Here is a 56,753-nt window from a genome sequence, read left to right as displayed (position 1 = left end):
CGTCAGCTCATGGGCAGCGGCCAGCTGACGCCCCTGCCGGGATAGCGGCCGGTAGGTCTCGACGGCGGTGCGCTGATAGCAGCAGGGAGCCAGGGTCACGGCGCTGCCGCTGCTCACCGCCAGCTCGAGCAGGCGCCGGTGCAGGTCGCCGCAGGCGTGCAGCGCGGCGACATGGGTCTGCCGCCCCAGCCAGCGTGCCGCCTCTCCAGCCAGCACATCCTGCTGGTGCACCTCCACCGCCACGCCCTGCCGCCCGGCCAGACGACGCGCCTCGGCACACAGCGAGACCTGCCACTCCAGCGCCATGACCGGGGCGCCACGGTGGCGCGCCAGGGTGCGGGCCAGATGCCCCTTGCCCGCGCACCACTCCAACAGCGCCTGGCCGGGCTCGGCGCGGGTGTGCGCCACGAAGGCTTCGATCTGGCGCCACTTGCGGCCGCCGACGTGCTGGGACCAGGCCGGGGGCAGCCCGGTCGGCGTCGCCTCCAGCGGCGGCAGACTCACCTGCTGCGCCAGCTCGGCCACGGGCAGCCAGGCGGCCAACGGTGTATCGCTGAAGGGAGCGTGCTGAAGCCGCTCGCAGTCGGCAGCGCCGAGCGCCAGCAGCGCCTCTTCCAGGACGGGAAAGCGCTCGCACCAGGGCGACCGACGGTACTGGAAGGGCAGCGGCTGCCACAGCGGCCGCCACTCGGCCAGTAGCGCGGTCAGCCGCTGGAAGCGCTCGCGGTAGGGGACTGGCACGGGCTCAGGCCATCAGGCGCTGCATCGAGCCGACAGATGAAGCCGGCGGCCACCGGCAAACGGCCGGCCCGCCGGTGCCCGCCGCGGCGTCACTGTGGCTTGTCGGCCGAAGCGGCTTCCGCCTGCTCGAGGAACGCTTCGCTGAGATAGAGTTCCTCGTTGCTGTTCACGGTCACGCCGCGCTCGAGGATATCGGCGGCAATCGCCTGGGCTTCCTCGAGGGAGTGCAGGGTATAGGTGCCGCACTGGTACTCGTTGAGCTCGGGAATCTGATCGGCACCCGGCACCCGGGTCACGTCCCGCATGGCGGCCAGCCAGGCGTCGCCCACCGCCTGCTCGGACGGCGTGCCGATCAGGCTCATGTAGAAGCCGGTGCGACAGCCCATCGGCGAGATATCGATGATCTCGACCTCCGGGCCGTTCAGGTGCTCGCGCATGAACCCGGCAAAAAGGTGCTCCAGGGTGTGGATGCCCTTCTCCGAGAGGATCTCCCGGTTGGGAATGCAGAAGCGCAGGTCGAAAACGGTAATGGGGTCACCCGAGGGGGTCTGCATGGTCTTGGCAACCCGGACGGCGGGTGCCTGCATGCGGGTATGGTCGACGCGAAAGCTGTCCAGTAGGGGCACGGCAGGACTCCTGTAGCAAGAAATGCAGGCATTGGGGCGCGGTGCGACAAGCACCATGGCGCAGGCGCCCCACGATACCAGATCGTTGGGCTGGATGGGGTGCCCGCCGGCGATGGATGGGCTCAGAATTCGATCTGGAGGGCTTCAATATCGAACTCCACGGCGACCTCGATCCCCTCTTCCAGGCTCGGCGGCTCGCCGAGGGACTCCTGCAGCGCCAGGGTGCCATCCACGCGACCGGCGACATGGGCCACGTTGCCCTCCACGCTGAAGGACTCCAGGCGAAGGCGCACATCGGCGTCTTCCGAGGTATAGACGGGAGGCATCGCCGTGGTGCTGATCAGGTGGATGACGTCGAAATCGACCAGTTCCCCGTCCACCACGCTGAGGCTGATGGAGAAGCCATCGCGGGTGCGCCAGGAGTCAGGGTCGACCACCCCAAGGATATCGACGCTGTAGATGCCGCCCAGATCGGTGAAGGTGGCATTGGCATCGTTGCCCTCCTTGAGGATGTACCACTGCCACTCTTTGCCATCGAGGGTGCCTGCCAGGCGGTCGGCCAGCAGAGACGCAGGGGCAAGACCGACCATCAGCAGCGCCCCCAGCGAGGCGAGTTTCCATCCGTTCATGATACGCTCCCGTTGCAACGCCAGGCGGCGTGCATCGCCCTGGCCACCGTTCATCCAGCGTAGCAGACAGCGCCCGTCGCGAACTCGCCGAACCAGGCTGTCGTGCTATCCTCGCCCCTTCAATCAATGGCACAAGTGCCGAACATCGAGGAGAGCGACATGGCCCAGGCAACCGCACGGCATATTCTGGTGAGCAGCAAGGAGAAGTGCGAGGCCCTCAAGGCCGAGATCGAGGGCGGACGTGAATTCGCCGAGGTGGCCCGCGAGAATTCCAGCTGTCCGTCCGGCAAGCAGGGCGGCGAACTCGGCAGCTTCGGTCCGGGCCAGATGGTCCGCGAGTTCGACGAGGTGGTGTTCTCGGGCGAGCTCAACAAGGTGCACGGCCCGGTGAAGACCCAGTTCGGCTACCACCTGCTGGAAATCACCAGCCGCAGTTGATCGCCAGCGATCAGCCCACGCCTTGCCCCGCAAGCGGGACGGTGTGGGCATTTGCTGACACACGAGCTCACGGAGGATCTCACTCTTGAAGGATGCCGCGATGATCCGGGTCGAGGGGGTGTCGAAGACCTTCAGGGGGGGCTTCGAGGCGCTCAGGAACATCGACCTGACGATTCGTCGTGGCGAGATCTTCGCCCTGCTCGGCCCCAACGGGGCGGGCAAGACCACCCTGATCAGCGTGATCTGCGGGTTGGTCAACGCCAGCGCCGGCCGCGTGCTAGTCGACGGCCATGACAATGTGGCGGCCTATCGCCGGGCCCGGGAAATGATCGGCCTGGTGCCCCAGGAGCTGACCAACGAAGCCTTCACCACGGTATGGGACACGGTCAGCTTCAGCCGCGGCCTGTTCGGCAAGCCGAAGAACCCGGCCCATATCGAACGGGTGCTGCGCGCCCTGACCCTGTGGGAAAAGCGCAACAACCGCCTGCTCGAGCTCTCGGGCGGCATGAAACGACGCGTGCTGATCGCCAAGGCGCTGGCCCATGAGCCCCAGGTGCTGTTTCTCGACGAGCCCACCGCCGGCGTCGACGTGGAACTGCGTCGTGAAATGTGGAACGTGGTGCGCGACCTTCGCGACCAGGGCGTGACCATCATCCTCACCACGCACTATATCGAGGAAGCCGAGGAGATGGCCGACCGCATCGGCGTGATCCGCCGGGGGGAGCTGGTCCTGGTGGAGGAGAAACATGCCCTAATGCATCAGCTGGGCCGCAAGGAGCTGACCCTGCACCTCGATACGCCGCTGAGTGCGGTGCCCCCCGGCCTGGCCAGCCATGAGCTGACCCTGGCAGAAGACGGCCATGCACTGGTCTACACCTATGATACCAGCCGGCCGGGCAAGGGCGAGGGCACGGGCATTTCGGCGCTGCTCACCGACCTGGAGGCGGCCGGGCTGCAGGTGAAGGATCTGCACACGCGGCAGAGCTCACTGGAGGAGATCTTCGTCAGCCTGGTTCGGGAAAACGCATGAACCTACAGTCGGTCAAGACCATCTACCTGGCCGAGATGGCCCGCAGCCTGCGCACCGTGCTGCAGAGCATCGTCTCGCCGGTCGTCTCCACCTCGCTCTACTTCGTGGTGTTCGGGGCCGCCATCGGCTCACGGATCAGCGAGGTGGATGGCGTCAGCTATGGCGCCTTCATCGTGCCGGGGCTGATCATGCTGATGCTGCTGACCCAGAGCGTGGCGACGGCCTCCTTCGGCATCTTCTTTCCGCGCTTTTCCGGCTCGATCTACGAGATTCTGTCGGCGCCGATCTCCTATTTCGAGATCGTCCTCGGCTATGTCGGGGCGGCGGCCACCAAGTCGCTGATCCTGGGGCTGATCGTGCTGGCCACGGCACGGCTGTTCGTGCCCTTCACCATCCAGTATCCGCTGGTCATGCTGCTGTTTCTGGTGCTCACCGCCATCACCTTCAGTCTGCTGGGTTTCATCATCGGCATCTGGGCCGACGGCTTCGAAAAGCTCCAGCTGGTGCCGCTGCTGATCATCACGCCGCTGACCTTCCTCGGCGGCACCTTCTACTCCATCGACATGCTGCCGCCCTTCTGGCAGGCGGTGACCCTGCTCAACCCCGTGGTCTACCTGGTCAGCGGCTTTCGCTGGAGCTTCTACGGCATGGGCGACGTCAGCATCTGGGCGAGCCTGGGAATGATCGCGCTTTTCCTCGGCGTCTCGCTGGCCGTGGTGAACTGGATCTTCAAGAGCGGCTATCGACTCAAGCCGTGAGGTTGCTGGCTCAGGCCACCGGGATAGAAGGCATGGTCTTGAAGCACCTGATCATCGACGCCCAGCAGCCGGGCGACCAGCAGCGCCTCGAAGCTCCAGTACCCCACGTAGTAGTCGGTGTAGACGAACTCGCAGTCGCACAGGTGGTTGTCGTGCCAGTCGGCGTCCTGGCACTGCTCATACCAGTGGTCGAGGAACACCCCGAGCAGCGTCTGTTGCGTGGCGGGCCCGGCGTCGAAGGCGGCCAGCAGGGGGCGATAGAGGGCGGGATAGAGCAGCGCCTCGGCGGGAGCCTCTGGCGGGCAGCCCAGCCGGGCGGCGATGCGATCCAGCAGCGCGTCGCGCCCGGCATTGCCGATACTGGCCAGCGCCTGTTGGATATGCGCCTCATCGGCCTGGGTGGCGACCAGCAGGCCCAACCACCACAGGGCGTAGATGTAGCGGTTGATATTGGCCGAGCCGCAGGCCTTTCCCTGGCCGCCGAAGACCTCGAAGGGCTGGCGATAGACCTGCTGGCTGGCCGGCAGCCGATCCGCCACTGACGAGAGCTGTTGGCGCAGCGGCAGGATCTCGGCCACCAACGGCACCAGTTCGGCCTGACTGGCACCGCTGGAGTAGTGCGCCACCGCGCGCAGGATCGCCAGTTCATAGAGCTGATGGGCGGCGTCCAGCTGCTCGTCGGGCAGCACGAAATTGCCGGCGTCAAGCGCCTGCTGGGTCTCTTCGATGCCCTCGTCGAACTCGGGTAACAGCTCGGCAAAGTACGCGGCGGAACGGCGGGTATCGCGCAGCATACTCAGTCTCCATGCACCAGGGCGGCGGGGTAGTAACGGTGATCGCGGAAAGTGCTGTCGTCGATATCGAACAGCTTCACCACCAGGGCGGCTTCGTAGCACCAGTAGCCGTAGTAACCATCAGGGCTGCGAAGATGCAGGTCATAGCCAGGACGATCCTTGCGGTTTTCATACCAGTTATCCAGAAAGGCCTTCATCAAGGCCGGTCGCTGGCCAGGTTCGGCATCCAGCACCTTGAGCAGCGGTGCATAGTGCTTCTTGTAGAGCAGCCTATCCGCCACGGGGCGGTTGACATCGCCCAACTGAACGCAGATACGGTCGAACAGCGCATCCAGCCCGGCATTATCCATCAGTGCCAAGGCCTCCTGAAAATAGTCTTGCTCCATCCCCACGCCCACCGCAAAGGCCAGCCACTGCATATACTGCTCATAGCTGTCCTGAGTCAGGTTTTCCCACATAACCCGATCCGGCTGCTCTGCATCGGGCAGCGCATCGGCAAATTCCTTCTGACGCTTACGATAGGTGAGTAACTGCTCCACCTCATCACGCATTCCGGTAATCGCATCGCCTCGAGAGTAACGAAGGGTCAGCAGACTTAGGATTTGATCAACAACTCCATACGCTACTTTCATTCGTGCCGGCAGGTCGAGATGCTCGGGAGTCGCTAGGTCTTCCATATCCTCCGCCAGACACTCTAGCTTGAAAGAAATTCGCGCATCAAAGTAAGCCTTGGGCTTCAAGGGGTCTCGGATCATCAGAGTCTCCTATTGGAATCCTGTGGGTGTACCGGATACATAGCCACGTTGATTGAGAGTACTCACTCTCATGCTACCGTCCGGCAGGTTGCGAATCAGGTGTTTCTCGACGATGTTAGCGTCGCCACGTTGAAGCCCTCTTTGTATTCGACGCCGATCCGATTCGTCGAGACCTGCACTGCGCAGGCGCTGACTGTCATTTGCTAGAAGCCAGCGATCACTCATCTGCCGCCCATCCTGGGTCTTGCCCAAGCGCGCCCGATTGTACTTGGCTTCGCTGATCACATACTCCGGCGGCGGGTTGGTATTACGGTACACCCCATCGATGCCTTGGGCGCCGGGCGTGTATTGGCCGTTGGTATTGCCCACCGGCGTAAACCCTCTTTCATGCATCAGCAGGTGGGCATTGTGCTCGCCCGCCGCCGCCCGGCGATGATTGAGCCCCGCATACTGGGGGAAGTCATCCGGCGTACGCGCCCCTTGTGGCGCCGGCAACCGGCCTGGGCGCATGCCCACATTGTCCGACCTGCGGATGCCGCTGCGTACACCATCGCCGGCTTCGCCCGCTTTGCGTACGGCCCGAACCCCGGGGACGACCGATACCGCCGTGAGCGCGGCCATGCCCGTCGCGGCGCCGTGCCGCCCCTCGCCCCACAGCTGTGCCGTGTCTCGGATATCCGCATAGGTGCCATAGGGGGTCGCGACTTCGGCCGCGAACTCCCCCACCGCCCGGGTGGTCTGGCCGGAGGAGGAAGCGTAGCGTACCTGGCGTTCGGCCTCCTGGCGCAGGTCGTTGGCGCGATGTGCGGCTTCGTCGATGAGGAAGGTGCTGTCGAGGAGGTCGTCGCTGCCAAGGCGTCCTTCCCTGGCGGCGTCCATCAGGGCGTCTTGCTGGGCTCGGGTCTCGCCGATCAGTTGCTGGACTTCAGCGTGGAGCGCTTCGGCGTCTTCCAGCGATTTGCCATTGGGGGTGTCGTTCAGGGCCTGACGCAGGTGGTCGGCTTGGGCCAGGTGGGCTTCGGCCTGCTGCTGGAGCTGTTCGGCTTCGCTGAGCGGTTTGCCGGGGGAGCCGCTGACAGTGTCACCGTCGAGCAGGGCCTGCTGGTGGGCCCTCAGCGTTACATCCTCGCTGACCTCCGGTGCGGCTTCACCCGGCCGGCGTGGCAGTTCCGCCTGCTGCCCGCTGCCCGTGCCGGGGCTGCCGCCGGCGTTGATCTTGATCCAGGGGCCAACGATGGTCACCCCAGAGGCATCGAGCTTGATAAAGCTGCCGCCGGCCTTGAGGGTGATCTCGCGGCCGGCGTTGAGCACGGCCTTCTGGCCGGCCTGGATATGCAGCTCTCGACCGCTCTCGGTCAGCCAGGCCTGGCCGGCCTCGAGGTGTAGGCTGCCCTGGACGATCAGGTGATGGCCGCCCTCGCCCTTCACCTGGGTGTGGCGCTGGCCGTGCACGCTGAGGTGGTCGTCGCCGTCGATCTCGGTGAGGCGGTGGCGCTCGATGGCGAGGTGGCTGTCGCGGCGGATCGTCTCGGTGCGGTCGTTGAGGGTCAGCAGCTCCAGGTCCTTCTGGGCGTGCAGCCAGATCTGCTCGGCGTCGGTCGCATCCTCGAAGCGCAGCTCGTTGAAGCCCTTTGCCTTGTGGCTCTGGGTGCGCAGCACGGTGCGGGTCTTGTGCTCGGGCAGCGCATAGGGCGGAACGTTGACCGCATGGTAGGTGCGCCCGGTGATGATCGGCTGGTCCGGGTCGCCCTCCAGGAAGCTGACGATCACCTCGTGGCCGATGCGCGGGATGGCGAGGCTGCCGTAGCCGCCGCCGGCCCAGCCCTGGCTCACTCTCACCCAGGCGCTGGCCGTCTCGTTGGGCTCGGCATAGCGGTCCCAGGGGAACTGCACCTTGACCCGGCCATGCTCGTCGCAGTGGATCTCCTCGCCCTCGGGCCCCACCACGAAGGCCACCTGGGGGCCATCGACCCGGGGCTTGGGGTCGGGCGTGGGGCGCCAGGCCCGGTCGGCGGGCATCAGCACCAGCTCGTTGTAGTAGCGAGTGCGCCCTGCGGCGTCGACGCCATCCTCCTCCAGGGCCTGGGGCTGCTCGCCATGGTGCACCACCTCGACCACCTGCCAGTCGCGGTTCAGCGCGTCGATATCGTGATCGGTGAGGGTGAACTTGACACCGGGGGCGAGCTCGGGAAGGTCGCTCTCGGCAACGCAGGTCAGGGCGTCGCTTCGCAGGTGCTCGAGGCGGATGCGGGTGAAGGGCACTCCCGAGGCATCGGCCTTGTAGCGGCCGGGGTAGTCGAAGTGCTCGTAGTCCTCCCGCTGGGCGTGCTCGCCGAGCCCCGGGGCCAGGTGCTCGTGCAACGGGTCGTAGGCCGGGTGCTTGAAGGTGTAGTCCTTGAGCATCGCCGACGCCGGGCGCACCCGCGAGACTTGGCGCAGCTTGCGCACATGGCGGCGCGGCGGGGTGCCGCCGGCGCGACCGTGGTAGGTGCGCTCCCCCACGTTGGGCAGCCGCTGGGTGGCATCGATGAACACCAGCCGGTGGGCACCGCCTTCGGCATTCTCGAATTCATGGAGGTAGACAAGCCCCTCCTCGGCGGCCAGGCGCTGGAGAAAGGCCAGGTCGCTCTCGCGGTACTGCACGCAGAACTCGCGCTCGGCGGGCTCGCGGGTCAGGGCGAAGGCCACATCACGCAGGCCGCGCTCCTCGCACAGGGTGGCGAGGATGTCCTGGGGCGGGGTGTCCTGGAAGATCCGCGAGTTGTGGCGCAGGCCCAGGCGCCACAGCGCCGGACGGATGACCAGGGTGTAGACGGTGCGGCGGTGGCCGCGGTCGCCGCGGCCGAACTCGCTGACCACCCCATGGATACGGCGCAGGGGCTCGCCGTCCTGCCAGACCGTCAGGGTAGCGTTGCGATCGAGTGTGTCGGCGGGGGCGATCTCCGGGTCGCGGCTGGCCAGGGTCACCCCGAGCGCGAAGGGGGCGGAGAGGGCCTCGCGATGGGTGAAGTCGATGACCGCCACGTCCTCGCCCCCGGGCAGGGTCAAGGTGAACTGCAGTCCGCTTGCATGGGCCATGCGGCGTCTTCCCTCCTGGAAGTCGGTACGCTTGCCGCGCGACCTGGGCGCGGCGTGTCCAATGGGGTCACTCGAGCCGCTGATGCCAGGGCGCGGCAAGGCGCCCTGGCATCAACGGTCGAGACGATGGCCGCCCGCAGGCGGCCATCCCGGCGCTTATCGGCGCTTACGATTCCAGCGGGGCCCGCCAGTCGTCGGACCCAGAGGTGCCAGCCACGGTGTGCTCCCAGTCGATCTTGCGATAGGCCAGGGAGACGTCCATCAACTGAGTGAACTCGGACTGAGTGGCATCCTGGGCGTGGGGCATGCGCAGGTTGATGTCAACGATGGTGGCGTCGGTGAGGGTGGTGGTGAAGAAGTGCTCCTGACGGCCCTCCACGGAGGTGCGGTACCACTTCAGCTCGACGTTCGGCAGCATCTCGCCGGAGGCCAGGGCGTTGTACATCAGCGGCACGGCCTTGTTCAGGGCCACGGTGAAGATGAACGGCTTGTGGGCACGCTGGCCGGCGGGCTGACCGGACTGCGGGTCGGTGGGCACGGTGACGATGTGCTTGAACTCCTGCACCAGCATCTCGTCCTCGTGGCCTTCCACGTAGATGTTGCCCACGGAATCCGGGGTAAAGGCGCCGGCGGTGATATGGCCCTGGGTCTGACCGTGGATGCTGATATAGCAAGGTGTCGGCATGAGTCTGCTCCTTGACGGTGAAAGAAAAAACGTCCTGGGGACACCAACAATAGGGCAGAGATCATGCCAAAAACCACAAAGCCATTAATAATCAATTTATTACAAAATTCGCCTCGACCAGAACGTCCCGAACGGGCAAGAAATGGCCTGAAAATCGAGTCATTTCTTGCCCGCGGGCAAGAAATGGCTCGACCAATGTTTCCCACAAAGCCCTCCACAGTTACAAAGTTTACAAAATATTAACATCCCACCCCTGTCAGCACTCTGATTCCCCCCCTTGCCTACGGCCTAGCTACGCCGAGTGCCCCCTTTCGATCAACTAAGGCGACAGAATCGGCCATGACGAGCCCGCTCGGCAGGCGCAGAAAGGCGGCCAGGCCGTTAGGGTTTCACCGATGACGGCTGGTCCTCTGGAAACAGGTTTTGGTCGAGTTCATGTTCATCTCTGCCTGGGAATATCCCGGGGTGATGGGCGTTCGGAAGTCGTGAGGCGTTGATTAGCATTGCCCCGTCCGTTTGAAGGGGGCTTAGCGGCGAGAATCACGCCACCCTAACCTAATAGAGCATTGCTCGAACCAGAGCAGGGTCGAACCGAACCAAACTTTGCAACAGTCATGGAGTTACGGGAGCCGAAAAATGCGCGAGAAGCCATTGAAGCTGTCTTTCGCAGCAGCCGTTCTGGCCACCTCATTCGGGATGGCGACACCGGCGCTGGCCGATGAACAGGTCAGTGTGGTGGTGTTCGACGCCTCGGGGTCGATGTGGGCCCGTCTCGAGGATGACAAGTCGCGCATCGAGGTTGCCCGTGAAGTCATGGATGAGTTCGCCGAGAGCCGCGATTCAAGCGTGCCTTTCGGTCTCGTGGCCTACGGACACTCGCGACGCGGTGACTGTGGCGACATCGAAACGGTAATGTCGCTGGGAAACTATGAGGGCAGCGAGATTTCCCGGACCATTCAGGCGCTCAATCCGCAAGGCATGACCCCGCTGACGGACGCCATGGCGATGGCCCGTGACATGATTCCGCGTACCGCAGAGGCAGCCGATATCATCCTGGTGACCGACGGGCTGGAAAATTGCGGGGGCGACCCCTGTGCACTGGCGGCCGACATGGCGGCGGAAGGGATCAACATCCGCGCCCATGTGGTGGGCTTCGCTCTCGAGGAAGAGGCGGTGCAGACACTCTCCTGCGTGCCTGAACAGACCGGTGGGCAGCTGTTTACCACTCAGTCCGGTGCGGAACTCAGCGGCGCCCTCAACCAGATCGCCTTGGCAGAGCCCGAGGCTCTGACCGTGCAGTTGCGGGCGCTTGATGAACGTAATCCCGGGGAGCATGTGCGGCTCGTGGAGTGGGACGTCGCCAGCGAAGCCGGCGAGGAAGTCTATGCCGGACGCAGCCGCGGCATCATCGATCTCGAGCTGCTGCCTGGCAGCTACAGCGCCGCAGCAGAAGCCGACAGCTTTGCCGGGGCCACCGAGTTCGAGATCACCCTGCAGACCGATGAACCAGTCGACATCATGATGGCCAAGACCCAGGCCACCTTGATGCTGCGTGCCGAGGAAGCCGGCACCGGGGCAGACTTGGCGGGCGTGGACTGGACCCTGCTAGATGTCGTCACCGAGACGTCGCTGGAGTTCCATCACGAGGACGAGGGCTTCGCGCCGATGCACCTCGAACCCGGTGAGTACCGTGTCGTCGCCGAGCATGGCGATATGAGCGGCGAGAGCCATGTGACCGCCACGCTTGCTGAGGATCGCGACGTCGTCATCGCCCTCGAAAGGGATATCCCCGAGGCTGTCATCTATGCCCCCGACAGCGCACCGGCCGGCTCCACGGTCGAGGTCAGCTGGGACGGCCCTGAAGACGAACGCGATTTTATCGCCGTTGTAGAGCCCGGGGCCCCGCAGGGGGCGTCGGGCCATTCGCGCCGCGCCAGCAGCCGGGTCAGCGGCAATGAAACGGTATCCATCCAGATGCCCGATGCGCTCGGAACCTTCGAGCTGCGCTATGTGCACCGCGAAAGCGAAGCAACGCTGGCGAGTCACGAGATCGAGCTGGAGCCCGTGGAGGCCTCGGTGTCAGCACCCGAGGCGATCGATGCCGGTTCGCGGTTCGATGTAGAGTGGGAAGGCCCTGTCAACCGCAACGACTATATCGTGATCGTGGAGACGGGCGCGCCGGATGACGATACCGGGCACGGCCGCCGAGCCTCGAGCCGGGTTTCCGAGGACGGCGAGCCGGTCACTCTCCAGGCTCCGGATGCCCTCGGTACGCACGAGGTGCGCTACGTGCTCCGCGACAGCCGTCGCGTGCTTGCTTCCCAGGAAGTGACGCTGACTCCGGTCGAGGCTCGCGTTTCCGCCCCCGAGGAAGTCGGTGCCGGGGCCACCTTCGAAGTGGAATGGGACGGTCCGGTGAACCGCAACGACTACATCGTGATCGTGGAGGCGGGCGCGCCGGATGACCACACCGGGCACGGCCGGCGAGCCTCAAGCCGGGTTTCCGAGGACGGCCAACCGGTCACCCTCCAGGCGCCGGACGCCCTGGGCACCTTTGAGGTGCGCTACGTGCTCCGCGACAGCCGTCGCGTGCTCGCGTCCCAGGAACTGACCCTGACGCCGGTGACAGCATCACTGGAAGCTCCCGATACGGTACTGCCGGGCTCCGACTTCGAAGTGCAGTGGGAAGGCCCCCGGAATCGCAACGACTTCGTCGCTATCGTGGCGCCGGATGCTCCCGAAGGGGATAGCGGGGACAGCCGCAGTGCCAGCAGCCGTGTCTCCGGTGACAGCGTTAGCCTGACGGCTCCGGACGAGGAAGGCGAGTACGAGATCCGCTACGTCATCCGCGACTCGGGGCGGACCCTGGCAGCGATCCCCGTCACCGTGGGCGGTACCGATGTCACCCTGGCCGTTGACGGACCCGTGCAGACTGGCGGCGTCGTGGAGGTCAGCTTTACCGGGCCCGGGCGCTTTGAGGACATCATCGAGATCGTCGAGGCCGGCGCGGACGCGGACGATAGCGCCATACAGGATGCACGTGCCTCCCAGGGCAGCCCGGTGCAGCTCTTTGCGCCATCTACGGCAGGCAATTATGAAGTCCGCTACCGCGCCTCGGATAGCGGTGACGTGCTCGCCACGATCCCGCTGGAGGTGGAATAAACTTCTGCTCAACGGGGATTGCGAAAGGCGCAGGGCCGGAAGGTAATACTCTGTTGCCCGCTTCCTAGGAGCGGGCACGACTACCTTCACCCTGCCCGGACAGGTATCATCGGCCGCCGCCTTTCGCCATCCGGAGCGCTCATGCCGATTCTGCACAGCATCGTTCATCGCATCGACAAGGAGGCCGTCGAGCGGCCGGCCACCCTGAGCCTCGCCGAGGCGGAGCTGACCGACTCGGAGCCCCTGGACAGCCTGGTGACGAGGCTGCATGACACCCTCAATGCCAAACCCAAGGGGTGGGGCTACTTTGCCGAGGCCGACGGCGAAGGCGAACCGGCAGCGGGCCTTGCCGGCGAGCTCGACGACTACCTGGCACAGCGCTGTGACTTCACCGACTTCACCCACCGCCTGGCGCAGCGCCTGCTCGAGGTGGTCGATGCCCACCTCTCGGTCTCCGGCCATCTACTGGTGGCCCACACCCGACAGGGCGACACCCAGTACCTGAGCCTGGCGCTGCTGCACCACCGCAGCGGCTTCCAGATCGACACCGCGCTTAAGGTCACCCCGGCCTTCCAGCTCAATCTGACCCAGCTGAGCCTGGCGCTGCGCATCAACCTGAGCCAGTGGCAGGGCGAAGCGCCCTCCCTGCAGTACATCACCTTCCTGCGCGACCGGGGCGGCCGCAAGCTGGCCGATGACCTCGCCGCCTGCCTGGGCATCGCCGAAGGCGTGGACGCCCCGGGCGAGACCCGCACGCTGCTCAAGGCGTTCAGCGACTATGTGGCCCACGAGGACCTGGCCGAAGAGCAGAGCCGCGAGAAGACCGAGGCGCTGATCGACTACGCCAGCGAACAGGCCAGCCGAGGCGAACCGATGACCCTGGAGGCGCTCTCGGAGGTGCTCGACGAGCAGCAGCCGAAGGCCTTCTATGAGCATATCCGCAACGCCGACTACGGCCTCTCCCCGGAAATCCCGCCCGACAAGCGCACCCTCAATCAGTTTCGCCGCTTTACCGGCCGCGCCGGCGGTGTTTCGATCAGCTTCGACTCTCATCTACTGGGGTCGAGCATCGAGTACGACGAGTCCCAGGACCGTCTGATCATCAAGCAGGTGCCCAAGCAGCTCCGCGAGCAGCTGAAGCGACGCCAGGAGTAGCGATTGCCACCACGCCACCCTGGGACGGCTCACCGTTCATCGCGCCACGGTGGGGATGGCAAGAGCCGGCCCGGCGGCCCTATGTCACGCCGACCGGCCATCCCGCCGTGGGCTATTCTGAAAACGGCGGTATCCCCTTGCCGCCGACCCAGAATAACCACCAAGAGAGGGACACCCTCATGCACCCCGTGACGACACGAGCCCTGGCGCTGGGCATCGCCGGCGCCCTGCTACCCCTGACCCCGGCGCTGGCCGCCGATGCCGAGACCCTGGAGCGCGGCCGCTACGTCAACATCATCGGCGGCTGCAACGACTGCCACACTCCCGACTACGCCCTCAGCGAAGGCCAGACGCCGGAAGCCCGGTGGCTCACCGGCGACGTACTGGGCTGGCACGGTCCCTGGGGCACCACCTACGCCCCCAACCTGCGCCTGAAGGCGGCGGCGATGAGCGTCGAGGAGTGGGTCGAGATGAGCCGCACCCTGCGCACCCGCCCGCCGATGCCCTGGTTCAACCTCAACCAGATGAGCGCCGAGGACGCGGCGGCCCTCTATCATTACATCCGCTCCCTGGGCGAGCCCGGCGAACCGGCCCCCGCGGCCCTGCCCCCGGGCGAGACGCCGCCCGTCCCCTACGCGGACTTCGTGGTGAAGTAGCCCGCGCGGGCCAGGGATGGCCCCTCGACGCGCACCGGCCGGCGCGGCACACTGACGACACCTGCCCACGCCCGAGGGCCGATCGCACCGCGCCGCCCGGTGTACCCTGCGTCTGAGGGAGTCGTCAACGTGGACTATGTCGCCTGGCTGTATCAGCTCACGCCATCCCCTCCCCTGCTGCTGTTGATCATCGCCGCGGTCGCGCTGCTGCAGTGCCTGGCCCTGGTCGGCCTAGTGGTGCCCGGCTTGCTGCTGATGACCGCCGTCGCCTCACTGGCCGGCCATCAGGACCTGGCCGTGCCCCTGGTGCTGCTGGTGGCCTTCGTCGGCGCACTGATCGCCGATGGCCTCAGCTTCGCCCTGGGCCATACCCAGCGTGAGCGCATTCACCGGCTGTGGCCCTTCACCCATCGCCCGGAGTGGCTGGCGCGCGGTGCGCGCTTCTTCCAGCGCTACGGCAGCCTGTCGGTGATCTTCGCCCGCTTCGTCGGCCCGGTGCGCCCCATCGTGCCGATGATCGCCGGCATGCTGCACATGCCGACCGCACGCTTCGCCTGGGCAAGCCTGGTCTCGGCGCTGCTGTGGACCCCGACCTATGTGCTGCCCGGCTACCTGCTGGGCCACACTTGGCAGCAACTGCTCACGGTGCCCCCCGGCCTGCCGCGCTGGCTGCTCAGCCTGGCCGCCCTGATCCTGATGCTGGGGCTGAGCTTCTCCTGGCTACGCCACCAACTGACCCACGAGGGGCGCTGGTACCAGGCCTTGGCGCGACTCGCCCAGCGTCGTGGCTGGAGCCGCCGAGTCTGGGCGTCACTGCGTGCCAGCCGCCCCCGGGCCGGGGTCCCGCTGGGCTCGATGACCCTGCTGATCCTCAGCCTGGCCGCGCTCAGCCTGTGGACCCTGCTGGTGCTCCAGGCCGAAGGGCCACTGCCCATGGACCGCCAGGTACAGGCGCTGTTCGCGCTGGTCGAGATCCCGCTGCTGGATACCCTCGCCCAAGGCCTGGCCCAGACCAGTGACCGCTACGGGGTGATCGCCCTGGTGCTGCCCTGGGGCGCCTGGCTGCTGTGGGCGCGCCACGTCTCGGCCTTCGCCCACTTCGCCACGGCGCTGATCGGCATCGCGACGGCCAACACCCTGTTCAAGCATCTGGCAGACCGCGAGCGGCCCGTGACGCCCGACCTCCTGCTCGACTCCATGGCCTACCCCAGCTCGCACACCTCGGCCGCGGTGGTGCTCTTCGGCCTGGCCTCCGCCTTCCTCGCCCAGGAACTGCCACCCCACAAGCGCGTTCATGCCTACTGGGCGACCATCGCCCTCTGCGTGCCCATCGCCCTGTCCCAACTGGTGCTGGGCGTGAACTGGGCCAGCGACTTGGTCGGCGGTGCCCTGCTGGGCCTGGCCACCTGCGCCCTGGTGCATATCAGCTACCACCGCTTCTCCCACCGCCCCCTCAAGCCGGCCCCCTGGGGCCGGCTGGTCATCGCCTCGCTGCTGCTGCTGGCCGCCCGCATCGCCTGGCTACCACCCGCCTGAGGGGCTGCCGAGATGCCGTGCAGACTGGCGGCGTCTCGATCAGCTTCGCCTCCCATCTGCTGGGGTCGAGCATCGAATACGACGCGTCCCAAGACCGCCTGATCGTCAAGCCAGTGCCCAAGCGGCTCCGCGAGCAGCTCAAGGGTCGCAAGGAGTAGAGTCCTCAACCCGTCAAAACGCAGCGGCTCCTGATTGCGAAGACCATGTCGACTAGTGTGAACGGCTGAGTCATTACCCGCTAAGAAGCTGATAAAACGACTCATTCTTGCGCCACCGCGACTTTCTTGCCGACACTGTTCTGGACAAAGGGGAGTGTGGCGCATGGCAGCTGGCACAACCGATACCGCCGATACCAAGACGGCATCCGCCCTCGACTGGCGAGCGGAGTTCCGTGACCCGGCGCGGGAGGCGCTATTTCGGCGCACCATGCAGTCCCATGATGCCTGCCAGATGCGCGTCGCCTTCTCTGTGGTCGCCGCGCTCTTCCTCGCCTTCAGCCTGAACGACTACAGCCTGGTCGGTTCCGACGCCCCCTTCCCGGCGCTGCTGGTGATGCACCTCACGGTGGCAGCCGTCTGCCTGCCGGCGGCCTGGTCGGTGTGGAACCGCCCGGCCCTGGCTCATCGTCTGCTGCCGGTCAACCTCGTCTGCCTGGTGGGTATCAGCGGCCTGCTGCTGGCAATTCCACTGAAGCCCGACAGCACCGGCATTCATCTCGCCTCGATGGTGGTGGCCAGCATGGTGCTCTACCTGTTCGTACCCAACCGGCTGCCATGGCTACTGGGATGGAATGCCTATCTGTTCGTCGGCTTCGTCGTTGCCACCTGGCTGTGGGTTACCGTGCCACCCGGCATGATGGCCACCAGCCTGCTGCTACTGGGCTTCGTCAACCTGCTTGGCTGGTTGACCGTGACCCGCCTCAGCCGCCTGCAGCGCATGCAGTTCGCCTCCCTGCTGGAGGAGCGCGAGGCCAATCGCCAGTTGCACGCCGAGATCGCGGAGCGCACCCAGCTTGAGGAGCAGCTGCGCCAGATGGCCAGTACCGACGAGCTGACCGGCATCGCCAACCGTCGGTATTTCTTCGAGCTGGCCGAACGGGAGCTGCGCCGGGCACGGCGCGACGACTCACCGCTGGCCATCTGCATGGTCGATATCGACCTGTTCAAGAACCTCAATGACCGCCACGGTCATGCGGTGGGCGACCGCGTGCTGACCGCCGTGGCGGCCTGCTGCCAGTCGGTGCTGCGCGAGACCGATATCATCGGCCGCTACGGCGGCGAGGAGTTCGTGATCGCCCTGCCCCAAGCCAACCTGCAGACGGCGACCGCCATCGCCGAGCGGCTACGCGAGAAGGTCGCGAGACTCTCCCTGCCGATGGTCGGTGACGAGGAGCGCCTCTCGGTGACCGTCGGAATCAGCCTGATCGAGAAGGACGAAGTACGACTCGACGACGCCTTGCAGCGAGCCGACAAGGCGCTCTACGACGGCAAGGCCCGCGGCCGCAACTGCGTGGTGGTTTCACGACAGGACCCGCCACTATCGGCCGTGACGTTCTGAGCATCGCTGTCGATCTCTCGCCCCCTGAGTCATACCGTTGAAACCTCAGGAGAGACATCGCCCCTCCCCTGCGCATGGCCCTCGGGCGCCCGGCGCGATACGCTGCCGGAAATACCCTTGTCATCCCGAGAGGCACCCAACCGATGACGGCCCCCGACCCGAGGGTACTGCTGCGCCTGCTCATCCTGCTGCGCCCCTACCGTTGGCACCTGCTGCTGGCCGCCCTCGCCCTGCTGGCGGCCTCCGGCAGCGTGCTGCTGCTGGGCCAGGGGCTGCGCCTGGTGATCGACCAGGGGTTTCTCGCCGAGGACCTCGCCCGGCTCAACCAGGCCCTGGCACTGATGCTCGGCGTGGTGACGGTGCTGGCCATGGCCTCGGCGCTGCGCTACTACCTGGTCACCTGGATCGGCGAGCGCCTCGCCGCCGACCTGCGCCGCCGAGTCTTCGACCACCTGCTCGACCTCGAGCCGGGCTTCTTCGAAAGCGCCGCCCATGCGGATCGCGGCCCCGGCGAGATCACCTCGCGCCTGACCGCCGACACCAGCGTCCTCCAGACCCTGTTCGGCTCCTCGATCTCGCTGGCGCTGCGCAATCTGGTGATGCTGCTCGGTGCGGTGGTGCTGATGCTGGTGACCCAGCCGTGGCTCTCGGCGCTGGTGCTGCTGGGCATTCCCGCCACGGTGCTGCCGATCCTGTGGTTCGGGCGGCGCGTGCGTCGGCTCTCCCGCTTCAGCCAGGACCGGGTCGCCGAACTGGGGCGCTATGCCGGCGAAGCGCTGTCGGGCATCCGCACGGTTCAGGCCTTCAACCACGAAGCCGTCGACCGCCGCTGCTACGGCGAGCGGGTCGAGGACGCCTTCGCTACCGCGATCATCCGCACCCGACAGCGCGCCTGGCTCACCGCGGTTGCCATGCTGGCGGTGTTCGCCGCCGTGGGCCTGATGCTGTGGCAGGGCGGCCATGCCGTGCTTGCCGGCACCATGACGGCCGGCGAGCTCTCGGCCTTCGTCTTCTATGCGGTGCTCGCCGCCGGGGCGGTGGCCACCCTGGCCGAAGTGGCCGGCGACGTACAGCGCGCCGCCGGTGCCGCCGAGCGCCTTCTGGAACTGCTGGATACCCAACCGACAATTCAGGCACCGGCCGCGCCGGTGGCCCTGCCCAGCCCGCTGCGCGGGGAGATCCAGCTCGAACGGCTGGGCTTCACCTACCCCGGGCGCGAACAGCCGGCGCTGACGGGGCTCGACTTGCTTATCCGCCCCGGTGAGCGGGTCGCGCTGGTCGGCCCCTCGGGGGCCGGAAAGAGCACCCTGCTTGCCCTGCTGCTGCGCTTCCACGACCCGGACAGCGGCCGGATACGCCTGGACGGCATCGACCTGCGCGATCTCGACCCCCATGCACTGCGTGCCGTCATGGGCCTGGTGGCCCAGGAGCCCGTGCTGTTCACCGGCACCGTTGCCGAGAACCTGCGCTACGGCAAGCCAGAGGCGCCCCTCACCGAGCTGCGCCGCGCCGCCCACGATGCCAATGCCCTGGCCTTCATCGAGGCCCTGCCCCAGGGCCTGGATACCCCGCTCGGCCCCGGCGGTGTGCAGCTCTCCGGCGGCCAGCGTCAACGCCTGGCGATCGCCCGGGCCTTGCTCAAGAACCCTCGGGTGCTGCTGCTGGACGAGGCCACCAGCGCCCTGGATGCCGAGAGCGAGCGCCAGGTGCAGCAGGCACTAGACCGGCTCATGGAGCAGCGCACCAGCCTGGTGATCGCCCACCGCCTGGCCACGGTGATCGCCGCCGACCGCCTGCTGGTGGTCGACCAGGGCCGCCTGGTGGCCACCGGTCACCATACCGAACTGCTCGAGACCAGCCCCCTGTATCGTCATCTCGCCGACCTGCAGTTCGGACAGCCCCAGGCCTCGGCCGAGAACGCCTGAGCCGATGGCACTCGCCGGGATTGATGAAAATGCTTTCCATGCCGCATGCTAGGGACTTTCTTACCCACCCTGGAGACTCACAGATGACCCAGCCCCGCCTCGGTTTCATCGGCCTCGGCCTGATGGGCGACCCCATGACCCGCCGCCTGCTCGAGGCCGGCTTTGCCGTGACGGTGTGGAACCGCACCGCCGAGAAGAGCACTGCGCTGCGTGATGCCGGGGCCGAGGTCGCCCCCTCCATCAGGGACCTGGTGGAGCGGGTGGATGTGGTCATGCTCTGCCTGGCCAATACCGCCGTGGTGGAAGAGGTCGTCTTTGGCCCCGGCGGCGTGGCCGAGCACGGCCGACAGGGGCAGACCCTGATCGACTTCTCCAGCAGCGACCCTGCCCAGACGCGGAGCTTCGCCGAATGGCTGCAAGGCCAGAGCGGGATGCGCTGGATCGACTGCCCGGTCTCCGGGGGGACGGCCGGCGCCGAGGCGGGCAGCCTGGTGATGATGGCCGGCGGCGACGCCGCGGAGATCGAGGCGATTCGCCCCCTGCTGGCCCCCCTCGCCTCGCGGGTCACCCACATGGGCCCGGTGGGCGCCGGCCAGGTCACCAAGGTGTGCAACCAGATGATCGTCGGCTGCCAGGCGGCGGTGATCGCCGAGATGGTGGCCCTGGCCGAGGCCAGCGGCGTGGATGCCAGCCGCCTCACCGAGGCGCTGGCCGGCGGCTTCGCCGATTCCAAGCCGTTCCGGATCCTCACCCCGCGCATGGCGGCAAGCGACTTCGCCGACCCGCCCTGGCACCTGCGCACCCTGCTCAAGGACCTAGACATGGCGGTGGCCCAGAGCCAGCGTGCCGGCAGCGCCACGCCCATGAGCGGCCTGGCCGCCCAGCTGATGCGCGCCCACGCCCGCCATGGCCACGCCGAGCACGACCCGGCGATCCTGGTGGAGGCCTATCGCGGCCTGATCCACGCTGCCGAAAGCAGTCAGGGCTAATGCAGAGACGGGCAGCGAGGGGCGCTGGGGGCAAGCCGAAGAGGAGCTCCGGCGCTCCGGGGCTTGCCGACAGATCAGCCCCGAGCGCTGGACGGTATCGACGACAGCCTTGATAGGGGTAGATTTGTCGCCATCGCCGCCCTTCCGTACACTTGTTTGACTTTACCCTATCTGCGACCTGCCGAGGCACGACCCATGGCGTTTGATTCGACTTCCACCTACGTGGCCACCGATGCCCTGAAACAGGCGGTGAATGCCGCCGTGACCCTGCAGCGCCCGCTGCTGATCAAGGGCGAGCCGGGCACCGGCAAGACCCTGCTGGCCGAGGAGCTGGCAGCCTCGCTCGATACCCGCCTGATCACCTGGCACATCAAGTCCTCCACCAAGGCGGCCCAGGGCCTGTATGAGTACGACGCGGTGAGCCGCCTGCGCGATTCACAGCTCGGCGTCGAAGGCGTGGAGAACGTCGCCAACTACATCAAGCCCGGCAAGCTGTGGGAGGCCTTCACCGCCGACGAGCGGGTGGTGCTGCTGATCGACGAGATCGACAAGGCCGACATCGAGTTCCCCAACGACCTGCTCCAGGAGCTGGATCGCATGGAATTCCATGTCTACGAGACCGGCGAGACCATCGCCGCACGGCACCGGCCGATCATCGTCATCACCTCCAACAACGAGAAGGAGCTGCCCGACGCCTTCCTGCGCCGCTGCTTCTTCCACTACATCGAATTCCCCGACCGCCAGACCATGCAGGCGATCGTCGACGTGCACTTCCCCGATATCGCACCGAAGCTGGTCGGCGAGGCGCTGGAGGTGTTCTTCGAGCTGCGCCAGGCCCCGGGGCTGAAGAAGAAGCCCTCCACCTCGGAGCTGGTGGACTGGCTGAAGCTGTTGATGGCCGACGACCTGGCCCGGGAGGCGCTCTACGGCCGCGACCCGGTGAAGGCGATTCCGCCGCTGGCCGGTGCCCTGGTCAAGAACGAGCAGGATACCCAGCTGCTGGAGCGGCTGGCCTTCATGCTGCGTCGCCAGGGCAACCAGAGGCGCTGAGCCATGTTTATCAGCCTATTCGAGACCCTGAAGCGTGCCGGCGTACCGGTGTCACTGCGCGAGCTGCTCGACCTTCACGCCGTGGTCGAACATGGCGTGGTGTTCGCCGACATGGAGGCGTTCTACCAGGTGGCGCGCACCGTGATGGTCAAGGACGAACGGCATTTCGACCGCTTCGATCGCGCCTTCGCCGCCTGGTTCGAGGGGCTCGAGAACCTCGACGCCGCCATCGAGGCGTTGATTCCCGACGACTGGCTGCGCCGCGAGTTCGAGAAGCAGCTCTCCGAGGATGAGAAGGCGCAGATCGAGTCCCTGGGCGGGCTGGAGAAGCTGATCGAGACCTTCAAGAAGCGCCTGGAGGAGCAGCAGGAGCGACACGCCGGGGGCAACAAGTGGATCGGCACCGGCGGCACCAGCCCCTTCGGCGCCTACGGCTATAACCCCGAGGGCATCCGCATCGGCCAGGATGGCTCGCGCCACCGCCGGGCAATCAAGGTGTGGGACGAGCGCCGCTTCCGCGACTACGACGACAGCCTCGAGCTCGGCACCCGTAATATCAAGATGGCGTTGCGCCGGCTACGCAAGTTCGCCCGCCAGGGCGCGGCGGAAGAGTTCGACGTGGACGCCACCATCCGCGACACCGCCCGGGACGCCGGCCTGCTCAACGTGCGCATGCGCCCGGAACGCCACAACGCGGTGAAGGTGCTGCTGCTGCTCGACGTGGGCGGCTCCATGGACGACCACATTCGCACCTGCGAGGAGCTGTTCTCCGCGGCGCGCTCGGAGTTCAAGCACCTGGAGCCCTACTACTTCCACAACTGCGTCTATGAAGGGCTGTGGCGGAACAACGCCAGGCGCCACGGTGAGCGCATCCCGACGATGGACGTGCTGCACACCTACGGCAGCGACTACCAGGTGGTGATCGTCGGCGACGCCGCCATGTCGCCCTATGAGATCACCCACCCGGGCGGCAGCGTCGAGCACTTCAACGACGAAGCCGGCGCGGTGTGGCTGAAGCGGCTGGTCGACAAGTTCCCCCGGCTGGCCTGGCTCAACCCCATGCCGCCCCGGGCCTGGGAGTACACCCACTCCACCCAGCTGATCCGTCAGTTGATCGACGACCGCATGTACCCGATGACCCTGGAAGGGCTGGAAGAGGCCATGCGGGAGCTGGCTCGCTGAGTCGCAATAGCCCCAAAGGGCAATAATGCATAAATTTAGCCTTTAAGGGTTATTTGATTGCCAAGATGTCGATAGTGGGAAGCCATTGCGCTGAAGAGCAAGGGACGCCAGTCCCTTTCTTGACAAGCACAAATATCTAGTACACAGTTTATCGCAACATTGAATACACCCCAGTGCCCATCCTGGGATATGCAGTAAGGCACCTGAACCACGCTTGCGTGGGTAACCCTTCGCCCTTGGCGATGGGTGCGTTTTATTCAGGAGGCTTTGCATGACGTATTTCCCCCGTAATCCCTCCCCCCGCCTCTGGATTCGCCAGCCGTTGAGCTGCGCCGACCCGGCCGCCGCGAATGGCGTGGTGATTCAGGACAGCCGTATCGTCGAGCGCCTCGCCGCCGGCCAGGAGCCCAGCCTGCCCGTCGACCAGGTCTTCGATGCCTCCCAGCATGTGCTGCTGCCGGGGCTGGTCAATACTCACCACCACTTCTACCAGACCCTGACCCGGGCCTACTCCGCGGCCCTCAACAAGGAACTCTTCCCCTGGTTGACCACCCTCTACGACGTCTGGGCCAACCTCGACGAAGAACAGATCACGGTGGCCAGCGAACTGGCCATGGTCGAGTTGCTGCTTTCCGGTTGCACCACCGTGGCGGATCACCACTATGTCTTCTCCGATGCCCTGGAGTCGGCCATTGATCGCCAGGTCGAGACGGTCCGGCGACTCGGCGTGCGCGCCGCCCTGACCCGCGGTTCCATGAGCGTGGGCCGCGACCAGGGGGGGCTGCCGCCCCAGTCGGTGGTACAGGACGAGGCCCGCATCCTCGATGACAGCAGTCGCCTGATCCAGCGCTACCACCAGCGTGAGGAGGGCGCCATGATCACAGTAGCCCTGGCCCCTTGCTCGCCCTTCTCGGTAAGCCGCGAGCTGATGAAGGCCACCGCCGAGTTGGCCAAAACGGAGGGAGTCCGCCTGCATACCCACTTGGCCGAAACCGAGGACGAGACCCGCTACTGCGAGCGCCTCTTCGGCCTGCGGCCCCTCGACTACCTGGAGGAGTGCGGCTGGCTCAATGAGCGCACCTGGCTGGCCCACGGCATCCACTTCACCGACGAGGAAATCCAGCGCCTGGGCCGTGCCGGCACCGGGGTCGCCCACTGCCCCTCCTCCAACATGGTGCTGGGCTCGGGGCTCTGTCCGACCCTGGAGCTGGAGCGCGCCGGGGCCCCGCTGGGGCTCGCCGTGGACGGCTCAGCCTCCAACGATCACTCCAATCTCGCCGAGGAGATGCGCCAGGCCATGCTGCTCGGCCGCCTGCGCTACCGCCCCGACCAGATCGGCCATGACGACGTGATCCGCTGGGCCACCCAGGGCTCCGCACGCTGCCTGGGGCGTACCGATATCGGCGGCCTGGCCCCCGGCCAGCAGGCCGACCTGGCGCTCTTCCGGCTCGACGAGCCGCGCTTCTCAGGTGCCGAGAACCCGCTCGCCGCCCTGCTGCTGTGCGGTGCCCACCGTGCCGACCGGGTGATGGTGGCCGGCCACTGGCGGGTCATCGACGGGGCGATCCCGGATCTCGACCTGGGCGCCCTGATGACACGCCACCATGACGCCGCCCAACGACTCTGGCGGGCCCTCTGAGGGCCAACTTCGCAGCGAACTCCCCTTGAACCGGCAGCCAATAACTACAACCTGCCGCCCCCGCCCCCGGCAAGCAAGTACATAGCGCCCGGATGCAAGGGAGTGCCCATGATTGACCACTCTCCCTGCATCATGACACCCCCGACAGGCTAACTCCTCTCACGCAAACGCCCCTTCAAGGCAACACTTGGCCCCACCATTCTGAACTGCCCAAAATAGTTGGACGGTTTATTCAGGCGGGGCCCCTTGATTGATTGTTCCCTCCTGCTGCCATGCACTGAGCCGAATAGCCTCTAGGGTAAAACAAGGCGTAAATATAGCCCTTAAGGGTTATTTAGTTGCTAAATAGCCTTTTTTGGCTATGGTGAAGGCGACCCTTCTCTAGGAGCGCCTGCCATGACCCAGCGAATCGCCGTGCTGACCGGCGATGTGATCGACTCGCGCAAGATCGAGGATCGCCAGCAACTCTATGCGCTGCTGGACGCGACCCTGGCCGAACTGGCCGCCAGCCACGGTGGTCGTGGCGAACGCTTCCGCGGCGACGGCTTTCAGTTGGCCCTGCCCAAGGCCGCAGCCGCCATGGAGGTGGCTATCGCCCTGCGTGCGGCCCTGATCGAGCACTCCGAGGCAGACCAACGTTGGGACGCCCGCATTGCGGTGGCGGTAGGACCGGCAGGCTGGCCTGGCAACGGCCGGCTCGCCACCGCAGACAGCGAGCCGTTCGTGCGCTCCGGCCACGACCTGGATGGGTTGAACGTGGGCAGTGCGCACCTATCACTGGCACTGCTCGACGAGACGGACGATGGTAGCCTCGCTCTCCTGACGCGCTATCTGGACGACATGGTCGCGAGCTGGTCGCGCTACTCGGCCGAGGTGGTCAGACTCAGCCTGGCGAGCGAGACCTCCCAGCAGGCCATGGCCGACCACCTGGGAATAAAGCAGCCCAGCGTGCACAAGCGGCTGCGTGCCGCCCGCTGGCCGCTGCTGGCCGATACCTTAGCCTACCTGAGCGAGCGGTTGGCGGAAAAGGATACGCAACCATGACCCCCAACGACCTCTCTCTGCTGATGGGGCTGGTGCTGGCCCACCTGGCCGGCGACTTCCTGCTGCAGCCGCGCCTCTGGGTCGACGAGCGGGTGCGTCGCCTGCACCGCTCGCGCCACCTGCTCTATCACGTGCTGGTGCACACCGGCCTGACCGCCCTGGTGCTATTGATCGCGGCCTGGCTGCTACCGGGCTCCCCCGGCCCGCTGGGGGTGCTCATTGGTGCCGCGGCGGTGGCCGCCAGCCACTGGCTGATCGACCTGGGCAAAGCGACGCTGCCCGCCGGCCAGCTGCGCTGGTTCCTGCTCGACCAGCTGCTGCACCTGCTGGTGCTGTGTGCGCTATGGCTGGCCTGGCTCGGCAGCCTGGCGCCACTCGAAGCGCTCGGCGCCTGGCTGCTCACGCCTACGGTGCTGGGCGTGGCCACCGCCTACCTGATGGTGACGCGCCCCTTCTCGTTCGCCATCGCCATGGTGATGAAGCGCTGGAGCAACCAGCTCGAGGATACCGACACCCTGGCCCAGGCCGGCGCCCGCATCGGCATGCTGGAACGGCTGCTGGTGCTCTCCCTGGTACTGCTCGATCAGCTAACCGCGGTGGGCTTCCTGCTGGCCGCCAAGTCGGTGCTACGCTACGGCGACCTGCGCGACACGAAGGACCGCAAGCTGACCGAGTACGTACTGCTAGGCACCCTGGTAAGCGTGGCCTCAACCCTAATTCTGGGCCTGGCACTCAGGCTGCTGATACTGGACAGTTAGGAGAATCAGGCACGCCGCGAACCGCGCTCAGCCACCGGAGGCCGCGCCGGGCAGGTAGTGGATGACGTCGTGAAAACGCAGGCGGCCCTCGCCAGCGTTGCGCATCACATGGGGCCGGTCGGCGTAGAAACGCAGAGTCTCCCCCGCGGCCAGCTCCCGGGGCTGGTCATCCACGTCGAGGGCGAGACGCCCTTCCACCACCACGATATGCTCCACCACCCCCCGGGCATGGGGCGCTGAGGCGCTGACCGCCCCCGGTGCCAGCTCGATCTCGAACATCTCGAAGCCCAGCACTGGATCATAGGGAAACAGCAGCCGCGCCTGCATGCCGGCGCTGTCTTCGCCCCATACCGGCTCTTGCTGGGCGGGTGCCGCCGAGGCGGTGAACAGCGTCGAGAAGGAGACCCGAAAGCCGCTGGCGATCTTCCACAGGGTGGCCACCGTGGGGCTCGATTCACCCCGCTCGATCTGCCCCAGCATGGCCTTGCTGACACCAGTCTCGCGGGCGGTTCGATCGAGGCTCCAGCCCTGCTCACGGCGCAGCCGCCGCAGCGTGGTGGCGAGGTGTCGGGCAATGTCCTGCATCGCTTCCCCCATTGAGCTTTATTCACATTGAGATTTATTCCCATTGTGCGCTATATCGCACGGTGGTATCCTGCCGCCCATTGTACGCGATAACGCACAAACGGGCATCTCGAAGCCCCTGGGAGGACGGCATGCTTCACACCACGCGCATGGCTCGCCACGCAGCCCCTGCCCTCAGCGTCTGGCGGGACATGAGTCTCTCCACGCTGACGGCGGGCGTGGTGGCCGTGATCATCGGCTACGCCAGCTCGGCGGCCATCATCTTCCAGGCCGCCGCGGCAGCCGGCGCCAGTCCCGAACAGATCGCCTCCTGGCTCTGGGCGCTGGGAATCGGCATGGGCATCACCTCGCTGGGACTGTCGCTACGCTATCGAATCCCGGTGCTGACCGCCTGGTCGACGCCCGGCGCCGCGCTGCTGGCCACCAGCCTGCCGGGCATCCCCATCGAGGAGGCCATCGGTGCTTTCCTGTTCTCGGCGGCACTCATCACGCTGTGCGGGGTGACCGGCCTGTTCGAGAAACTGATCCAGCGCATTCCCCCCGCCATCGCCGCGGCGATGCTGGCCGGGGTGCTGCTGCGTTTCGGACTGGACCTGTTCGTCGCCCTGGAGTCGCAGCTGTGGCTGCCGCTGGCCATGTGTGCGGCCTGGCTGGCCGGCCGGCGGCTGTGGCCGCGCCTGGCCATTCCCGGCGTGCTGATCGTGGGCTGCGCAACGGCTGCCCTTCAGGGGCTGGTCAGCCTCGAGGGGCTGCAGCTCACCCCCACCGTCCCGGTGTTCACCACACCGGCCTTCTCGATGGCCACGCTGATCGGCGTGGGGATTCCGCTGTTCGTGGTGACCATGGCCACGCAGAACCTGCCGGGACTCGCCGTACTCCAGGCGGCGGGCTATCGGCCGCCTAGCTCGGCGCTGATCGGCTGGACCGGCGCCTCGACGCTGGCGCTGGCCCCCTTCGGCGGCTATGCGCTCAACCTGGCGGCGATCAGCGCCGCGGTGTGTCTCGGCCCCGAGTCTCACCAGGACCCGGCGCGGCGCTACACCGCCGGGGTCGCGGCAGGTGTCGGCTATCTGCTGATGGGGGTGTTCGGCGCCACCGTCACCACGCTGTTCATGGCGCTGCCGGCGGCACTGGTCATGGCCCTGGCCGGGCTCGCGCTGCTGGGCACCCTGGGCAGCGGGCTGGCCTCGGCGCTAGTGCCCAGCGAGGGACGCGATGCGGCCCTGGTGACCTTCTTGATGACCGCCTCCGGCATCAGCCTGCTGGGCATTGGGGCGGCCTTCTGGGGACTGGTGGCAGGTATGCTGACGCTGTGGGTCACGTGCGGCCGGCGCTGATCGCACCGGCCGGGCCGCAAGGCTAGAGAACGTCGGCGGCCGGCGGCATCTCGCGCGCCAGGCGGTCGGCGTCATCGATCCCCGCCATGCGCACCAGGGCCAGGGCCTCGTCGAGGCTCTCGACCTCGGCCACCTTCAGCGCCTCGCTGTCGAGGTCCACCGGCTTGCCGCTCTTTTCACTGAGCAGCTGCTCGAGGGCCGCCACGTCCATGCTGTCATCGAGCCGCAGGCTATCCACCTGGGCCCGGGCGTGACCACTGGGCAGATAGATAGTGCCGTTGGAGAAGTCCACCGCATAGGCGACCACCCCCGGCACGATGAAGAACAGCAGGCCGACGCCATTGGCAATGGCCACCGCCGGGTCGATGTCACCGCTCACCTGCCCCTTGCGCTCGGGATGAAAGAGCGTACCGCAGGCCGTCAGCATGGTGATCGACACACCGATTACCAGGGTGCGCAGGACACGACAACGCCGGGGCATGCTGGCTCGGGTCATGGCAGAATTCTCCGTGTGTAAGGGGCCCCGACGCAGGGCTAGCCGGCACCGTAGGATCGAATCGGCAAAAGCTTATCACAGACAAGATTCATACGGACGTTTCCCGTTCCACGCTGCCCCCTTGTCAGGCGCGTTTTGCCGCCGCTTCTGCTTGGCCGTACAATGCCTCAACCGCGGCCATCCCAGGCCATACCCGATGTCAGATCGCGAGGAAACGCCGGACCCATGCGCGCCACTCAACTGTTGATCGCCACCCTCAAGGAAACGCCCGCCGATGCCGAAGTGATCAGCCACCAGCTGATGCTGCGCGCCGGCATGATCCGCCGCCTCACCTCCGGCCTCTACACCTGGCTACCGGTCGGCCTGCGCACCCTGCGCAAGGTGGAGCGGATCGTGCGCGAAGAGATGAACCGCGCCGGCGCCCAGGAAGTACTGATGCCGGCCATACAGCCCGCCGAGCTGTGGCAGGAGTCCGGCCGCTGGGAGCAGTACGGCCCTGAGCTCTTGCGCCTCAAGGATCGCCACCAGCGCGACTACTGCGTGGGACCGACCCATGAGGAGGTGATCACCGACCTGATGCGCCGCGAACTCGCCAGCTACAAGCAGCTGCCGGCCAACTTCTACCAGATCCAGACCAAGTTTCGTGACGAGATCCGCCCCCGCTTCGGCGTGATGCGCTCACGTGAGTTCATCATGAAGGACGCCTACTCCTTCCACCTTGACCAGGCCTCCCTCAAGGAGACCTACCAGGCGATGTACGACGCCTATACGCGCATCTTCACCCGCCTGGGCCTGGACTTCCGCCCGGTGCTGGCCGATACCGGCGCCATCGGCGGCACCGACTCACACGAGTTCCACGTGCTGGCGAAGTCCGGCGAGGACGACATCGCCTTCTCCACCGAGTCCGACTACGCCGCTAACGTCGAGAAGGCCGAGGCCCTGCCGGCGCCGCTGGGCACCACCCCCGAGCGCCCGGCCCCCACCGAGACGATGCGCCTGGTCGATACGCCCGATGCCAGGACCATCGCCGATCTGGTGGAGCAGCACGGCCTGCCCATCGAGAAGACCATCAAGACGCTGATGGTGCGCGGCGCCGAGGGCGGCCTGGTGGCGCTGCTGGTGCGCGGCGACCATGAGCTCAATACGGTCAAGGCCGGACATCTACCCGAGGTGGCCACGCCGCTGGTCATGGCCACGGAAGAGGAAATCCGCGCCGAGGTGGGTGCCGGCCCCGGCTCGCTGGGCCCGGTGGGGCTCGACATGCCGATCGTCATCGACCGCAGCGTGGCACTGATGAGCGACTTCGGCGCCGGCGCCAATATCGACGGCCAGCACTATTTCGGCATCAACTGGGAGCGCGACACCGCACTGCCCCGGGTCGCCGACCTGCGCAACGTGGTGGAGGGCGACCCCTCGCCGGACGGCCAGGGCACCCTCTCCATCAAGCGTGGCATCGAGGTGGGCCACGTCTTCCAGCTGGGCACGAAGTACTCGGAAGCGATGAACGCCACCGTGCTCGATGACAGCGGCAAGGGCACGCACCCCTGGATGGGCTGCTATGGCATCGGCGTGACCCGCGTTGTCGCCGCCGCCATCGAACAGAACCACGACGAGGCCGGCATCATCTGGCCCGCCACCATCGCCCCGTACGAGATCGCCCTGGTGCCGATGAATGCTCACAAGTCGCAGCGGGTGCGCGAGGAGTCCGAGCGCCTCTACGCGGCACTCACCGCCGCCGGCTTCGATGTGCTGCTGGATGACCGCGATCTGCGCCCGGGGGTCAAGTTTGCCGACCAGGAGCTGATGGGTATTCCCCATCGCCTGGTGGTCGGTGACCGCGGCCTGGACAAGGGCGAGCTGGAGTACAAGGGACGTCGTGACAGTGATGCCACCATGGTACCGGCCGAGCGCATCCAGGCCTTCCTGGGCGAAGCGCTGGGCCGTTGACCGGGGCGCTGCCGCCGCGCTCGCGGCGGCACTCTGGCTGCCCTCCCTGGCCGTTGCTCAGGGCGGCGCGGTGCCGGAGCTCCGCGAAGGCCAGCCCTCGCCGATCCAGACTGCCGCCTCCGAACCGCGGGTGCGGCGGCTGCCCGATGCACCCTCGTCGCTGCGCCAGACCCTGGACGAACTGCGCGGCGCCCAGCTGCCGGCGGCCGACATCTGGGCCGCCCGCCAGTGGATGAACGATATGGCCCCGCGCCTGGCACGCTTCGTGGCTGATGAGGCGCTGCGCGATGAACTGCTGCATCGTATCTACCACGAGGCGCGACTCGCCGGGCTGCCGCCGGAGATCGTCATGGCGGTGATCGAGGTGGAAAGCGCCTTTCGCCCCGACGCCGTTTCCTCGGCCGGGGCGGTGGGACTGATGCAGATCATGCCGTTCTGGATCCGCGAGCTGGGCCTGCCCGCCGACGACCTCAAGGACCCGTGGCGCAACCTGCGCTACGGGACCACCATCCTCGCCCACTACCTGGCGGTGGAGCGTGGCGACCTGACCCGGGCGCTGGCCCGCTACAACGGCAGCCTGGGCCAGACCTGGTACCCCGAACGGGTGATGCGCGCCTGGACCCGGCACTGGCGGCAGGCCGCCCCGGGCGGGCGGGCCCTGGTGACCGACTAGGCGCCCGCATTGCCGGCGGCGGCTTCGACCCTGGCCACCTCCCACCCATCGCGCCCCTCGCCCTTGACGCGATACAGCGCCTGGTCGGCGGCGGCATAGCCCAGGGCCAGGCCCGCTTCACCGGCGATGAAGCGCGCCGCGCCGATGCTCAGGGTGACATGATCGGAATGGGGGTGGGCCGGGTGGTCGAGGCTCGCCGCGCGCAGTTGTTCGGTCAGTCTCTGACAGTCGCCCGCCAGAGTGGCATCTTCGTGACAGTCGAGCAGGGCGGCAAACTCGTCGCCCCCCATGCGGTAGAGCCGCGCCTGCCCGGCCAGGGACTCGTCGATCAGCATGGCCAGGCGGCGTAGCAGCCGGTCGCCGTCGGGGTGACCCAGGGCATCGTTGTACTGCTTGAAGAAATCGATATCGATCAGCAACAGCCCCACGGGACGCCCCTCGCGCTGTACGATCTCCTCGTTGAGCGCGCTCCGATTGCCTACGCCGGTCAGGGGGTCCAGCATGGCCCGGGACATCCACTTAAGGCTTTCTCGCGTGGCCCGCTCGGCGCTGCGCCGCTGCCGCTCGTGCATCCACCAGAAGACAATGCCCAGCACATAGATCAGCAGGCTGCCGAGCAGCACCAGGGTCTGGTGGCGCCGGGTCTCCTCGACGAACTGATTGGTCGCCAGGCCGCGGCGGTCGAGCTGCCCCATCTCGATCTCGGTGAGACAGCCGATCGGCGCCAGCAGGCTGCGGTTGAGCTCGGTCGGGGTCGGCGCCTCGCCGGCCTGCAGCCGCTGCCCCAGACGATCCAGCCGGGCCAGGTTAGGCTCGGTGCAGGCATACTCGCGGCGATACAGGCCGATATCGAAGAGGCTGTAGGCGAGCTCGAGCTGGAACAGGGCCCGCTCTCGATGAGCCGGTTCGTCGGCTCCCTCGAGCAGCAAACCGAGGCTCTCCTGCAGATAGCCCCGCGAGCGGGTGGCCAGCTGCTGGCCGGTCAGGTTGCCTGACTGGCTGAAATAGGCATGAATCTCGGGATGGACCCAGCGCGTTTCGTACGTAATCAGCAAAATCAGTGCCGTAAAGCTCATCAGGCTGAGCCATAGCCAGCCCACATGTCGCCGCCAGGCTGGGGCGGGTTTCACGGCACCGCCTCGATGCTGCGTATCATCCACACCCAGTCGTTGAAGTTGCGCAGGTTTTCAGGATCCCGATCGCCGTAGTCCCGCTCGACGAGCCGCAGCGGGCCGCGATCGCGTAGCCCCAGCGCCTCACCGTTCTGGTGGGTGACGAGAATCCAGTTGGGATCGTCCCAGCCACCGAGAGTCACCTCGTAGTCGTCCCAGGCCGTGAAGGTCAGCCGCTGGGGAACCTCGCCATACTCGGCTTCGAGCAGCTCGCGGAACACCAGGCCGCGCACCTCGACCTCCTCCGCTTCGTACGGGTCGAAGAAGCGAAAATGCTGGTCGGCGCGCTCACGCAAATCGTCGATGGCAAGCGACCTGGCCTGCTCTCCCTGCTTCAGCACCAGGTGGTCGGGGCTGGCCAGGGCAGCGGCGGACAGCATCAGGGTAGCACCGGCGCAGAGTCCGACGAAAAGACGGAAGCCCCCATGACATGATGACAACATCCCTCAGTCCCTCTTCATTACTTATTGAAAATATTGTACGAAGCGGAGTCTAACACGGCAAAAAAAAGCCGACCCAAATGGGTCGGCTACTGGGGGGAAGATCCCCCCTCCCCTGACGACTTGAAGTGCTGCTGGATCAGTGCTTCTTCTTGCGATGGTCCCGCACGATGAACCCGACCCAGCCTGCAAGAAATGCGATCATCATCGCGACGGTGACCAATCCGAAAATAACTGCGTCATCCCAGTACATGGTGTGTTCTCCCCGTCTCCGATGCGATGACTGCACTGTAGCCCGGGATCGGCGAAGGAAAACTGACCTGCATCAATTTTGCTTCCAGGATGGCGACAGGGCGGCGGCGAAACTGACCTGAGTCAATTTTTCACCCCCCCTCGAGCTGGCTATCGCACGGCGGCCGTCGGCAGCGGGTGTCCCTTGGCCAGCTCTTCGCGGCTGGCCTCGCGCACAGACAGCACCGCCAGCCGGTAGCGCAGGGTATGGCCCGCCAGGGGGTGATTAGCATCGGCCAGCACGCTGTCCTCGTGTACCTCGAGAATGGTGACGATCTCGGGGCCATCCTCCCCCGGGGTCTGGAAACGCATACCGGGCGCCAGCTCCTCAACGGGAAAGGCGCTACGGCTGAGCCGCTGCACCAGCGCCTCGTCGCGCAAGCCGTAGGCCTCGGCGGGCAGCAGGGTCACGCTGAGCTCGGCGCCGACCTCGCGCCCCTCCAGGGCCCGCTCGAGGCCAGCCATGATGTTGGCGTGGCCGTGAAGGTATTCCAGGGGCTTGTCGCGTGAACGAGAGTCATCGAGCACGCTGCCCTGTTCGTCGCTGAGCTCGTAGTGCAGGGTCACGACCCGCTGCGGGGCAATGATCATGAAGGTCTCCTGTGGTTTGGATGGGGGGAGCGCCTAGCGCTGGGGGCGCAGGTGGGCCACGGGCATCTCCAGGCGCTGCTGGCGGTGCAGCAGGTTGAGCAGCACGATGGCGCGCTCCTCGCCCTTGTGGCTGGCGAAGACCGCCTGCAGGTCCTTGAAGGGCCCTTCGGTGATCTCCACGGTCTCACCGGCACGAAAATAGACGTTGGCGCCGGTGTCCTCCCCCTCGCTGCCGTGTTGGCGCAGCGTCTCGATCAGGGCGTCATCCACCGGCAGCGGGCGGTCGCCGAAGGTGACGATCTTCAGCACGCCGCGGGTGGAGCGGATCGGCCGCCAGTTGCTGGCCAGCCGATCCAGGCGAATGAACAGATAGTGGGGAAATAGCGGCTCGCTCAGCCAGAGCAGCTTGCCACGCCGCTTCTTCTGGACCTCCAGCACCGGGTGAAACAGCTCGAAGCCCTGGTTGTCTAGGTTCTCAGCCGCGCGAAAGGTCTCTCCTCCCTTGCACTGGATCACGTACCAGCGCGGCAGGCTATCGTCATCAAGGTCGTTCGGGATGCACTGGGAATCACTCATGGCGGGCTCCTGATCGGGATCTCCTGCTGGCATCGATCGCGCTGCTCTGCAACAATCGATCGGCCGTCGCTGGCCACTCGCCGTGTCGGCTGTAACGTCATTCTATCATCGATGTCAGGCAGCCGGCCGCCCACGCCGGCCGGCTGCCAGGAGCGACCAATCGCATGACCTCCCCTACCGTCCACCGCAGCTGGCGAGACGCCCTGGCCATCTACCTGCGGGCCCCGGTCATCACCATGCTGTTTCTGGGCTTTTCCGCCGGCCTGCCGTTTCTGCTGGTGTTCTCGACCCTCTCGGCCTGGCTGCGCAGCGATGGCGTGGAGGTGGCGGCCATCGGTTTCTTCTCGTGGATCGGCATCCTCTACTCGATCAAGTTCTTCTGGGCGCCGGTGGTCGACCGCCTGGCACTGCCGCTGTTGACCCGTACCCTGGGCCAGCGTCGCGGCTGGATGCTGACGGCCCAGGCCATGATCGTCGCCGGCCTGATCGGCCTGGCAAGCCTCGACCCGACGCAAAACCTGGTGATGGTGGCCACCTTTGCGCTGCTGGTGGCCTTCGGCTCGGCCACCCAGGACATCGCCATCGACGCCTTTCGCATCGAGTCGGCCCCTGACGACATGCAGGCGGCCATGGCCTCGACCTATATCATCGGCTATCGCGGCGGGCTGCTGGCCGCCGGCGCCGGCGCCCTCTACGTGGCCTCGGCGATTTCCTGGGAGGCGGCCTACCTGACCATGGCCGCACTGGTCGGGGTCGGGGTCATCACCGTGCTGCTACGCCCGGAGCCGGCGCGGCTGTCGCTGAACACCCAACTGATCCACGAGCCGCGGGTCCGCGCCTTCCTGCGCGCCAGCCGCGGCAAGCCGCGCCATCTGCGTCGCCTGGGCGCCTGGCTGATCGGCGCGGTGGTCTGCCCCTTTACCGACTTCTTCACCCGTCACAAGCTCAAGGCGCTGTGGCTGCTGGTCTTCATCGCGATGTTTCGCATCAGCGACCTGGCCATGGCCTCCATGGCCAATCCGCTGTATATCGACCTGGGCTTCTCGCTTGCCACCATCGCCAATGTCACCAATGTGTTCGGCATCGCCATGAGCATCAGCGGGGGGATTCTGGGAGGCTTGCTGGTGGCGCGCTACGGCATCGGTCCCATCCTGGTGCTGGGGGCCGCGGCGGCGACCCTGACCAACCTGCTGTTCGCCGCCCTGGCGCTCGCCGGTCAGAGTCTCCCCTTCCTGGTGATGGCGATCGTCGGCGACAACCTGGCCAACGGCCTGGCCAGCGCGGTGTTCATCGCCTTTCTCTCGAGCCTGACCTCGAAAGCGTACACCGCCACGCAGTACGCGCTGTTCTCGTCGCTGATGACCCTGCCGGGCAAGTTCCTCAGCGGCTTCGGCGGCCTGGTGGTGGCCGCCGAGGGCTACGCCACCTTCTTCGTGATCGCCACGGCCCTGGGGCTGCCGGCCATCGCCCTGGCAATCTGGATCAGCCGCGACCGCGAACTGGTGCCCCGGCCGGCCCCCCGCGCCATCTGAAGCGCCCCCTCCCTTGCAAAGGGGGGCGCTCGGACAGCGCCACCCTATCTAGAAGATATATCTAGAAGATATTCGGCCAGCGCTCATCGGCGGCCTCGATATAGGCGGGAATGTTGGCCTCCCAGCGCCGCTGGATACGGTGATTGAAGTTCAGATAGAGCTTGTCATCGACGATCTTCCATGCCTCAGGAATGGTCGCGGCGGCCTCACCACGAGCCGCCGCCCAGGCGCACCAGCCGCCGTACTGGGGGGCGTAGGCCTCGGGATTCGCCTCGAACCGATCACGATGCTCGGCTGATGCGAACTTCCAGGTGGCATTGCGCCATTCCAGTCGATAGTCCGGCGACCCCTGCACCGGCTGACCTTGGGTGAAGTAGGCCACCGGGTCCGTACCACCGATGGCCAAGCCGTCGCGTGTAAAGATGCGCTCCTCGGCGACCGTCTCCAGGGCCCAAGCCAGGCCGAGCACCATGACCATTGCCGCCATCCAAGACGTGCGTTTCATGACATGCCACCTCTCGATCAGTAAGTCTTCAAATGTACTGTCGAGAAAGCGCCTCTCACCTTACAGGCGATGCCGACTCACTCCAGATGCTCGTGCAGCCAGGCCAGCGCGCCGGGCGTGGCGCGCCACTGGTCGCGCATCAGGGTGCGATACTGCCAGGCTTCGGCACGGGAGCCAGGCTCGGCGACGACATCCTGCGCGGCGGCCACCGGACGGGGGTTCTCGGCGCACAGCATGGCCAGAGCATGGGCGTTGTGACGCGCCACCTGCCCCAGCACCGCCGCCGCCTCGTCGTAACGCTCCAGGCGATAGAGGGCCAGGGCACGGCCCATGAGCATGCCCAGCACCGGCGCCTGATCGAGATAGGCTTCGGTCATGGCCAGGGCCTCCTGGTCGCGACCTTCGCGCAGCAGCTGGTCGAGCACCAGTTCCTGCAGGCCCAGGCTGTCCTGATCGTCCAGCGAGAGCAGCCGCTCGGCCAGCCGCCGCGAGCGCTCCCGGGCGCCGCGCTCCATCCCCACCACCAGCGCCAGCCCGGTGCGCAGCAGCACCGCGTTGTCCGCGCTGTCCCACAGGAAGGGGCCCTCGCCCTCGCCGCGAATGCGCATCAGCCAGCGCTCCAGCCGATCGGCCAGCGGCTCGAACAGACTCGGCGACATCCACGGCAGGCTGCCGAAGCGGCTGGTCAGTGCCAGCGCCAGCGACTGCACGACCCGCGGCGAATCGAGCCATTCGGGATGCGCGCAGAGCTCGCGCAGCCAAGTGCCCGCCTGAAGCCAGGGGTCGGCCTCGAAGCCCAGGGCGCTCTCCTCGTCCACGGCGGCCTCGAAGTGCACCTGAAAGGCGGCAAACAGGGTGTCCTCACGGGCCGTGCTGTGATACTCCAGCTCGCCTTCCGGCGTATGGCGGACATCCAGGCCGGGGGCCGGGGGCAGCTCGGCGAGCAGCGCCTGCAGGGCGGCCAGGGGCTCGGCCAGGTCCTCCTCGGCGTTGAGCAGCTGGTCGGCCAGGGTGGCGCCGGGGTTCTCGGCCAGGTCGGCGAGGAACTGCAGCTGGTCCGGGTCCAGCTCGCCCTGGCGGGACAGGCGACGAAACCAGAAGCGCGCCCGCTCACCGGCCTCCTGTTCGTGGCCTTCGTGAAGCAGCAGCATGGCCTCGATATAGGCCAGGGTCGGCGAGTCGGGGAGCGCCTGCTGGGCCCGCACGAAGGCGGCCCGGGCGCTGTCCAGGTCATCGCTGTCGAGGTGCATCAGGCAGAGTCGCTCGAGGGCCACGCCGCGCAGAAACAGCGGGCCACGCTCGAGCACTTCGTCGAGCAGGTCGGCGCGCTTGCGAGTGAAACCGCGCTCCTGATAGAGGTCGATCAGCAGCTCGAAGGCCGGCTCCGCCTGGGACGGCAGGCGCGACCAGTCGGCGCGCTGGAACAGCGACTCGAGAATCTGCTGGGCGCGCCCGCGCTGACCGGTCTCGGCGGCGATCAGCCCCGCCTCCAGCAGCGCCTGGGCCGGTGCCCGGCCGCTCTCCAGCGCCGCCTTGAGGGTCGGCCCCTTCCAGTCGCGCAGCGACAGCATCCACATCAGGTGGCTGGGAACCTCACCGGGCAGGGTCACCGCGCCGCAGCAATGCTTGGTCTTGCGACCGGAATCGCACCAGCAGGGCTCGTTACGCCCGGGACGCGCCAGCGGCTCGCAGGCGAAGCCGGCACGCTCCAGCGGCGTCTGGGACCACAGCTCCGGCGCCAGCGCCTGGGCCAGGGGCAGGTTATTGCCCAGCTGTGCGGCGCCCTCGTCCCGCGCCCAGGCCATCAGCGCCGGATAGTGCTCATCTTCGCGGATCGCCTCCAGGGCCCCCGAGGCAAAGCCCAGCAACTGTTCCACCCATACTGCCAGCATCGCTGCCTCCGCAAACCCGAAAACGCCACAGTCTAACAGTCCGGTAACGTTCTGGGCAGGCGCGCTCAGCGCCTTCGGGCCCACGCCAGCAGCGGTTGGGTGCGGGCATGCATGTCCAGGCGCGCGCCCAGACGCACCAGGTTCCAGTAGTGGCCGTTCAGAGTGCGCGACAGCAGCAGGGTATCTGCCGGCGGCTGCAGTCGGTCCATGGCCGCCCAGACCTTGGGGGTGAGGTCGCGCAGGCGACGATGCACGCGCACGTCGGAGAAATCCTGAATCCCGGGGGCAAACAGCGGCGCCACCGCCTCGGCGGATTCGCGATAGAGCGCCAGCGGTGCCCCCTGCCCCTGACGCCCCCCCAGTCCGAGCAGCGCCTCGTCCATGGCCATGGGGTCGCCCGCCAGGGTGGCATCGAGCAGGGCCATCATGGCCCGCAGGCGCGACTCGGGGACGGGCACCACCGCTCCCAGGTCGTAGATCACCAGCCGCCCGTGGTCGTCGGCGGCGAAATTGCCGGCGTGGGGGTCGGCGTGCAGCTCGCGGTGGGTGAACAGCTCCTCGGTGAGCCAATCGGCCAGGGTCGTGGCCAGCCGCTGGCGGGTGGCGTCGTCGGCATCCTCCAGCTCGCGCAGCGGGGTCCCCGCCACATAGCGCATGGCCAGCACCCGCGGCCCGGACAGGGACGGCAGCGGCTCGGGGATCACCAGCGAATCGAGATGCGCGTAGCGGGCCCGGTAGCGGGCCAGCGCCTCGGCCTCGGCGTGATAATCCAGCTCACCGCGCAGGCTGGCGGCGAGCTCCTCGAACAGGGCGTCCAGCCTCACCTGGGGCACCTTGAGCCAGCGCCCCAGGCGCATGATGCGCCGCACCTGGGCCAGGTCGCTCTCCAGCACCTCGGCGAGGCCCGGGTACTGCACCTTGAGCACCAGGGTATTGCCATCATGGGTCACGGCGCGGTGCACCTGCCCCATGGAGGCGCTGGCGAAGGGGCGCGGTTCGATCTCGCGAAAATGGCGATCCAGGTCGCCGTACTGGTCGATCAGGGTGCGGCGAATGCCTTCCCAGGGCATGGGTTCGGCCTGGCGCTGCAGGCGCGAAAGCTCATCGGCGAGGTCCGGCGGCAGCAGATCGTCCCACTGAGCCATGATCTGGGCCAGCTTCATGGCCGGCCCCTTGAGCTCGGAGAGCCCGTCGAACAGCGCCTCGCCCAGCGCTCGCCAGTCGGCCTGCCCCCCCAGGCGAGTGCGGATCATGGCGCTGCCGGTACGCACCCCCAGCCCCAGCAGGCGCCGGGTACGCCCCCGTTCACGCATTGCGCTGCCCTCCTCCTGACTTGCCACACTGCTCAATGACGGTATGTATCGGCAGGCCCTCCATAATGATACAGACTTTGTACAACAACAAGCATCCCGACATCTGGTCATGGCACCGCAATACTGGAAGAATGTCCACCACACCGACAACCGCCGACCTCCGCCATGCGCCTGATCATTGCCGAAAAACCCAGCCTGGCCCGGGCCATCGCCGAGGGACTGACCGGCAGCGTGCGCCGCGACGAGGGCGCGCTCTACGCGGGCGACACCGTGATCACCTGGTGTCTTGGCCATCTGCTGGAGCAGGCGCCGCCGGACGCCTACGACCCCGCCTACAAACAGTGGCGGCTCGACCATCTGCCGATCCTGCCCGCGCAGTGGAAACTCACCCCGCGACCCAAGGCGCGCGGTCAGCTGGCGGTGATTCGCCGGCTGCTCAAGCAGGCCGGCGAGGTGGTTCACGCCGGCGACCCGGACCGCGAGGGCCAGCTGCTGGTGCAGGAGGTGATCGAGCATCTGGGCTGGAAAGGGCCAGTATCGCGGCTGCTGATCAGCGATCTCAACCGCCCGGCGGTACAGCGCGCCCTGGCGCGTATCGAGGACAATGCCCGCTACCAGCCACTCTACCGGGCGGCGGAGTCCCGGGCCCGGGCCGACTGGCTCTACGGCATCAATCTGACCCGGGCCTGGACACTCACCGGCCGCCAGGCGGGCCACGACGGGGTGCTCTCGGTGGGCCGGGTGCAGACCCCGGTGCTGGGCCTGGTGGTGCGCCGCGACGCCGAGATCCGCGATTTCATCCCCCGCCCCTTCTTCACGCTATGGGTCGACCTGGCGGTCCCCCATGGCCAGCTGCGCGCCTGGTGGCAGCCCGGCGAGCAACACCCGCTGGATGACCAGGGCCGACTGCTGACGCGTGAGCCCGCCGCGGCGCTGGCCGAGCGCCTGCCCGGCGCCGAGGGCGAGCTGACCGCGCTGGAGAGCCGCGACAAGCGCCAGGCCGCTCCGCTGCCCTACTCGCTCTCGGCGCTGCAGGTGGATGCCGCCCGCCGCTTCGGGCTCTCCGCCAAGGCGGTACTGGATATCTGCCAGCGCCTCTATGAACGTCATAAGCTGATCACCTATCCGCGCTCGGACTGCCGCTACCTCCCCCAGGACCACCTGAGCAGCGCCCGCGCCACCCTCGAACGGGCCTGCCAGGCCGACGCCACCCTGGCACAATGGCTGGCAGGCGCGGACTTCTCCCTGCGCTCCCGAGCCTGGAACGACAAGCAGGTGGGCGCCCACCACGCCCTCGCCCCCACCGGTAAGCCGGCGGAGCTGTCACGCCTGGAGAAAGCCGAGGCCGACGTCTTTCGGCTGATCGCGCGCAACGTCCTGGCCCAGTTCTACCCGCCGCTGGTCACCCGAGAGGTGAAGGCCGAGTTCATGATCCTGGGTGAGCGCTTCCGGGCCCGGGGCCAGGAGATCCTCGCGCCCGGCTGGAAGCCGCTGTTCACCACCCGCGACGAGGCACCGCCGCTGCCGCCGCTCAGCGAAGGCGAGCGCTGCCGGGTCGAGCAGACCGGGGTGGAGGATCGCGAGACCCGGCCCCCGGAGCCCTTCACCGACGCCAGCCTGATCAAGGCGATGATGAACATCGCCCGCTACGTGGACGAACCGGCGGTGCGACGCACCCTGCGCGACTCCGATGGCCTGGGCACCGAGGCGACCCGGGCCGGGATCATCGAGACGCTGCTGCAGCGCGGCTACCTGGTGAGACAGGGCAAGACGCTGCGGGCGACGCGCCTGGGCAGTGCGCTGATCGCCTCGCTGCCCGAGGCGGCGACACGCCCCGAACGCACCGCCCTGTGGGAGCAGCGCCTGGCCGCCATTGCCGAACAGGGCGACGACCCGACCGCCTTCGTGGCGGCGCTGATCGAGGACCTGCGCCATCTGCTGAGCGGCGCCGACGCCGAACGGCTGCGCCATTCGCTGGCCAGCGCCCGGGGCGAAGAGACCGCCCCGCCTGGCGAGGCAACTCGTCGGCGCCGATCGACGACATCCCGCCGTGGCGGCAATGCCGGCACGCGGCGCCGTCCGCCGCGCCGCAGGAGCTCGACATGACCCACCTTCCCGCCCACTGGATCCTTGGCCCCGGGGCCTTGGGGCGCTTGGTTGGACTGCGCCTCGCCGAGCAGGCGACGGTGACCCTGATCGGGCGTCGCTCGCTGCCCGTCGAGCAGACCCTGATCACCCCCGACGGCGCGTCTCGCAGCCGGCGGGTGGCCGTCGCCCGTCTCGATGCCCTCCCTGGCGACACGCCCGGGGTCATCCACCTGACCACCAAGGCCTATGCCGCCGAGGCGGCCTATGAGGCCATCGCCCTTCGACTGCCCGCCGACACCCCCCTGGTGCTGTGGCAGAACGGCTTCGACTGCCAGCCGCGGCTGGCCGCCCGCCACCCGGGGCCGGTGCTCTGCGCCACCACCACCGAAGGTGCCTATGTCCAAAGCGATGCCCAGGTCGTCCATGCCGGCCACGGCGAGACCCTGGTGGGCACCCTGGACGGACGCCACGCCGAGCTGGCCGGTACCCTGGCCGACACCCTGAGCGCCGCCGGCCTGAAGGCGTTCGCGGTCACCGACATCCGCCACCGGCTGTGGCAGAAACTGGCCGTCAATGCCGCCATCAACCCCTTGGTGGCGCGCTTTCGCATCCGCAACGGCCAGCTGCGCGACCGCCCCTTCCGCCCCCTGGTCGAAGCGGTCATCGACGAGGTGGCGGCAATCATGGCCGCCGAGGGGATTCCCGCCCCCGAGGAGGGCTGGCACGCGCGGGTATGGAAGGTCGTGGCCGGTACCGCCGGCAACCGCGCCTCCATGCTTCAGGACGTGCTCGCCGACCGCCCCACCGAGCGGGAGGCCATTCTCGGGCCGCTGCGGGACGCTGCCCGCCGGCACGGCCTGACCGCGACCCGGCTGGCCGAGCTCGACGACTGGCTAGCGGCCGACCCCTGGTTACATTAGCGCCTGGCGGACTCCGGCCTGCGTTGCTACCCTTACGGGATGATTTGCGCGGGCCAACGACCGTGCACAGCCCGCCGCTTGCGCAAGGTCAGGAGAGATGAAACCGGGACTATCAGCCGCTGCCGCCTTGGCAGTCACAATGGCTTTTGCCGCACCGAGTGCGCTGGCCGACGACGCCGACGCGACGCTGGCGGACACCCTGGCACAGCCGGGCGAACTCGATGCCCCCGCCTATTCCGGTGACAACGCCGAGATGCTGCCACTCGACAACGGACTGCTGCTGCAGGGCAACAGCGTCAGTACGCCCGACGGCTTCACCTCGGGATTTCGCGTGGTGGCCGGCTACCGGCCGCTGAGCCTGCCCCGGCTCGACCTGGGCGCCGAGATCACCTATCGGGCCAGCGACGAGGTGCCCAGCTCCTACGCTGGTGAGAACATCATCCTCAACACCACCAGCCTCGGCGGCAGCCTGATCGCCGGGCTGCGTCTCGGGCAGTTCGGCCTCTATGCGAAGACCGGCTACGCGGATTGGGCCGGGAACCCAGTGAGCCGCGGCGACGGCCGCCAGATGTCGACGGCCGGTACTTCCCGCATCCAGGGGTTCGGCGCCCGCCTGCAGTTCAACAGAGCGGTCAGCCGCCTGGAGTTCGAGGAGATCGACGCGCCCAGCATGGCGCATTTGAATCTGCTCACCGCCTCGATACATTTTCCGTTTTAGGTGCGAGGTGCGAGGTTCGAGGTTCGAGGTTCGAGGTTCGAGGTTCGAGGTTCGAGGTTCGAGGTTCGAGGTTCGAGGTTCGAGGTTCGAGGTTCGAGGTTCGAGCAGGATCGTACCCCTGCCAGCGCTATGACACGAATATGTGCCTGGTCAACGTTTTCCTCGAACCTCGCTCCTTGCCCCTCGCCCCTTGTTCCTTGCCCCTCCCGGTCGAAGCCCGGGCCTACCCCGTATTGCGCAGCCCGGCGGCAATCCCCGCCATGGTCACCATCAGCGCACGAGTGAGTTCGCCGCTGATGGCGCCATCGGCGTCCCGGTTGCGCTGCAGCAGCTCCGCCTGCAGGCCGTGCAGCGGGTCGATATAGGGGTTGCGCACTTCGATGGCCTGGCGGATCAGCGGCATCTGCTCCAGCAACTGCTGCTGGTCGAGAATAGCCAGCAGCATCGACTGCAGGCGGCCGCAGCGGTCGCGCAGCTCCTCACCCAGGGCCTTCAGGGCGGGCTCATCCACCAGCCGTCGCTCATAGTAGGTCGCGATGCCCACATCGGCCTTGGCCAGCAGCATCTCGAGCATGTCCAGATAGGTGCCGAAGAAGGGCCACTGGTCGCGCATCTCCTGCAGCACCTCTAGACCGCCTTCCTCGTCGATGCGCGTGGCGAAGGCCTCGCCGCTGCCGAGCCAGGCCGGCAGCATCAGACGGATCTGGGTCCAGGCGAAGATCCAGGGAATCGCCCTGAGGGTTTCCACACCGCCGTCCTGGCGTCGCTTGGTGGGCCGCGAGCCCAGCGGCAGCCGCCCCAAGGCCCCTTCCGGGGTCACCGCGCGGAAGTAAGGCACGAAGTCGGGGTTCTCCCGTACCACGCTGACATAGCCGCGATGGGCGATCTCCGCCAGGCGGTCCATCTCCTCCCGCCAGTGCGGCTGCGGCGACGGCGGCGGCAGCAGCGTGGCCTCGAGCACCGCACAGGCATAGATCTCCATGGAGCGCAGGGCGATGTCGGGCTGGCCGAACTTGAAGCGAATCATCTCGCCCTGCTCGGTCACCCGCAGGCTGCCGTTCACCGACCCCGGGGGCTGGGAGAGAATGGCCGCATGGGCCGGCCCGCCGCCGCGGCCAACGGCCCCGCCGCGGCCGTGGAACAGGGTCAGATCCACGCCATGCTGGCGGCACACCTCGACCAATTGCTCCTGGGCACGGTACTGCGCCCAGGCGGCCGCCAGCTGGCCGGCATCCTTGGCCGAGTCGGAGTAGCCGATCATGACCTCCTGACTGTCGCCGGCCAGGACGCGATAGCCGGGCAGCGCCAGCAGGCGATCGATGACGCTGGCGGAGCGGTTGAGGTCGTCCAGGGTCTCGAACAGCGGCGCGATGGGCAGGGTCACCGCCCCGCCAACCTCCTTCATCAGCAGCGCCACGGTCAACACGTCGGAGGGCTGGGCGGCCATGGAGATGACGTAGGTGCCCAGCGCCTCGGGCTGCTCGCTGGCGATCACCCGGAAGGTATCGAGCACCTCGCGGGTCTCGGCGGAACACTCCCAGCGGCGCGGGATCAGCGGGCGACGCGACTCCAGTTCGGCGAGCAGGAAGGCCTGGCGCTGCGCTTCGCTCCAGTCACGATACTGGCCAAGCGCCAGGGTCGCGGTCAGCTCTTCCATGACCAGCGCATGGCGGCTCGCCTCCTGGCGAATATCGAGCTTGGTCAGGGTCACGCCAAACACTGCGACCCGGCGCAGGGTATCCAGCAGGGCACCGTTGGCAATGGTGTCCAGGCCCACATCGCACAGCGAGCGATAGCAGGCCAGCAGCGGCGCATAGAGCTGGTCGCGGGTCTCGATGATCGGGCCACCCTCGTAGCCCTTGCCATCGAGCTCCGCCTTGGCCCAGTCACGGGTCGCCTCGACCCGGGCGGCAAGGCGCCGGAGCAGCTCGCGATAAGGCTCGGCGACTTCGCCCACTTCGGCACGCAGGGCGCTGTTGGCCTTCCACATGGAGAGCTCGGCCTTGAGCTGGTCCAGGTCGCGGGAGTAGAGGTCCGCCGCCATCCAGCGCCCCAGCAGCAGCACCTCCCGGGTCACCCGCGCGGTGACGTTGGGATTGCCATCGCGGTCGCCGCCCATCCAGGAGGCGAACACCAGCGGGGCGGCGTCCAGTGGCAGCCGCTCGCCGGCGGTCTCCAGCAACAGGCTGTCCAGGTCACGATGGAAATCGGGCACCGCCTGCCACAGCGAGTTCTCGATCACCGCGAAGCCCCACTTGGCCTCATCCACCGGGGTGGGCCGCTCGTGGCGAATCTCGTCGGTGTGCCAGGCCTGACTGATCAGCTCCTCCAGGCGACCGCGCGCGCGGCTGGCCCGCTCGGGGTAGTCGGCGGAGGACTCGATGGTCGACAGGCAGTCATCGATGGCATCGTACTTCTGGATCAGGGTGCGGCGAATGACCTCGGTGGGATGCGCGGTGAGCACCAGTTCGACGCGCATGTTGGCCAGGCTCTCGACCAGCTTGCGCGGCGCATGACCCCGGTCGCGGGCTCGTGTCAGCAGCTCACCCAGCATCGGCTGGCTGCCCGGGCGGTAGTCCTCCACCCGGCGAAAACGCGCCCGGTAGTGCTGCTCGGCGATGTTGGCCAGGTTGAGGAACTGATTGAAGGCGCGGGTCACCGGCAGCAGTTCCCGGTCGGGCAGCTTGCGCAGGAAGTCGATCAGCTCCCGACTGCTCTGCACATCCCCCTGACGACCCTGCTTGGCCAGCCCGCGGATGGTCTCGATCCGGTCGACGAACCCCTGGCCGAGATCGTCGGCGATGGTACGGCCCAGGCTATCGCCCAGAATGCGAACGTTGTCACGCAGGGATTCATGCAGATCGTAGCTCATGGCCGGCGTTCTCCTTGGGGCGATTCCGGGTTGGATGGTTCATCATGTTTGGCCTGCTGCCAGTAGCGCTCCATGGCGGCGAGTCCCGCATCCTGAGGCCGTATCCCCTGCTCGTGCAAGGCGCGCTCGACAAACCGGAAACGGCGTTCGAACTTGGCATTGGTGCCGCGCAGGCACTGTTCGGGGTCGGCCTTGAGGCGGCGCGCCAGGTTGGTCACGGCAAACAGCAGGTCGCCCACCTCCTCGACGGCGTGGGCATGGTCGCCCGCGCCCAGCGCCTGCTCCACCTCGTCGAGCTCCTCGCGGATCTTGTCGATGACGCCGTGGGCGTCGGGCCAGTCGAAGCCGACCCGGGCGGCGCGTTTGGAGAGCTTGGCGGCGCGGGACAGCGCCGGCAGCGTGCGCGGCACATCGTCGAGGGCAGAGTGCGGCGAGTCGCCGGCGGCCCGCTCGGCCCGCTCCGCGGCCTTGAGCGCTTCCCATCGCGAATGGACCTGCTGCGTCTCGACCTCCTCGGCCGTGACGCCGGGAGGGCGGCGCGACGCCAGGGTGCCATCGGGAAACACATGGGGATGGCGACGCAGCATCTTGGCGGTCAGCGCATGGACCACGTCATGAAAGTCGAAGCGCCGCTCTTCCGCGCCAAACTGACTGTAGTAGATCACCTGGAACAGCAGGTCGCCAAGCTCACCCGGCAGTTCGTCGAAGGCGCGCCGCTCGATGGCGTCGGCCACTTCATAGGCCTCTTCCAGGGTATGCGGGACGATGGAGTCCCAATCCTGCTTGATGTCCCAGGGGCAGCCGTCCCGGGGGTCGCGCAGCACCGCCATCAGGGTCAGCAGGTCATCGATACCGTGGCGTGTCTCGTTCATGACGGCTTCCCCTTGCGCTTGGCACCCTTAGCGCCGCTGCGCAGGCGCTTGACATCGATCACGTTGGACAGCTGCTGGATGCGCGAGAACAGCCGGCCCAGGGTTTCCAGGCCATCGACTTCCACGGTAATGCGCATGCGGGCGATGCCGTCGCGGGTGTCGGTCAGGGTGTTGACCGACAGCACGTTGACCTTGTCATGGCTGAGCACGTTGGTCACGTCGCGCAGCAGCCCGGAACGGTCCCAGGCCTGGATCTCGATATCCACGGGGTATTGGGTGCGGGCGCGCTCGCCCCACTCCACCTCGATGACGCGCTGCGGCTCGTCGACGCGCAGCTGCAGGATATTGGGGCAGTCTTGGCGGTGCACCGTGACCCCGCGCCCCTGGGTGATGAAGCCGACGATCGGCTCGCCGGGCACCGGGTGGCAGCAGTTGGCCATGCTGGTCTTGAGATTGCCCACCCCGAGCACGGTGATGTCGGAGCCGCCGCCCTTGCCGGCGTCGCGGCGCGGCTTGGCCAGTAGCCGGTCGAGCTGCTCCTGGTCATCGGTCTCGCCGAACAGCTGCTGGGCCTGGTGGAGCACCTGGCCGATACGCAGGTCGCCGGCCCCCAGGGCGGCGTACATGTCGTCGGGGCTGACGTAGTTGACCTTGTGGGCCAGGGTCTCCAGGTCCATGCCCTCGATGTCCAAGCGCTTCATTTCGCGCTCGAACAGCGCACGCCCCTCCTCCAGGTTCTGGCTGCGGGCCTGATGCTTGAACCAGGCCTGGATCTTGGCCCGAGCCCGGGAGGTGCGCACATAGCCGAGGCTGGGGTTGAGCCAGTCGCGGCTCGGCCCGCCCTTGCTGGCGGTGAGGATCTCCACCTGCTGGCCGGTCTTGAGCTTGTAGGTGAGCGGCACGATACGGCCGTCGACCTTGGCCCCGCGGCAGCGATGCCCCACCTCGGTGTGCACCCGGTAGGCGAAGTCGATGGGCGTAGCGATGCGCGGCATGTCGATGACATGACCGTCGGGGGTGAACACGTAGATGCGGTCGGGTGCCACGTCGCTGGACAGCCCATCGCGCAGGTTGCCGAAGTCGCCGACCTCTTCCTGCCACTCCAGCACCTGGCGCAGCCAGGCGATCTTGTCCTCGTAGCTGGTGCTCTTGGCCTTGGTGTCGTGCCCCTTGTAGCGCCAGTGGGCGCAGACCCCCAGCTCCGCCTCGTCGTGCATGGCGAAGGTGCGGATCTGGATCTCCAGTACCTTGTTCTCGGGACCCAGCACGGCGGTGTGCAGCGACTGGTAGCCGTTCTTCTTGGGGTTGGCGATATAGTCGTCGAACTCGTTGGGCACATGGTGCCAGCGGGAGTGCACCAGCCCCAGCACGGTGTAGCAGTCCGCCACCTCGGGCACCAGGATGCGCACCGCGCGCACGTCGTTGACCTGGGAGAAGTCGATGCGCTTGCGCTTCATCTTGCGCCAGATGGAGTAGATATGCTTGGCGCGGCCGTTGACGTCATAGGGGCTGATGCCCTGGGATTCCAGCAGCCCCTTGAGGGTCTCGACCACGTCGTGGATATAGCGGTCGCGATCCAGGCGCTTCTCGGCCAGCTGGCGGGCGATGGCCTTGTAGTCCTCCTCGTGGAGGTAGCGGAAGGAGAGGTCCTCGAGCTCCCACTTGAGCTGGCCGATCCCCAGTCGGTGGGCCAGCGGGGCATAGATATCGAACACCTCCCGGGCCACCTGCAGGCGCTTCTCGCGGGGGGCATCCCGCACCTGGCGCAGCGCGCAGGTACGCTCGGCGATCTTGATCAGCGCCACCCGCACATCGTCGATCATGTTGACCAGCATCTTGCGCAGGTTGTCCTGCTGGTCGTGCTGCACCATGCCCTGGCTGGGCGTCTGGAGATTGCTGATGGCGGCCATCTGTAGCACCCCGCCGATCAGCCCGGCCACCTCGGCACCGACCTGCTTGCCGATGGCTTCCAACGATATCAGCCCCTCGCGCACCGCACGATAGAGCACTGCCGCCTCCAGCGCCGACTGATCCAGCTTGAGTTCGCCGAGGATATCGGCCATCTCCAGTCCCATGCGGAAACTGGAGCCCTCCGGCAGCCACGCCTTGTGGGGACTCGATGTCTCCTCGGACAGGCGTTGAGCCAGCTCGCAGGTGTGACGCATCGCGCCGGGGTCGCGCAGCTTGACGTCCTCCTGCAGCCGCGCGAGCCAGTGTTCGATATCGACTTCGCCGTCGCGGGTCAACGGCTGATCGTCACGCACTTTCACCATCTCGCTACACTCCTTGCGATGGTGGCCGCTATTCGCAGTGCTCGAACAGCAGCATGGATTCCAGATGCGAGGTGTGCACGAAGAGGTCGGCCACCGCCGCGCGGCTGATGCGGTAACCGCCATGCACAAGGCGTGCCGCATCCCGTGCCAGGGTAGCGGGATCGCAGGCTACATAGGCGATCCGGGGAACCGGATGCGCCACCAGGGCGCGACAGGCGGCGTCTGCACCATCCCGGGGCGGGTCGAGCACCACCGCTTGGGGGCGCAGCGCCTCGAGCCGTGCCGCCACGGCGGCCTGGTCAGTCAGGTCGGCCTGGCTGGCCGCGATCACCAGGCCATTGGCCCGGGCGTTCTCGGCCAGCCGCTCGACCATCGCCGGGCTCCCCTCCACCGCGCTCACCTCGGCGCCATCGGCCGCCAGCGGCAGGCTGAAATTGCCGACCCCGGCATAGAGATCCAGCACCATGGATCCCGGGAGCGGCGCCAGCCAGTGGCACAGCGTGGCGACCAAGCGCCGGTTGACCGCCTCGTTGACCTGCAGAAAATCCCCTGGGGCGAAGCCCAGGCGCAGCCCGCCGCCGGCACCCGGCAGGCGATAGGCGAGGCTCGGCGCCGCGGTCAGCCAGGCAAAGGCTGGGCTCTCACGCCCCAGCCAGCGTCCAACGGCCACCCCCTGGGCCGCGGCGAACTCCTGCCAGCGCCGACGGTCGGCGACATTCTCGCGCAGCTGGCGCACCACCACCGCCGCCGTGTCATCGCCAGCCACCAGTTCGAGGTGTCCCACCAGGCGGGGGGCCTCAAGCTCCGCCAGCAGCGTACGCAGCGGCGCCAGCAGGGTCGCCAGGGCCGGCACCAGCACCGTGCAGGTGTCCAGGTCAACCAGCCGGCTGGCGTGGCGCGCGCGAAAGCCCAGGTGCACGCCGCCTTCGGCATCCACCTTCACCCCCAGCCGGGCGCGGCGACGATAAGCGGTCCCCGGCTCGGCCAGCAGGGCCGGCGCGGCCGGCAGTGCGAGGCCTTCCCGGGCCAGCAGCTCGCCGAGCACCGCCTGCTTGTGGGTACGCTGGGCGTCGAGCGTCATGTGCTGAAGGTCGCAGCCGCCACACTGAGCGTAGTGGGGACAGGGCGGCTCGACGCGCTGCGGCGAGGCCTCGAGCAGGGTGCGCACATGGGCCTCGTCAAAGCGCTGACGGGTGCGATGCACCGCCACCTCAACGCGCTCGCCGGGCAGCGCCCCCTCGACGAACAGCGCCTTGCCGCTTGCCGCACGGGCCACGCCGCGGCCGTCGTGGGCCAGGCGCTCGATGGTCACCGCCTGCCCCGGGCCGCCGTGGGGACGGGGCGCCTCTCGCCGCCCCTGCAGACCGGATACCCCGGAACGCTGACGAGGCGGCCGGCGCTTGCCAAGCATCGCCACCTCAGACCTCCGGGGCGAACAGGCCGGTGGAGAGGTAGCGGTCGCCGCGGTCGCAGACGATGAACACGATCACCGCGTTCTCCACCGTCTCGGCCACGCGCAGCGCACCGGCCAGGGCTCCGCCGGAGGAGACCCCGGCCAGGATGCCCTCCTCCCGGGCCAGGCGGCGCATATGCGCCTCAGCCTCGTACTGACCGATATCGAGCACGCTATCGACCCGCGAGGCATCGAAGATGCTCGGCAGGTACTCCGGGGGCCAGCGGCGAATCCCGGCGATGCTGGCGCCATCCTCGGGCTGCAGGCCGACGATCTGCACCTCAGGATTCTGCTCCTTGAGATAGCGCGATACGCCCATGATGGTGCCGGTGGTGCCCATGGAGCTGACGAAATGGGTGATGGTCCCGCCGGTCTGCTGCCACAGCTCGGGCCCGGTCCCTTGATAGTGAGCCAGGGGGTTGTCGGGATTGGCGAACTGGTTGAGCGGCTTGCCGTCGCCCCGGGCGATCATCGCCTCGGCCAGGTCGCGGGCCTCTTCCATGCCGCCCGCCTTGCTCACGCTGATCAGCTCGGCGCCGAAGGCGGCCATGGCCTGCTTGCGCTCGCTGGAGGCGCTTTCGGGCATGATCAGCACCATGCGGTAGCCCTTGATGGCGGCGGCCATGGCCAGGGCGATTCCGGTATTGCCCGAGGTCGCCTCGACCAGGGTATCACCCGGGACGATATCGCCCCGGCGCTCGGCCTGCTCGAGCATGGAGAGCGCCGGGCGATCCTTCACCGACCCGGCCGGATTGTTGCCCTCCAGCTTGGCCAGCAGGGTATTGTTGCGGCCCGCCGCAATACGCTTGAGGCGCACCAGCGGCGTGTTGCCGACGACCTCCTCGAGGGTGGGAAAGTGCATGTAACCGTCCTTATGGAAACGCCTTTTCATCATTATATCCGGGCCGCCACCCACTGGACAGGCATCCCGCCCGGCTGTGGCATACTGGAGCGCGAATCACCGTGCAAAGGATGCCCCGATGTCGCTCGGAAACCGTTTGACGCTATGGATACTCTGCCTGCCGCTGGCGCTGATGGCAGTGGCCGTGGTGGTGCTGCACCAGGACACCGAGTGGCGCAAGTCGGCCATGAAGGAACGCCTCACCCTGGCCGCCGAACTCCAGGCATCCAGCCTGGCCGCGGCGCTCGCCGAGCAGGACAGCCAGCGCCTGGACGGCCTGGCCCGGCGCCTGTTGGCCATCGAGGAGGCGCGCGGCATCGGGGTCTACGCTTCCAGCGGTGAGGCCATCCTCGAACTGGGGCGCGGCGATACGCCAGCGGCAGCGGCGACGACGCCCCCCGAGACGACACGCCTGGATGACCACAGCGACCTGTGGCGGCTGCTGGTACCGCTGCACGGCGTCGAACGCCGCGCGGGCAACCCGCCGCAGGCCTGGCTGGAAATCGATATCGATACCCGCACCCTGACCCTGGATCATTATCGGCGCCTGGCCAGCACCGGCCTGGTCCTGCTGGTGCTGGGGCTCGGCCTCTTCCTGCTGGGTTCGAGCCTGGGGCGCCGGCTGGATGCCAGCCTGAGGGACGCCAGCAGTGCCCTGCAGCGCCTGCGACATGGCGACTCCCATGCTCGGCTCAGCGAGGAGGGACCCGCCGAGCTCGGTCAGTTGGCCGCGCAGGTCAACGCCCTGGGCGACGAGCTTCAGCAATCCCGCGACAACATGCAGCGCCAGATCGAGCAGACCACCGCCGACCTGCAGGAGTCGATGGAGACCATCGAGATCAAGAACATCGAGCTGGACCTGGCCCACCGCCGGGCGCTCGAGGCCAGCCGCATCAAGTCGGAATTCCTGGCCAGCATGAGCCACGAGATTCGCACCCCCCTCAACGGCATCGTCGGCTTCTGTCGTCTGCTGGGCCGTTCGCGTCTGGAGCCACGCCAGCGTGAATGGCTCGACCAGGTCCAGGTGGCCTGTGACAACCTCCTGGCGCTGGTCAACGACGTGTTGGATTTCTCACGCATCGAGGCCGGCCGGCTGGAGCTGGATCGCGCCGAGCTCGACATGGTGAACCTGGTGGACGAGGCGCTCAGCCTGCAGGCACCGCTGGCGCATCAAAAGGACCTGCAGCTGCTGGGGCTGGTCTACGACGATGTGCCGGCCGCGCTGCGCGGCGACCCCCTGCGCATCCGCCAAGTGTTGACCAACCTGGTGCACAATGCGCTGAAGTTCACCGACCAGGGCGAGGTGATCGTGCGCGTCATGGTCGAGGAGTCGACCGGGCCGGGCCAGGTCGTATTGCGGATCAGCATCAGCGACACCGGTATCGGCCTGTCGCTGCAGGAACAGCACGAGCTGTTCCAGGCCTTCCGTCAGGCGACCCCGAGCCACCCCCGCCACTACGGCGGCTCCGGGCTGGGACTGGCCATCAGCCGCCAGCTGGTGGAGCAGATGGGCGGGCAGATCAGCGTCGAGAGCGAACCCGGTCGCGGCTCGACCTTCGCCTTCACCCTGCCGCTGGACAGCAGCGACCAGCCGGCGCCTCCCCCGGAGCCCATCCTCGACGGCGCCTGCGTCGCCCTGCATGAGCCACACGCCCCCAGCCGGCACGCGCTTCGCCACCTGCTCGGCCGCTGGGGCGCCCGGGTGGTGGAGATCGACACTCCCCGGAGGGCGGTACCGGAAGCGACCCTGATGATCGCCGCGCTACCCGGAAGACTGACCAGCCAGCAGCTCGAGGAGTGGCAGGAGCGGCTGTCCGCCGCGCCCTGTCCGGTACTGCTGCTGGCCAATACGAGCCCCCTGGAGCTCCCCGAGTTGAACCTCCCGGGCGGCGGCGAAATCCTCTGCAAGCCGCTGCCACGCCACACCCTCGCCGATGCCCTGCGTCGGCAAAACGAGGCACAGGCCTCGGCCGGCGCGGCGCCGGGCCAGCCGCGCCTGATGGTGGTGGACGACAACGCCAGCAACCGCCGCCTGCTCAGCGAACTGCTCAAGCGGCCGGGGCTGACCATCGAGCAGGCCGCCAGCGGCGAGGAGGCCCTCGCCCTGGCCGAAAGCGCCCGGTTCGACCTGGTGCTGATGGATATTCGCATGCCGGGCATCGACGGCGTGGAAACCACCCGCGCCCTGCGCCGGCTCGGCGCCGGCTGGGCGAAGTGCCCGGTCATCGCGGTGACCGCCCACGCCCTGGAAGAGGACCGCCGCCAGCTGCTCGAGGCCGGGCTCCAGGGCATCCTGATCAAGCCGGTGGACGCCAACGAACTCGAGGGGGTGCTGCACCGCTATCTGGGGCTGGCCGCCACCCAGCCCCACGCCGTGGCCGACTCGCCGGCGAAACCGGACCCCGCGGCCAGTGGCGACCTGGCCACCGTGGACCTGACCCTGGGTACGCGACTGGCCAACGGCAGCGAAAGCCTGGCGCGCGAGCTGCTCGATGAGCTGGCTCGCTCGCTGCCGACGAGCGAGGCGGAGCTGCGTGCCGCCCTGGTGGCGAACGACGAGGAGGGGCTGCTGGATGCGGTGCATGCCCTCAACGGGGCCTGTCGCTACTGCGGGGCCCCAGCGCTGGCCCTGGTGGCCGAGACCCTGGAGACACGGCTTCGCTCACGCGGAATGGCGGATATTGCCGCGCTGGTCGATGAGCTGTTCCTGGCCATGGAGCGCCTGAAGGCCTGGCACGCCGCTCAGCCCTCGAGCACCACCATGGCCAGTGCCAGCTCGGCCTCGTCGGACAGCGACAGATGAATGGCCTTGACCCCGGCGGCATTGGCCAGCTCACGCGCCTTGCCGCCCAGCACCAGCGAGGGGCGGCCCAGGGCATCGTTGACCACCTGGATCTCGGTCCAGCGCATGCCGCGCCTTAGGCCCATACCAAGCGCCTTGACGAAGGCCTCCTTGGCGGCAAAGCGCTTGGCCAGATAGGCAGCGGGCTGCGCATGCTCGACCAGCCGCTCACGCTCCACTTCGCCGAGCAGTCGCTCGGCGAAGCGTTCGCCGTGGCGGGCGACGGCGGCATCGAAGCGTGCCACCTGGGCGATGTCGGTGCCGATGCCGATGATCATGGGCGTCAGTCGTCGTCTTCGTGGTGGTGGTCGTGCTCCTCGAGCGTGGCCAGAAATCCAGCCTCATGGCCGGCGATGATCAGCCGCTTCATCTCGGCCACCGCCTCCTTGAGCCCCACGAACAGCGCCCGAGCGATGATGGCATGGCCGATATTGAGCTCGTTGACACCGGGAATGGCGGCGATCGCCTCGACGTTATGGTAGTGCAGGCCGTGGCCGGCGTTGACCGTGAGCCCCAGCTCCAGCGCCATTTCCGCCGCCGCGCTGAGCCGGGCATGCTCGCGCCGGGCGGCGCCGCCGCCGTGCTCGGCATAGGTCCCGGTATGCAGCTCGATCACCGGGGCGCCGGCCTTCGCCGCGGCCTCGATCTGGGCCGGCTCCGGGTCGATGAACAGCGACACCTCGCAGCCGGCTGCCGCCAGCCGAGCGCACGCCGCCGCGATGGCATCGAAGCCGCCGACCACGTCCAGCCCGCCCTCGGTGGTCAGCTCCTCGCGCTTCTCCGGCACCAGGCAGACATGGGCGGGGCGGATCTGCTCGGCCAGTGCCAGCATCTCCTCGGTGACCGCCATCTCCAGATTCATGCGGGTGTTGAGCACCTCGGCGAGCAGGCGTACGTCGCGCTCCTGGATATGGCGGCGATCCTCGCGCAGATGAACCGTGATACCGTCGGCGCCGGCCTCCTCGGCCAGCAGCGCCGCCTGGACGGGATCGGGATAGCGGGTGCCACGGGCCTGTCGCAGGGTGGCGATATGGTCGATATTGACGCCGAGCAGGATACGGGGAGGGTGCATGGGGTCTCCATGGGGACGATAAATCAGGAGTAGGCAACACGCGTGAGCCGTGCTCTCGGGGCTGTCCGGCGGCAGACCGGCGCCCCTCACGGTCATCGCGAGAGGTGCGAGAAAGCTATCAGTGTGTACCGGCTCGACGGCGTTCGGCAAGCTGGCGCATCAGCTCCCGGGAGCGCAGCGGCCGCGCCCCCAGTAGCGGCGCCAGGGCGGCGCGGGTCACGGCCTTGGCGGGTCCGGCGAGGCCCGGCAGGCCCCAGTCGCCGCCGGCCAGCAGCCGCAGGGTGCGGCCGTCGATGCCCGGCTCGCCAGGGACGAAGGTACGCGTAGCGGCATCGAAGCGGTAGCGACACTGGGGGTCGAGCTCGGCGCCGTCGGGCTCGCTGAAACGCGGCTCGGCATCCAGCGCCTCGAGCAGCGCCCCTTCCAGCCGCCGCAGCGCACCGGCCCGCTCCCGGGGCCGCGGCAGCGCCTCCAGCAGCGCCGAGTAGAAGGCGAATACCTCGGGCACCGGCAGCTCCACCTCCAGGGTGCGCGTCAGCAGTTCGTTGGCATAGAGCCCGCACAGCAGGCCTTCACCCGCCAGCAGCGCCGCCGCGCCGCGGCTCTCCATCATACGCAGCCGCTTTAGCTCGCCCTCCCCCGTCCATGTCAGGTGCAGGGGGGCGAAGGGCTGCAGTCGCCCCCGGGAACGTGAACCCGGGCGCTGCACCCCCTGGGCCACCGCCCGCACGCGGCCGTGGCTCAGGGTCAACAGCTCCACCAGGGCGCTGGTTTCGCGGTAGGGCCGCTTATGCAGCAGGAAGGCGGGTTCGGGGGTCATGCAGGGGCCTTCGTCCCTTAATCGTGATCATAGCCAAGGCTTTTCAGGGCCCGCTCATCGTCGGACCAGCCGCGCTTGACCTTGACCCACAGATTGAGCATGACCTTGGCCTCCAGGGCGCGCTCCATCTCCAGGCGCGCCTCGCGACCGATGTTCTTGATCCGCTCGCCCTTCTCGCCGATCAGGATCTTCTTCTGGCCCTGGCGCTCCACCAGGATGCGGGCGCTGATATGCACCACCCTGCCCTCGTCGCGAAACTCCTCGATTTCCACCGTCACCTGATAGGGGAGCTCGTCACCGAGCTGGCGCATGATCTTCTCGCGCACCAGTTCGGCGGCCAGGAAGCGCTGGCTCTTGTTGGTGACCTGATCTTCCGGGAAGTGGT

At 67.5% G+C, this 56,753-nt stretch carries 48 protein-coding genes and 2 pseudogenes (2 of these 50 cut by a window edge); 24 read left to right on the top strand and 26 right to left on the bottom strand.

Features of this window, described 5'->3' with window-relative positions; all coding sequences use genetic code 11:
* The 3 genes from HOP52_RS09230 to HOP52_RS09220 form a co-directional block, all read right to left on the bottom strand.
* On the bottom strand, positions 1–741 hold the 5' portion of the coding sequence (locus HOP52_RS09230) for a methyltransferase (RefSeq protein WP_238977083.1). 462 nt of this gene lie to the left of the window's left edge; the window shows 741 of its 1,203 coding nt (coding positions 1–741); the start codon lies at positions 739–741; its stop codon lies beyond the left edge, outside the window.
* An 89-nt stretch (positions 742–830) separates the two neighbouring features.
* A complete protein-coding gene (luxS, locus tag HOP52_RS09225; RefSeq protein WP_238977082.1) occupies positions 831–1,367 on the bottom strand; it encodes an S-ribosylhomocysteine lyase in 537 nt (178 codons plus the stop codon).
* A 122-nt stretch (positions 1,368–1,489) separates the two neighbouring features.
* Entirely contained in the window at positions 1,490–1,996 is a 507-nt protein-coding gene (locus tag HOP52_RS09220) for a hypothetical protein (protein ID WP_238977081.1), read from the bottom strand.
* 159 nt (positions 1,997–2,155) lie between these two features.
* On the opposite strand from HOP52_RS09220, the gene HOP52_RS09215 reads away from it, so the two are divergent.
* The 3 genes from HOP52_RS09215 to HOP52_RS09205 all read left to right on the top strand — a co-directional run bounded on the left by HOP52_RS09215 (position 2,156) and on the right by HOP52_RS09205 (position 4,222).
* Positions 2,156–2,434, top strand: a complete 279-nt coding sequence (locus HOP52_RS09215) for a peptidylprolyl isomerase (protein WP_238977080.1) — start codon at positions 2,156–2,158, stop codon at positions 2,432–2,434.
* 100 nt (positions 2,435–2,534) lie between these two features.
* Positions 2,535–3,464 carry an ABC transporter ATP-binding protein gene (locus HOP52_RS09210; RefSeq protein ID WP_238977173.1) on the top strand — a complete coding sequence of 310 codons (930 nt, stop codon included), beginning with the start codon at positions 2,535–2,537 and terminating at the stop codon, positions 3,462–3,464.
* Positions 3,461–4,222: an ABC transporter permease gene (locus HOP52_RS09205; protein ID WP_238977079.1), complete on the top strand. Its 762-nt coding sequence runs from the start codon at positions 3,461–3,463 to the stop codon at positions 4,220–4,222. Before HOP52_RS09210 ends, HOP52_RS09205 begins: the two co-directional genes overlap by 4 nt.
* On the opposite strand, the gene HOP52_RS09200 is transcribed toward HOP52_RS09205, so the two are convergent.
* The 4 genes and pseudogenes from HOP52_RS09200 to HOP52_RS09185 all read right to left on the bottom strand — a co-directional run bounded on the left by HOP52_RS09200 (position 4,204) and on the right by HOP52_RS09185 (position 9,534).
* Complete coding sequence (locus HOP52_RS09200) at positions 4,204–5,016, bottom strand: PoNe immunity protein domain-containing protein (RefSeq protein WP_238977078.1); 813 nt, start codon at positions 5,014–5,016, stop codon at positions 4,204–4,206. The genes HOP52_RS09205 and HOP52_RS09200 overlap by 19 nt on opposite strands.
* Before the next feature lie 2 nt (positions 5,017–5,018).
* Complete coding sequence (locus tag HOP52_RS09195; protein ID WP_238977077.1) at positions 5,019–5,771, bottom strand: PoNe immunity protein domain-containing protein; 753 nt, start codon at positions 5,769–5,771, stop codon at positions 5,019–5,021.
* A 1,119-nt stretch (positions 5,772–6,890) separates the two neighbouring features.
* Positions 6,891–8,849, bottom strand: a pseudogene (locus HOP52_RS09190) (type VI secretion system Vgr family protein); the annotation flags it as partial.
* Between the two features lie 166 nt (positions 8,850–9,015).
* Positions 9,016–9,534 carry an Hcp family type VI secretion system effector gene (locus tag HOP52_RS09185; RefSeq protein WP_238977076.1) on the bottom strand — a complete coding sequence of 173 codons (519 nt, stop codon included), beginning with the start codon at positions 9,532–9,534 and terminating at the stop codon, positions 9,016–9,018.
* Positions 9,535–10,170: 636 nt separating this feature from the next.
* Here HOP52_RS09185 and HOP52_RS09180 point away from each other — a divergent pair.
* From HOP52_RS09180 to HOP52_RS09120, 13 genes and pseudogenes are all read left to right on the top strand, one after another.
* Positions 10,171–12,696 (top strand): vWA domain-containing protein, encoded by a 2,526-nt coding sequence (locus HOP52_RS09180; RefSeq protein ID WP_238977075.1) that lies wholly within the window; start codon positions 10,171–10,173, stop codon positions 12,694–12,696.
* A gap of 141 nt (positions 12,697–12,837) precedes the next feature.
* Positions 12,838–13,851: a nucleoid-associated protein YejK gene (yejK, locus tag HOP52_RS09175; protein WP_238977074.1), complete on the top strand. Its 1,014-nt coding sequence runs from the start codon at positions 12,838–12,840 to the stop codon at positions 13,849–13,851.
* A gap of 179 nt (positions 13,852–14,030) precedes the next feature.
* Positions 14,031–14,507 carry a c-type cytochrome gene (locus tag HOP52_RS09170; RefSeq protein ID WP_238977073.1) on the top strand — a complete coding sequence of 159 codons (477 nt, stop codon included), beginning with the start codon at positions 14,031–14,033 and terminating at the stop codon, positions 14,505–14,507.
* Between the two features lie 129 nt (positions 14,508–14,636).
* Entirely contained in the window at positions 14,637–16,043 is a 1,407-nt protein-coding gene (locus HOP52_RS09165) for a bifunctional DedA family/phosphatase PAP2 family protein (RefSeq protein WP_238977072.1), read from the top strand.
* Between the two features lie 20 nt (positions 16,044–16,063).
* Positions 16,064–16,201, top strand: a pseudogene (locus HOP52_RS09160) (nucleoid-associated protein YejK); the annotation flags it as partial.
* 163 nt (positions 16,202–16,364) lie between these two features.
* Entirely contained in the window at positions 16,365–17,600 is a 1,236-nt protein-coding gene (locus HOP52_RS09155) for a GGDEF domain-containing protein (protein WP_238977071.1), read from the top strand.
* 143 nt (positions 17,601–17,743) lie between these two features.
* On the top strand, positions 17,744–19,525 hold the full coding sequence (locus tag HOP52_RS09150) for an ABC transporter transmembrane domain-containing protein (protein ID WP_238977070.1): 1,782 nt from the start codon (positions 17,744–17,746) through the stop codon (positions 19,523–19,525).
* Positions 19,526–19,608: 83 nt separating this feature from the next.
* Positions 19,609–20,514, top strand: coding sequence for an NAD(P)-dependent oxidoreductase (locus HOP52_RS09145; RefSeq protein ID WP_238977069.1), 906 nt, complete (start codon positions 19,609–19,611; stop codon positions 20,512–20,514).
* A 195-nt stretch (positions 20,515–20,709) separates the two neighbouring features.
* Complete coding sequence (locus HOP52_RS09140) at positions 20,710–21,564, top strand: AAA family ATPase (protein WP_238977068.1); 855 nt, start codon at positions 20,710–20,712, stop codon at positions 21,562–21,564.
* A gap of 3 nt (positions 21,565–21,567) precedes the next feature.
* Complete coding sequence (locus tag HOP52_RS09135; RefSeq protein WP_238977067.1) at positions 21,568–22,746, top strand: vWA domain-containing protein; 1,179 nt, start codon at positions 21,568–21,570, stop codon at positions 22,744–22,746.
* Between the two features lie 271 nt (positions 22,747–23,017).
* On the top strand, positions 23,018–24,385 hold the full coding sequence (locus HOP52_RS09130) for an 8-oxoguanine deaminase (RefSeq protein ID WP_238977066.1): 1,368 nt from the start codon (positions 23,018–23,020) through the stop codon (positions 24,383–24,385).
* A gap of 396 nt (positions 24,386–24,781) precedes the next feature.
* Positions 24,782–25,429, top strand: coding sequence for a hypothetical protein (locus tag HOP52_RS09125; protein WP_238977065.1), 648 nt, complete (start codon positions 24,782–24,784; stop codon positions 25,427–25,429).
* A complete protein-coding gene (locus HOP52_RS09120; protein ID WP_238977064.1) occupies positions 25,426–26,187 on the top strand; it encodes a DUF3307 domain-containing protein in 762 nt (253 codons plus the stop codon). The genes HOP52_RS09125 and HOP52_RS09120 overlap by 4 nt, the downstream gene beginning before the upstream one ends.
* Before the next feature lie 27 nt (positions 26,188–26,214).
* On the opposite strand, the gene HOP52_RS09115 is transcribed toward HOP52_RS09120, so the two are convergent.
* On the bottom strand, positions 26,215–26,772 hold the full coding sequence (locus HOP52_RS09115; protein WP_238977063.1) for a helix-turn-helix domain-containing protein: 558 nt from the start codon (positions 26,770–26,772) through the stop codon (positions 26,215–26,217).
* 131 nt (positions 26,773–26,903) lie between these two features.
* Here HOP52_RS09115 and HOP52_RS09110 point away from each other — a divergent pair, with 131 nt between their 5' ends.
* Positions 26,904–28,109: a benzoate/H(+) symporter BenE family transporter gene (locus tag HOP52_RS09110; protein ID WP_275298125.1), complete on the top strand. Its 1,206-nt coding sequence runs from the start codon at positions 26,904–26,906 to the stop codon at positions 28,107–28,109.
* 22 nt (positions 28,110–28,131) lie between these two features.
* Here the strand turns inward: HOP52_RS09110 and HOP52_RS09105 are convergent, their stop codons facing one another.
* Positions 28,132–28,605, bottom strand: a complete 474-nt coding sequence (locus HOP52_RS09105) for a hypothetical protein (protein ID WP_238977062.1) — start codon at positions 28,603–28,605, stop codon at positions 28,132–28,134.
* A gap of 225 nt (positions 28,606–28,830) precedes the next feature.
* Here HOP52_RS09105 and HOP52_RS09100 point away from each other — a divergent pair, with 225 nt between their 5' ends.
* Together HOP52_RS09100 and HOP52_RS09095 are read left to right on the top strand one after the other, a co-directional pair.
* Entirely contained in the window at positions 28,831–30,552 is a 1,722-nt protein-coding gene (locus tag HOP52_RS09100; RefSeq protein WP_238977061.1) for a proline--tRNA ligase, read from the top strand.
* 70 nt (positions 30,553–30,622) lie between these two features.
* Positions 30,623–31,225 (top strand): transglycosylase SLT domain-containing protein, encoded by a 603-nt coding sequence (locus HOP52_RS09095; protein WP_422677699.1) that lies wholly within the window; start codon positions 30,623–30,625, stop codon positions 31,223–31,225.
* Here the strand turns inward: HOP52_RS09095 and HOP52_RS09090 are convergent.
* The 5 genes from HOP52_RS09090 to rfaH form a co-directional block, all read right to left on the bottom strand.
* Positions 31,222–32,355: a GGDEF domain-containing protein gene (locus tag HOP52_RS09090; protein WP_238977060.1), complete on the bottom strand. Its 1,134-nt coding sequence runs from the start codon at positions 32,353–32,355 to the stop codon at positions 31,222–31,224. The genes HOP52_RS09095 and HOP52_RS09090 overlap by 4 nt on opposite strands.
* Positions 32,352–32,777, bottom strand: coding sequence for a hypothetical protein (locus tag HOP52_RS09085; RefSeq protein ID WP_238977059.1), 426 nt, complete (start codon positions 32,775–32,777; stop codon positions 32,352–32,354). The genes HOP52_RS09090 and HOP52_RS09085 overlap by 4 nt, the downstream gene beginning before the upstream one ends.
* Positions 32,778–32,976: 199 nt before the next feature.
* Complete coding sequence (gene ccoM, locus HOP52_RS19715) at positions 32,977–33,090, bottom strand: cytochrome c oxidase subunit CcoM (RefSeq protein ID WP_309674856.1); 114 nt, start codon at positions 33,088–33,090, stop codon at positions 32,977–32,979.
* 149 nt (positions 33,091–33,239) lie between these two features.
* Complete coding sequence (locus HOP52_RS09080) at positions 33,240–33,719, bottom strand: FKBP-type peptidyl-prolyl cis-trans isomerase (protein ID WP_238977058.1); 480 nt, start codon at positions 33,717–33,719, stop codon at positions 33,240–33,242.
* A 33-nt stretch (positions 33,720–33,752) separates the two neighbouring features.
* Positions 33,753–34,295: a transcription/translation regulatory transformer protein RfaH gene (gene rfaH, locus HOP52_RS09075; RefSeq protein ID WP_238977057.1), complete on the bottom strand. Its 543-nt coding sequence runs from the start codon at positions 34,293–34,295 to the stop codon at positions 33,753–33,755.
* 164 nt (positions 34,296–34,459) lie between these two features.
* Between rfaH and HOP52_RS09070 the strand changes: the two genes are divergently transcribed.
* The gene (locus HOP52_RS09070; RefSeq protein ID WP_238977056.1) at positions 34,460–35,827 is read left to right on the top strand and encodes an AmpG family muropeptide MFS transporter; all 1,368 of its coding nucleotides are present in this window, start codon (positions 34,460–34,462) and stop codon (positions 35,825–35,827) included.
* A gap of 61 nt (positions 35,828–35,888) precedes the next feature.
* On the opposite strand, the gene HOP52_RS09065 is transcribed toward HOP52_RS09070, so the two are convergent.
* The 3 genes from HOP52_RS09065 to HOP52_RS09055 form a co-directional block, all read right to left on the bottom strand.
* Complete coding sequence (locus HOP52_RS09065; RefSeq protein WP_238977055.1) at positions 35,889–36,332, bottom strand: YHS domain-containing (seleno)protein; 444 nt, start codon at positions 36,330–36,332, stop codon at positions 35,889–35,891.
* Positions 36,333–36,409: 77 nt separating this feature from the next.
* Positions 36,410–38,224 (bottom strand): SEC-C metal-binding domain-containing protein, encoded by a 1,815-nt coding sequence (locus HOP52_RS09060; RefSeq protein ID WP_238977054.1) that lies wholly within the window; start codon positions 38,222–38,224, stop codon positions 36,410–36,412.
* Positions 38,225–38,289: 65 nt separating this feature from the next.
* Complete coding sequence (locus tag HOP52_RS09055) at positions 38,290–39,537, bottom strand: ABC1 kinase family protein (RefSeq protein WP_238977053.1); 1,248 nt, start codon at positions 39,535–39,537, stop codon at positions 38,290–38,292.
* A 165-nt stretch (positions 39,538–39,702) separates the two neighbouring features.
* Between HOP52_RS09055 and HOP52_RS09050 the strand changes: the two genes are divergently transcribed.
* The 3 genes from HOP52_RS09050 to HOP52_RS09040 all read left to right on the top strand — a co-directional run bounded on the left by HOP52_RS09050 (position 39,703) and on the right by HOP52_RS09040 (position 43,263).
* The gene (locus tag HOP52_RS09050) at positions 39,703–41,643 is read left to right on the top strand and encodes a DNA topoisomerase III (protein ID WP_238977052.1); all 1,941 of its coding nucleotides are present in this window, start codon (positions 39,703–39,705) and stop codon (positions 41,641–41,643) included.
* Positions 41,640–42,545 (top strand): ketopantoate reductase family protein, encoded by a 906-nt coding sequence (locus tag HOP52_RS09045; RefSeq protein WP_238977051.1) that lies wholly within the window; start codon positions 41,640–41,642, stop codon positions 42,543–42,545. Before HOP52_RS09050 ends, HOP52_RS09045 begins: the two co-directional genes overlap by 4 nt.
* Positions 42,546–42,684: 139 nt before the next feature.
* Complete coding sequence (locus tag HOP52_RS09040) at positions 42,685–43,263, top strand: hypothetical protein (protein WP_238977050.1); 579 nt, start codon at positions 42,685–42,687, stop codon at positions 43,261–43,263.
* A 223-nt stretch (positions 43,264–43,486) separates the two neighbouring features.
* Here the strand turns inward: HOP52_RS09040 and ppc are convergent, their stop codons facing one another.
* Genes ppc through cysM form a run of 5 tightly spaced genes read right to left on the bottom strand, consistent with a single transcriptional unit; the run spans position 43,487 to position 51,595 of the window.
* Positions 43,487–46,135 (bottom strand): phosphoenolpyruvate carboxylase, encoded by a 2,649-nt coding sequence (ppc, locus tag HOP52_RS09035; RefSeq protein WP_238977049.1) that lies wholly within the window; start codon positions 46,133–46,135, stop codon positions 43,487–43,489.
* Positions 46,132–47,007, bottom strand: coding sequence for a nucleoside triphosphate pyrophosphohydrolase (gene mazG, locus HOP52_RS09030; protein WP_238977048.1), 876 nt, complete (start codon positions 47,005–47,007; stop codon positions 46,132–46,134). Before mazG ends, ppc begins: the two co-directional genes overlap by 4 nt.
* The gene (gene relA, locus HOP52_RS09025) at positions 47,004–49,280 is read right to left on the bottom strand and encodes a GTP diphosphokinase (RefSeq protein ID WP_238977047.1); all 2,277 of its coding nucleotides are present in this window, start codon (positions 49,278–49,280) and stop codon (positions 47,004–47,006) included. Before relA ends, mazG begins: the two co-directional genes overlap by 4 nt.
* A 28-nt stretch (positions 49,281–49,308) precedes the next feature.
* Complete coding sequence (locus tag HOP52_RS09020; RefSeq protein WP_238977046.1) at positions 49,309–50,697, bottom strand: TRAM domain-containing protein; 1,389 nt, start codon at positions 50,695–50,697, stop codon at positions 49,309–49,311.
* A 1-nt stretch (position 50,698) separates the two neighbouring features.
* Positions 50,699–51,595 (bottom strand): cysteine synthase CysM, encoded by an 897-nt coding sequence (gene cysM, locus HOP52_RS09015; RefSeq protein ID WP_238977045.1) that lies wholly within the window; start codon positions 51,593–51,595, stop codon positions 50,699–50,701.
* A gap of 118 nt (positions 51,596–51,713) precedes the next feature.
* Here cysM and HOP52_RS09010 point away from each other — a divergent pair, with 118 nt between their 5' ends.
* Positions 51,714–54,437 carry an ATP-binding protein gene (locus HOP52_RS09010; protein ID WP_238977044.1) on the top strand — a complete coding sequence of 908 codons (2,724 nt, stop codon included), beginning with the start codon at positions 51,714–51,716 and terminating at the stop codon, positions 54,435–54,437.
* Here HOP52_RS09010 and acpS read toward each other — a convergent pair.
* The 4 genes from acpS to era form a co-directional block, all read right to left on the bottom strand.
* Positions 54,377–54,754, bottom strand: coding sequence for a holo-ACP synthase (gene acpS / locus HOP52_RS09005; protein ID WP_238977043.1), 378 nt, complete (start codon positions 54,752–54,754; stop codon positions 54,377–54,379). The genes HOP52_RS09010 and acpS overlap by 61 nt on opposite strands.
* 5 nt (positions 54,755–54,759) lie before the next feature.
* Positions 54,760–55,548 carry a pyridoxine 5'-phosphate synthase gene (pdxJ, locus tag HOP52_RS09000; protein ID WP_238977042.1) on the bottom strand — a complete coding sequence of 263 codons (789 nt, stop codon included), beginning with the start codon at positions 55,546–55,548 and terminating at the stop codon, positions 54,760–54,762.
* Between the two features lie 118 nt (positions 55,549–55,666).
* On the bottom strand, positions 55,667–56,368 hold the full coding sequence (recO, locus tag HOP52_RS08995; RefSeq protein ID WP_238977041.1) for a DNA repair protein RecO: 702 nt from the start codon (positions 56,366–56,368) through the stop codon (positions 55,667–55,669).
* Positions 56,369–56,385: 17 nt separating this feature from the next.
* Positions 56,386–56,753 carry the 3' end of a GTPase Era gene (gene era / locus HOP52_RS08990; protein ID WP_238977040.1) on the bottom strand. The gene runs 532 nt beyond the window's last position, so the window shows 368 of its 900 coding nt (coding positions 533–900); its start codon lies beyond the right edge, outside the window; it ends in the stop codon at positions 56,386–56,388.

Origin of the sequence: Billgrantia campisalis (assembly GCF_022341425.1) — a bacterium.
In the GTDB taxonomy this organism is placed as follows: Bacteria; Pseudomonadota; Gammaproteobacteria; order Pseudomonadales; family Halomonadaceae; genus Halomonas; species Halomonas campisalis.
This window is presented reverse-complemented; position numbering and strand designations above follow the sequence as displayed.

Excerpts from the sequence above, each read along its gene's own strand:
- HOP52_RS09045 (WP_238977051.1), top strand. The coding sequence starts at position 41,640 with ATGACCCACCTTCCCGCCCACTGGATCCTTGGCCCCGGGGCCTTGGGG.
- HOP52_RS09085 (WP_238977059.1), bottom strand. The coding sequence starts at position 32,777 with ATGCTGTCCGCCGCTGCCCTGGCCAGCCCCGACCACCTGGTGCTGAAG.
- HOP52_RS09100 (WP_238977061.1), top strand. The coding sequence starts at position 28,831 with ATGCGCGCCACTCAACTGTTGATCGCCACCCTCAAGGAAACGCCCGCC.
- HOP52_RS09205 (WP_238977079.1), top strand. The coding sequence starts at position 3,461 with ATGAACCTACAGTCGGTCAAGACCATCTACCTGGCCGAGATGGCCCGC.
- HOP52_RS09195 (WP_238977077.1), bottom strand. The coding sequence starts at position 5,771 with ATGATCCGAGACCCCTTGAAGCCCAAGGCTTACTTTGATGCGCGAATT.
- ccoM (WP_309674856.1), bottom strand. The coding sequence starts at position 33,090 with ATGTACTGGGATGACGCAGTTATTTTCGGATTGGTCACCGTCGCGATG.
- cysM (WP_238977045.1), bottom strand. The coding sequence starts at position 51,595 with ATGCACTTTCCCACCCTCGAGGAGGTCGTCGGCAACACGCCGCTGGTG.
- acpS (WP_238977043.1), bottom strand. The coding sequence starts at position 54,754 with ATGATCATCGGCATCGGCACCGACATCGCCCAGGTGGCACGCTTCGAT.
- HOP52_RS09115 (WP_238977063.1), bottom strand. The coding sequence starts at position 26,772 with ATGCAGGACATTGCCCGACACCTCGCCACCACGCTGCGGCGGCTGCGC.
- HOP52_RS09135 (WP_238977067.1), top strand. The coding sequence starts at position 21,568 with ATGTTTATCAGCCTATTCGAGACCCTGAAGCGTGCCGGCGTACCGGTG.
- HOP52_RS09125 (WP_238977065.1), top strand. The coding sequence starts at position 24,782 with ATGACCCAGCGAATCGCCGTGCTGACCGGCGATGTGATCGACTCGCGC.
- mazG (WP_238977048.1), bottom strand. The coding sequence starts at position 47,007 with ATGAACGAGACACGCCACGGTATCGATGACCTGCTGACCCTGATGGCG.
- yejK (WP_238977074.1), top strand. The coding sequence starts at position 12,838 with ATGCCGATTCTGCACAGCATCGTTCATCGCATCGACAAGGAGGCCGTC.
- HOP52_RS09055 (WP_238977053.1), bottom strand. The coding sequence starts at position 39,537 with ATGCGTGAACGGGGGCGTACCCGGCGCCTGCTGGGGCTGGGGGTGCGT.
- relA (WP_238977047.1), bottom strand. The coding sequence starts at position 49,280 with ATGGTGAAAGTGCGTGACGATCAGCCGTTGACCCGCGACGGCGAAGTC.
- HOP52_RS09065 (WP_238977055.1), bottom strand. The coding sequence starts at position 36,332 with ATGAAACGCACGTCTTGGATGGCGGCAATGGTCATGGTGCTCGGCCTG.
- HOP52_RS09105 (WP_238977062.1), bottom strand. The coding sequence starts at position 28,605 with ATGACCCGAGCCAGCATGCCCCGGCGTTGTCGTGTCCTGCGCACCCTG.
- HOP52_RS09180 (WP_238977075.1), top strand. The coding sequence starts at position 10,171 with ATGCGCGAGAAGCCATTGAAGCTGTCTTTCGCAGCAGCCGTTCTGGCC.
- HOP52_RS09145 (WP_238977069.1), top strand. The coding sequence starts at position 19,609 with ATGACCCAGCCCCGCCTCGGTTTCATCGGCCTCGGCCTGATGGGCGAC.
- HOP52_RS09050 (WP_238977052.1), top strand. The coding sequence starts at position 39,703 with ATGCGCCTGATCATTGCCGAAAAACCCAGCCTGGCCCGGGCCATCGCC.
- HOP52_RS09110 (WP_275298125.1), top strand. The coding sequence starts at position 26,904 with ATGCTTCACACCACGCGCATGGCTCGCCACGCAGCCCCTGCCCTCAGC.
- HOP52_RS09170 (WP_238977073.1), top strand. The coding sequence starts at position 14,031 with ATGCACCCCGTGACGACACGAGCCCTGGCGCTGGGCATCGCCGGCGCC.
- HOP52_RS09200 (WP_238977078.1), bottom strand. The coding sequence starts at position 5,016 with ATGCTGCGCGATACCCGCCGTTCCGCCGCGTACTTTGCCGAGCTGTTA.
- HOP52_RS09080 (WP_238977058.1), bottom strand. The coding sequence starts at position 33,719 with ATGATCATTGCCCCGCAGCGGGTCGTGACCCTGCACTACGAGCTCAGC.
- HOP52_RS09120 (WP_238977064.1), top strand. The coding sequence starts at position 25,426 with ATGACCCCCAACGACCTCTCTCTGCTGATGGGGCTGGTGCTGGCCCAC.
- HOP52_RS09140 (WP_238977068.1), top strand. The coding sequence starts at position 20,710 with ATGGCGTTTGATTCGACTTCCACCTACGTGGCCACCGATGCCCTGAAA.
- HOP52_RS09130 (WP_238977066.1), top strand. The coding sequence starts at position 23,018 with ATGACGTATTTCCCCCGTAATCCCTCCCCCCGCCTCTGGATTCGCCAG.
- HOP52_RS09155 (WP_238977071.1), top strand. The coding sequence starts at position 16,365 with ATGGCAGCTGGCACAACCGATACCGCCGATACCAAGACGGCATCCGCC.
- HOP52_RS09150 (WP_238977070.1), top strand. The coding sequence starts at position 17,744 with ATGACGGCCCCCGACCCGAGGGTACTGCTGCGCCTGCTCATCCTGCTG.
- recO (WP_238977041.1), bottom strand. The coding sequence starts at position 56,368 with ATGACCCCCGAACCCGCCTTCCTGCTGCATAAGCGGCCCTACCGCGAA.
- ppc (WP_238977049.1), bottom strand. The coding sequence starts at position 46,135 with ATGAGCTACGATCTGCATGAATCCCTGCGTGACAACGTTCGCATTCTG.
- HOP52_RS09185 (WP_238977076.1), bottom strand. The coding sequence starts at position 9,534 with ATGCCGACACCTTGCTATATCAGCATCCACGGTCAGACCCAGGGCCAT.
- HOP52_RS09210 (WP_238977173.1), top strand. The coding sequence starts at position 2,535 with ATGATCCGGGTCGAGGGGGTGTCGAAGACCTTCAGGGGGGGCTTCGAG.
- rfaH (WP_238977057.1), bottom strand. The coding sequence starts at position 34,295 with ATGAGTGATTCCCAGTGCATCCCGAACGACCTTGATGACGATAGCCTG.
- HOP52_RS09060 (WP_238977054.1), bottom strand. The coding sequence starts at position 38,224 with ATGCTGGCAGTATGGGTGGAACAGTTGCTGGGCTTTGCCTCGGGGGCC.
- HOP52_RS09040 (WP_238977050.1), top strand. The coding sequence starts at position 42,685 with ATGGCTTTTGCCGCACCGAGTGCGCTGGCCGACGACGCCGACGCGACG.
- HOP52_RS09070 (WP_238977056.1), top strand. The coding sequence starts at position 34,460 with ATGACCTCCCCTACCGTCCACCGCAGCTGGCGAGACGCCCTGGCCATC.
- pdxJ (WP_238977042.1), bottom strand. The coding sequence starts at position 55,548 with ATGCACCCTCCCCGTATCCTGCTCGGCGTCAATATCGACCATATCGCC.
- HOP52_RS09215 (WP_238977080.1), top strand. The coding sequence starts at position 2,156 with ATGGCCCAGGCAACCGCACGGCATATTCTGGTGAGCAGCAAGGAGAAG.
- HOP52_RS09220 (WP_238977081.1), bottom strand. The coding sequence starts at position 1,996 with ATGAACGGATGGAAACTCGCCTCGCTGGGGGCGCTGCTGATGGTCGGT.
- HOP52_RS09010 (WP_238977044.1), top strand. The coding sequence starts at position 51,714 with ATGTCGCTCGGAAACCGTTTGACGCTATGGATACTCTGCCTGCCGCTG.